59 protein-coding genes (2 of these 59 running past the window's edge) are annotated in these 55,573 nt (G+C 51.4%); 27 read left to right on the forward strand and 32 right to left on the reverse strand.

The genetic code is table 11. The annotated features are described in order from the left end of the window. Positions 1 to 1,301 carry the 5' portion of a methyl-accepting chemotaxis protein gene (locus tag PAECUDRAFT_RS18560; RefSeq protein WP_006039669.1) on the reverse strand. The gene continues 457 nt to the left of window position 1, outside the view, so 1,301 of the gene's 1,758 nt are visible here — the first part of the coding sequence; the start codon lies at positions 1,299 to 1,301; the stop codon falls past the left edge of the window. A gap of 248 nt (positions 1,302 to 1,549) precedes the next feature. Between PAECUDRAFT_RS18560 and PAECUDRAFT_RS18565 the strand changes: the two genes are divergently transcribed. Further along, the gene (locus PAECUDRAFT_RS18565; protein WP_006039670.1) at positions 1,550 to 2,317 is read left to right on the forward strand and encodes an exodeoxyribonuclease III; all 768 of its coding nucleotides are present in this window, start codon (positions 1,550 to 1,552) and stop codon (positions 2,315 to 2,317) included. An 86-nt stretch (positions 2,318 to 2,403) separates the two neighbouring features. Here the strand turns inward: PAECUDRAFT_RS18565 and PAECUDRAFT_RS24890 are convergent, their stop codons facing one another. Next, the gene (locus PAECUDRAFT_RS24890; protein ID WP_006039671.1) at positions 2,404 to 5,064 is read right to left on the reverse strand and encodes a peptidase G2 autoproteolytic cleavage domain-containing protein; all 2,661 of its coding nucleotides are present in this window, start codon (positions 5,062 to 5,064) and stop codon (positions 2,404 to 2,406) included. A gap of 236 nt (positions 5,065 to 5,300) precedes the next feature. On the opposite strand from PAECUDRAFT_RS24890, the gene PAECUDRAFT_RS26655 reads away from it, so the two are divergent. The 3 genes from PAECUDRAFT_RS26655 to PAECUDRAFT_RS18585 all read left to right on the forward strand — a co-directional run bounded on the left by PAECUDRAFT_RS26655 (position 5,301) and on the right by PAECUDRAFT_RS18585 (position 9,189). After that, entirely contained in the window at positions 5,301 to 6,950 is a 1,650-nt protein-coding gene (locus PAECUDRAFT_RS26655; RefSeq protein WP_006039672.1) for a fibronectin type III domain-containing protein, read from the forward strand. A 220-nt stretch (positions 6,951 to 7,170) separates the two neighbouring features. Further along, positions 7,171 to 7,815: a DUF2306 domain-containing protein gene (locus tag PAECUDRAFT_RS18580; protein ID WP_006039674.1), complete on the forward strand. Its 645-nt coding sequence runs from the start codon at positions 7,171 to 7,173 to the stop codon at positions 7,813 to 7,815. Between the two features lie 153 nt (positions 7,816 to 7,968). Continuing rightward, positions 7,969 to 9,189 (forward strand): hypothetical protein, encoded by a 1,221-nt coding sequence (locus tag PAECUDRAFT_RS18585; protein WP_006039675.1) that lies wholly within the window; start codon positions 7,969 to 7,971, stop codon positions 9,187 to 9,189. A gap of 216 nt (positions 9,190 to 9,405) precedes the next feature. On the opposite strand, the gene PAECUDRAFT_RS18590 is transcribed toward PAECUDRAFT_RS18585, so the two are convergent. Continuing rightward, positions 9,406 to 10,386 (reverse strand): MBL fold metallo-hydrolase, encoded by a 981-nt coding sequence (locus tag PAECUDRAFT_RS18590; protein WP_006039676.1) that lies wholly within the window; start codon positions 10,384 to 10,386, stop codon positions 9,406 to 9,408. A gap of 177 nt (positions 10,387 to 10,563) precedes the next feature. Here PAECUDRAFT_RS18590 and PAECUDRAFT_RS18595 point away from each other — a divergent pair, with 177 nt between their 5' ends. Further along, entirely contained in the window at positions 10,564 to 11,535 is a 972-nt protein-coding gene (locus PAECUDRAFT_RS18595) for an NAD-dependent epimerase/dehydratase family protein (RefSeq protein WP_006039677.1), read from the forward strand. A gap of 6 nt (positions 11,536 to 11,541) precedes the next feature. On the opposite strand, the gene PAECUDRAFT_RS18600 is transcribed toward PAECUDRAFT_RS18595, so the two are convergent. Both PAECUDRAFT_RS18600 and PAECUDRAFT_RS18605 read right to left on the reverse strand, forming a co-directional pair. Next, complete coding sequence (locus PAECUDRAFT_RS18600; RefSeq protein ID WP_006039678.1) at positions 11,542 to 12,441, reverse strand: MerR family transcriptional regulator; 900 nt, start codon at positions 12,439 to 12,441, stop codon at positions 11,542 to 11,544. Between the two features lie 107 nt (positions 12,442 to 12,548). Continuing rightward, complete coding sequence (locus PAECUDRAFT_RS18605) at positions 12,549 to 13,007, reverse strand: SRPBCC domain-containing protein (protein WP_006039679.1); 459 nt, start codon at positions 13,005 to 13,007, stop codon at positions 12,549 to 12,551. A 299-nt stretch (positions 13,008 to 13,306) separates the two neighbouring features. Between PAECUDRAFT_RS18605 and PAECUDRAFT_RS18610 the strand changes: the two genes are divergently transcribed. The 6 genes from PAECUDRAFT_RS18610 to PAECUDRAFT_RS24900 all read left to right on the forward strand — a co-directional run bounded on the left by PAECUDRAFT_RS18610 (position 13,307) and on the right by PAECUDRAFT_RS24900 (position 17,654). Beyond that, positions 13,307 to 13,795, forward strand: a complete 489-nt coding sequence (locus tag PAECUDRAFT_RS18610; RefSeq protein ID WP_006039680.1) for an RNA polymerase sigma factor — start codon at positions 13,307 to 13,309, stop codon at positions 13,793 to 13,795. Beyond that, a complete protein-coding gene (locus tag PAECUDRAFT_RS18615) occupies positions 13,792 to 14,439 on the forward strand; it encodes a hypothetical protein (protein ID WP_006039681.1) in 648 nt (215 codons plus the stop codon). The genes PAECUDRAFT_RS18610 and PAECUDRAFT_RS18615 overlap by 4 nt, the downstream gene beginning before the upstream one ends. Positions 14,440 to 14,625: 186 nt before the next feature. Further along, positions 14,626 to 15,105, forward strand: a complete 480-nt coding sequence (locus tag PAECUDRAFT_RS18620; protein WP_006039682.1) for a DUF7689 domain-containing protein — start codon at positions 14,626 to 14,628, stop codon at positions 15,103 to 15,105. A gap of 36 nt (positions 15,106 to 15,141) precedes the next feature. Continuing rightward, entirely contained in the window at positions 15,142 to 15,819 is a 678-nt protein-coding gene (locus PAECUDRAFT_RS18625) for a hypothetical protein (protein WP_006039683.1), read from the forward strand. A gap of 19 nt (positions 15,820 to 15,838) precedes the next feature. Beyond that, entirely contained in the window at positions 15,839 to 16,663 is an 825-nt protein-coding gene (locus PAECUDRAFT_RS18630) for an imm11 family protein (RefSeq protein ID WP_006039684.1), read from the forward strand. A 169-nt stretch (positions 16,664 to 16,832) separates the two neighbouring features. Further along, positions 16,833 to 17,654, forward strand: coding sequence for an imm11 family protein (locus PAECUDRAFT_RS24900; protein ID WP_144266581.1), 822 nt, complete (start codon positions 16,833 to 16,835; stop codon positions 17,652 to 17,654). Between the two features lie 62 nt (positions 17,655 to 17,716). Here the strand turns inward: PAECUDRAFT_RS24900 and PAECUDRAFT_RS24905 are convergent, their stop codons facing one another. Beyond that, complete coding sequence (locus PAECUDRAFT_RS24905) at positions 17,717 to 18,691, reverse strand: alpha/beta fold hydrolase (RefSeq protein ID WP_006039686.1); 975 nt, start codon at positions 18,689 to 18,691, stop codon at positions 17,717 to 17,719. A 165-nt stretch (positions 18,692 to 18,856) separates the two neighbouring features. Next, the gene (locus PAECUDRAFT_RS18645) at positions 18,857 to 19,444 is read right to left on the reverse strand and encodes an NAD(P)H-dependent oxidoreductase (protein ID WP_006039687.1); all 588 of its coding nucleotides are present in this window, start codon (positions 19,442 to 19,444) and stop codon (positions 18,857 to 18,859) included. Between the two features lie 112 nt (positions 19,445 to 19,556). Between PAECUDRAFT_RS18645 and PAECUDRAFT_RS18650 the strand changes: the two genes are divergently transcribed. After that, entirely contained in the window at positions 19,557 to 20,021 is a 465-nt protein-coding gene (locus PAECUDRAFT_RS18650) for a MarR family winged helix-turn-helix transcriptional regulator (RefSeq protein WP_324603686.1), read from the forward strand. A 79-nt stretch (positions 20,022 to 20,100) separates the two neighbouring features. On the opposite strand, the gene PAECUDRAFT_RS18655 is transcribed toward PAECUDRAFT_RS18650, so the two are convergent. Further along, a complete protein-coding gene (locus PAECUDRAFT_RS18655) occupies positions 20,101 to 20,814 on the reverse strand; it encodes an HAD family hydrolase (RefSeq protein WP_006039689.1) in 714 nt (237 codons plus the stop codon). A 151-nt stretch (positions 20,815 to 20,965) separates the two neighbouring features. On the opposite strand from PAECUDRAFT_RS18655, the gene PAECUDRAFT_RS25730 reads away from it, so the two are divergent. The 3 genes from PAECUDRAFT_RS25730 (at position 20,966) to PAECUDRAFT_RS18670 (ending at position 23,135) form a co-directional block, all read left to right on the forward strand. Further along, entirely contained in the window at positions 20,966 to 21,280 is a 315-nt protein-coding gene (locus PAECUDRAFT_RS25730; protein ID WP_040713211.1) for a hypothetical protein, read from the forward strand. An 18-nt stretch (positions 21,281 to 21,298) separates the two neighbouring features. Next, complete coding sequence (locus tag PAECUDRAFT_RS18665) at positions 21,299 to 22,162, forward strand: alpha/beta hydrolase (RefSeq protein ID WP_006039692.1); 864 nt, start codon at positions 21,299 to 21,301, stop codon at positions 22,160 to 22,162. A gap of 109 nt (positions 22,163 to 22,271) precedes the next feature. Next, a complete protein-coding gene (locus tag PAECUDRAFT_RS18670; RefSeq protein WP_006039693.1) occupies positions 22,272 to 23,135 on the forward strand; it encodes a hypothetical protein in 864 nt (287 codons plus the stop codon). Between the two features lie 58 nt (positions 23,136 to 23,193). On the opposite strand, the gene PAECUDRAFT_RS18675 is transcribed toward PAECUDRAFT_RS18670, so the two are convergent. From PAECUDRAFT_RS18675 to PAECUDRAFT_RS18690, 4 genes are all read right to left on the reverse strand, one after another. Next, on the reverse strand, positions 23,194 to 23,466 hold the full coding sequence (locus PAECUDRAFT_RS18675; RefSeq protein WP_006039694.1) for a hypothetical protein: 273 nt from the start codon (positions 23,464 to 23,466) through the stop codon (positions 23,194 to 23,196). Beyond that, positions 23,463 to 24,644: a DUF4062 domain-containing protein gene (locus tag PAECUDRAFT_RS18680; RefSeq protein ID WP_006039695.1), complete on the reverse strand. Its 1,182-nt coding sequence runs from the start codon at positions 24,642 to 24,644 to the stop codon at positions 23,463 to 23,465. The genes PAECUDRAFT_RS18675 and PAECUDRAFT_RS18680 overlap by 4 nt, the downstream gene beginning before the upstream one ends. A gap of 143 nt (positions 24,645 to 24,787) precedes the next feature. Then, on the reverse strand, positions 24,788 to 25,405 hold the full coding sequence (locus PAECUDRAFT_RS18685; RefSeq protein ID WP_006039696.1) for an acyl-CoA-like ligand-binding transcription factor: 618 nt from the start codon (positions 25,403 to 25,405) through the stop codon (positions 24,788 to 24,790). Further along, complete coding sequence (locus PAECUDRAFT_RS18690) at positions 25,405 to 26,949, reverse strand: MDR family MFS transporter (protein ID WP_456090123.1); 1,545 nt, start codon at positions 26,947 to 26,949, stop codon at positions 25,405 to 25,407. The genes PAECUDRAFT_RS18685 and PAECUDRAFT_RS18690 overlap by 1 nt, the downstream gene beginning before the upstream one ends. Before the next feature lie 197 nt (positions 26,950 to 27,146). Here PAECUDRAFT_RS18690 and PAECUDRAFT_RS24910 point away from each other — a divergent pair, with 197 nt between their 5' ends. Further along, complete coding sequence (locus PAECUDRAFT_RS24910; protein WP_006039698.1) at positions 27,147 to 27,797, forward strand: GntR family transcriptional regulator; 651 nt, start codon at positions 27,147 to 27,149, stop codon at positions 27,795 to 27,797. 351 nt (positions 27,798 to 28,148) lie between these two features. After that, positions 28,149 to 28,571, forward strand: a complete 423-nt coding sequence (locus PAECUDRAFT_RS18705; RefSeq protein ID WP_006039700.1) for a VOC family protein — start codon at positions 28,149 to 28,151, stop codon at positions 28,569 to 28,571. A gap of 53 nt (positions 28,572 to 28,624) precedes the next feature. On the opposite strand, the gene PAECUDRAFT_RS18710 is transcribed toward PAECUDRAFT_RS18705, so the two are convergent. Together PAECUDRAFT_RS18710 and PAECUDRAFT_RS18715 are read right to left on the reverse strand one after the other, a co-directional pair. After that, entirely contained in the window at positions 28,625 to 29,080 is a 456-nt protein-coding gene (locus tag PAECUDRAFT_RS18710) for a GNAT family N-acetyltransferase (RefSeq protein ID WP_006039701.1), read from the reverse strand. Then, positions 29,064 to 29,825: an MBL fold metallo-hydrolase gene (locus PAECUDRAFT_RS18715; protein WP_006039702.1), complete on the reverse strand. Its 762-nt coding sequence runs from the start codon at positions 29,823 to 29,825 to the stop codon at positions 29,064 to 29,066. Before PAECUDRAFT_RS18715 ends, PAECUDRAFT_RS18710 begins: the two co-directional genes overlap by 17 nt. A gap of 135 nt (positions 29,826 to 29,960) precedes the next feature. On the opposite strand from PAECUDRAFT_RS18715, the gene PAECUDRAFT_RS18720 reads away from it, so the two are divergent. Then, positions 29,961 to 30,389: an Lrp/AsnC family transcriptional regulator gene (locus PAECUDRAFT_RS18720; RefSeq protein ID WP_006039703.1), complete on the forward strand. Its 429-nt coding sequence runs from the start codon at positions 29,961 to 29,963 to the stop codon at positions 30,387 to 30,389. A gap of 34 nt (positions 30,390 to 30,423) precedes the next feature. After that, positions 30,424 to 31,278 (forward strand): pentapeptide repeat-containing protein, encoded by an 855-nt coding sequence (locus tag PAECUDRAFT_RS18725; protein WP_006039704.1) that lies wholly within the window; start codon positions 30,424 to 30,426, stop codon positions 31,276 to 31,278. A gap of 115 nt (positions 31,279 to 31,393) precedes the next feature. On the opposite strand, the gene PAECUDRAFT_RS18730 is transcribed toward PAECUDRAFT_RS18725, so the two are convergent. The 4 genes from PAECUDRAFT_RS18730 to PAECUDRAFT_RS18745 all read right to left on the reverse strand — a co-directional run bounded on the left by PAECUDRAFT_RS18730 (position 31,394) and on the right by PAECUDRAFT_RS18745 (position 34,729). Continuing rightward, the gene (locus PAECUDRAFT_RS18730) at positions 31,394 to 32,386 is read right to left on the reverse strand and encodes an ABC transporter substrate-binding protein (RefSeq protein WP_006039705.1); all 993 of its coding nucleotides are present in this window, start codon (positions 32,384 to 32,386) and stop codon (positions 31,394 to 31,396) included. Between the two features lie 161 nt (positions 32,387 to 32,547). Then, on the reverse strand, positions 32,548 to 33,165 hold the full coding sequence (locus tag PAECUDRAFT_RS18735; RefSeq protein WP_006039706.1) for a hypothetical protein: 618 nt from the start codon (positions 33,163 to 33,165) through the stop codon (positions 32,548 to 32,550). Positions 33,166 to 33,192: 27 nt separating this feature from the next. After that, positions 33,193 to 33,834: a hypothetical protein gene (locus PAECUDRAFT_RS18740; protein ID WP_006039707.1), complete on the reverse strand. Its 642-nt coding sequence runs from the start codon at positions 33,832 to 33,834 to the stop codon at positions 33,193 to 33,195. A gap of 268 nt (positions 33,835 to 34,102) precedes the next feature. Beyond that, positions 34,103 to 34,729, reverse strand: coding sequence for a DUF2306 domain-containing protein (locus PAECUDRAFT_RS18745; RefSeq protein ID WP_006039708.1), 627 nt, complete (start codon positions 34,727 to 34,729; stop codon positions 34,103 to 34,105). A 101-nt stretch (positions 34,730 to 34,830) separates the two neighbouring features. Between PAECUDRAFT_RS18745 and PAECUDRAFT_RS18750 the strand changes: the two genes are divergently transcribed. Then, the gene (locus PAECUDRAFT_RS18750; RefSeq protein WP_006039709.1) at positions 34,831 to 35,637 is read left to right on the forward strand and encodes an alpha/beta fold hydrolase; all 807 of its coding nucleotides are present in this window, start codon (positions 34,831 to 34,833) and stop codon (positions 35,635 to 35,637) included. Between the two features lie 24 nt (positions 35,638 to 35,661). Beyond that, positions 35,662 to 36,645: a sensor domain-containing diguanylate cyclase gene (locus tag PAECUDRAFT_RS18755; protein ID WP_006039710.1), complete on the forward strand. Its 984-nt coding sequence runs from the start codon at positions 35,662 to 35,664 to the stop codon at positions 36,643 to 36,645. A 389-nt stretch (positions 36,646 to 37,034) separates the two neighbouring features. Here the strand turns inward: PAECUDRAFT_RS18755 and PAECUDRAFT_RS18760 are convergent, their stop codons facing one another. Next, a complete protein-coding gene (locus tag PAECUDRAFT_RS18760; protein WP_006039712.1) occupies positions 37,035 to 37,475 on the reverse strand; it encodes a hypothetical protein in 441 nt (146 codons plus the stop codon). A 7-nt stretch (positions 37,476 to 37,482) separates the two neighbouring features. Continuing rightward, positions 37,483 to 37,833: an ASCH domain-containing protein gene (locus PAECUDRAFT_RS18765; RefSeq protein WP_006039713.1), complete on the reverse strand. Its 351-nt coding sequence runs from the start codon at positions 37,831 to 37,833 to the stop codon at positions 37,483 to 37,485. Positions 37,834 to 37,992: 159 nt separating this feature from the next. Between PAECUDRAFT_RS18765 and PAECUDRAFT_RS18770 the strand changes: the two genes are divergently transcribed. After that, the gene (locus PAECUDRAFT_RS18770) at positions 37,993 to 38,322 is read left to right on the forward strand and encodes a hypothetical protein (protein WP_006039714.1); all 330 of its coding nucleotides are present in this window, start codon (positions 37,993 to 37,995) and stop codon (positions 38,320 to 38,322) included. A gap of 167 nt (positions 38,323 to 38,489) precedes the next feature. Here the strand turns inward: PAECUDRAFT_RS18770 and PAECUDRAFT_RS18775 are convergent, their stop codons facing one another. After that, positions 38,490 to 38,705, reverse strand: coding sequence for a hypothetical protein (locus tag PAECUDRAFT_RS18775; protein ID WP_006039715.1), 216 nt, complete (start codon positions 38,703 to 38,705; stop codon positions 38,490 to 38,492). A gap of 673 nt (positions 38,706 to 39,378) precedes the next feature. Here PAECUDRAFT_RS18775 and PAECUDRAFT_RS18780 point away from each other — a divergent pair. Together PAECUDRAFT_RS18780 and PAECUDRAFT_RS18785 are read left to right on the forward strand one after the other, a co-directional pair. Further along, entirely contained in the window at positions 39,379 to 40,440 is a 1,062-nt protein-coding gene (locus PAECUDRAFT_RS18780) for a hypothetical protein (protein WP_006039716.1), read from the forward strand. Between the two features lie 393 nt (positions 40,441 to 40,833). Further along, positions 40,834 to 41,289: a hypothetical protein gene (locus PAECUDRAFT_RS18785; protein ID WP_006039717.1), complete on the forward strand. Its 456-nt coding sequence runs from the start codon at positions 40,834 to 40,836 to the stop codon at positions 41,287 to 41,289. 240 nt (positions 41,290 to 41,529) lie between these two features. On the opposite strand, the gene PAECUDRAFT_RS18790 is transcribed toward PAECUDRAFT_RS18785, so the two are convergent. Further along, positions 41,530 to 42,489 (reverse strand): MraY family glycosyltransferase, encoded by a 960-nt coding sequence (locus PAECUDRAFT_RS18790; RefSeq protein ID WP_006039718.1) that lies wholly within the window; start codon positions 42,487 to 42,489, stop codon positions 41,530 to 41,532. A gap of 145 nt (positions 42,490 to 42,634) precedes the next feature. Further along, the gene (locus PAECUDRAFT_RS18795; protein WP_006039719.1) at positions 42,635 to 43,315 is read right to left on the reverse strand and encodes an HAD family hydrolase; all 681 of its coding nucleotides are present in this window, start codon (positions 43,313 to 43,315) and stop codon (positions 42,635 to 42,637) included. An 88-nt stretch (positions 43,316 to 43,403) separates the two neighbouring features. Here PAECUDRAFT_RS18795 and PAECUDRAFT_RS18800 point away from each other — a divergent pair, with 88 nt between their 5' ends. Continuing rightward, positions 43,404 to 43,775, forward strand: a complete 372-nt coding sequence (locus PAECUDRAFT_RS18800) for a hypothetical protein (RefSeq protein ID WP_006039720.1) — start codon at positions 43,404 to 43,406, stop codon at positions 43,773 to 43,775. Between the two features lie 62 nt (positions 43,776 to 43,837). Here PAECUDRAFT_RS18800 and PAECUDRAFT_RS18805 read toward each other — a convergent pair whose 3' ends face one another. From PAECUDRAFT_RS18805 to PAECUDRAFT_RS18815, 3 genes are all read right to left on the reverse strand, one after another. Beyond that, entirely contained in the window at positions 43,838 to 45,415 is a 1,578-nt protein-coding gene (locus PAECUDRAFT_RS18805; RefSeq protein WP_006039721.1) for a sensor domain-containing diguanylate cyclase, read from the reverse strand. Between the two features lie 119 nt (positions 45,416 to 45,534). Further along, positions 45,535 to 46,053, reverse strand: a complete 519-nt coding sequence (locus PAECUDRAFT_RS18810) for a DUF6886 family protein (RefSeq protein ID WP_006039722.1) — start codon at positions 46,051 to 46,053, stop codon at positions 45,535 to 45,537. A 461-nt stretch (positions 46,054 to 46,514) separates the two neighbouring features. Continuing rightward, positions 46,515 to 47,366 (reverse strand): AraC family transcriptional regulator, encoded by an 852-nt coding sequence (locus PAECUDRAFT_RS18815; RefSeq protein ID WP_006039723.1) that lies wholly within the window; start codon positions 47,364 to 47,366, stop codon positions 46,515 to 46,517. A 125-nt stretch (positions 47,367 to 47,491) separates the two neighbouring features. Between PAECUDRAFT_RS18815 and PAECUDRAFT_RS18820 the strand changes: the two genes are divergently transcribed. Together PAECUDRAFT_RS18820 and PAECUDRAFT_RS18825 are read left to right on the forward strand one after the other, a co-directional pair. Beyond that, positions 47,492 to 48,496, forward strand: a complete 1,005-nt coding sequence (locus tag PAECUDRAFT_RS18820) for a Gfo/Idh/MocA family protein (protein ID WP_006039724.1) — start codon at positions 47,492 to 47,494, stop codon at positions 48,494 to 48,496. 43 nt (positions 48,497 to 48,539) lie between these two features. Further along, complete coding sequence (locus tag PAECUDRAFT_RS18825; protein ID WP_006039725.1) at positions 48,540 to 49,496, forward strand: aldo/keto reductase; 957 nt, start codon at positions 48,540 to 48,542, stop codon at positions 49,494 to 49,496. Positions 49,497 to 49,529: 33 nt separating this feature from the next. Here PAECUDRAFT_RS18825 and PAECUDRAFT_RS18830 read toward each other — a convergent pair whose 3' ends face one another. The 6 genes in view from PAECUDRAFT_RS18830 to PAECUDRAFT_RS18855 are tightly spaced (at most 46 nt apart) and all read right to left on the reverse strand, a layout consistent with a single transcriptional unit that may run on beyond the window. Beyond that, positions 49,530 to 50,300: a thioesterase II family protein gene (locus PAECUDRAFT_RS18830; protein ID WP_006039726.1), complete on the reverse strand. Its 771-nt coding sequence runs from the start codon at positions 50,298 to 50,300 to the stop codon at positions 49,530 to 49,532. A 13-nt stretch (positions 50,301 to 50,313) separates the two neighbouring features. Next, a complete protein-coding gene (locus PAECUDRAFT_RS18835; protein ID WP_006039727.1) occupies positions 50,314 to 51,579 on the reverse strand; it encodes an MFS transporter in 1,266 nt (421 codons plus the stop codon). Next, positions 51,573 to 52,808, reverse strand: coding sequence for an ATP-grasp domain-containing protein (locus PAECUDRAFT_RS18840; RefSeq protein ID WP_006039728.1), 1,236 nt, complete (start codon positions 52,806 to 52,808; stop codon positions 51,573 to 51,575). Before PAECUDRAFT_RS18840 ends, PAECUDRAFT_RS18835 begins: the two co-directional genes overlap by 7 nt. After that, positions 52,795 to 54,132, reverse strand: coding sequence for a diaminopimelate decarboxylase (lysA, locus tag PAECUDRAFT_RS18845; RefSeq protein ID WP_006039729.1), 1,338 nt, complete (start codon positions 54,130 to 54,132; stop codon positions 52,795 to 52,797). The genes PAECUDRAFT_RS18840 and lysA overlap by 14 nt, the downstream gene beginning before the upstream one ends. 46 nt (positions 54,133 to 54,178) lie before the next feature. After that, positions 54,179 to 54,940 carry a diaminopimelate epimerase gene (dapF, locus tag PAECUDRAFT_RS18850; protein WP_006039730.1) on the reverse strand — a complete coding sequence of 254 codons (762 nt, stop codon included), beginning with the start codon at positions 54,938 to 54,940 and terminating at the stop codon, positions 54,179 to 54,181. A gap of 30 nt (positions 54,941 to 54,970) precedes the next feature. Next, positions 54,971 to 55,573 carry the end of an ATP-grasp domain-containing protein gene (locus PAECUDRAFT_RS18855; RefSeq protein WP_006039731.1) on the reverse strand. Its footprint extends 645 nt past the window's final position, so the window shows 603 of its 1,248 coding nt (coding positions 646–1,248); its start codon lies beyond the right edge, outside the window; it ends in the stop codon at positions 54,971 to 54,973.

Below are 55,573 nucleotides of genomic sequence, written 5' to 3' on the forward strand. Positions count from 1 at the left end.
CGGCCATGCTCGCCTGCCCGCGCCGCTTCAATGGATGCATTAAGCGCCAACAGCTTCGTCTGCGTCGCAAAATCCTGAATATTCGTCAGCGCCTCCGTCATCTGATGGCCGCTGCCCTCCAGCTTGATCGCGATCTCTCTCGTTTCCTCTGCCGAAGCGGAGATGCTTACCATTTGCGCAGTCATCGAATGAATCGTTTCCCTGCCGGAATGCGCGGTTCCCAGCGCTTCCTGCGCTGCTGTCGATACGGCGCCCGATGACTCTGCAATTCGAAGAATGCCTTGCGTCATCTCTTCCATGGCTGCAGCATTATCCTGAGCACTCTGCCGCTGCGCCTGCGTCCCTGTAAGAATGCTGTGAACCGACTGATTCATCGTTTCGCCCATGCCGAGCATTTCGTCTGCTGATCCAGCGAAGGTGCCCGACGACACAATCAGCTGCTCCGAAGTCGTCGTTATACGCGATACGATAGCGCCAATTCGGTCGTTTAAATGCGTTGACATCACCAGCATTGCACGATAGGTTTTGCCGATCTCATCATGCGACTTCACTGGATTCGCAAGCAGCATCTGGTTCGCTTCCCCCAGCTCCCCTGCCGCCATCCGCTCGGCGCTCGCCGTCACCGTACGCAGCGGACGAAGGGCAATTGCAACGAACCATGTCATAAAGCTTATTGCAATGAGCGCAACCGCCAGCATAATGGCATATAGCGGGATGCTTTTACGCGTTACCTGGCTCGCCAATCCTGCCAGCACCGTCGCATCCGTATCGATTCCCAACGCTCCGATAACCTTGCCGTCGGCTGCTTTCATAGGCACGTAAGCCGATATGTAATTGCCGTACTGCTCATTCTCGATCAGCGGCGAGCTTGCGCGCGAGCCTTCCAGCACTAGCTTTACCGCATCAGTCGGCATATCCGTTGATTCATTAATCGGAGAAGCGAGCGGATCGCCCTTCGGGCGTCCATCGATCATAAGGAGAGGCTCATTCCCCGCATTAAATTGAACAAAATAAACGTACCGCGCACCGATCGACAAACGGAATTGGTCCAGCTCGCTGCGAAGCGACCAATACAAATCCGTTTCTTTGGGCTCGGCCAAAAACGACGCATACTTGCTGGCATCCAGCTGCTTGGCATAATTCTCTGCAATACTCATGTTGTAGGAGCTTACCGCATCTTCTACTGCCGTTCTCGTATTATAAACCTGCAGCAGGATATTGCCCGCCACCGTTAATGCAATGACAGCCGCCACTCCTAGCAGAATGCGGGCCGTCAGCCGCGCGCGAACCCATGTAATCATCGTTTCGTTCCTCTCCTGGTTGTCGATTCGGTTAATTTTGGTATGATGTAAATTCGACAACAGACTGAAAATCCCTCCTTTTTAACTAGTTCTTAATGCCCATTAAACAGACTCCCCTCATCGCAGCCGGCATCATCCGCGCGGTCCACGAGGAGCAAACCTAAGACGGGCAGTCCCGTTGACACTTACTTGTGCTAAACTAGACACTACTAAGCATATGGACAAGAAAGCGAAGAAGGAGACTTGCAATGAAGCTCATCTCTTGGAACGTTAACGGTTTGCGCGCTTGCGTAACCAAAGGCTTTATGGACTACTTCAACGAAAGTGACGCCGATATTTTCTGCTTGCAGGAAACGAAGCTGCAGGCGGGCCAAATCGAGCTGCCGCTCGAGGGCCGCTATTCGCAATATTGGAATTATGCAGTAAAGAAAGGCTACTCCGGCACCGCCGTCTTCACGAAGGTCGAGCCGTTAACCGTACGTTACGGTATCGAAGAGGACTCCGAGGATGAGGGGCGTATTCTAACGCTGGAATTCGACCGCTTCTATCTCGTAAACGTCTATACGCCTAACGCAAAACGTGACTTATCCCGACTCGGCTATCGGCTGGAGTGGGAGGATCGTTTCCGGGCATACTTGCTGGAGCTTGACGCCCAGAAGCCTGTCATCGTATGCGGCGATCTGAACGTCGCGCATCAAGAAATCGATTTGAAAAATGCCAAATCCAATCATGGCAACTCCGGCTTCACGACAGAGGAGCGCGGCAAAATGACGGATCTGCTCGAATCAGGCTTCATCGATACGTTCCGTCATCTGCATCCTGAACGGGATGATGCGTTCAGTTGGTGGTCGTTCATGCCGAAGGTCCGTGAACGGAACATCGGCTGGCGGATCGATTATTTCCTTGCATCCGCTAGATTGGCGCCGCATGTGACGGACGCCGGTATTGATTCCGCTATTCTAGGGAGCGACCACTGCCCTGTCATGGTGCAGCTGGAGGACGCTTGGCTCAAGTGAACATGCGCAACAAACAAACGAGCAATGACTAGCGATCCAAGTCGCTGTTCATTGCTCGTTTTCAGCTGCACGCCTCAACTATGCTTCTATTTAAGCAAAATTCGCACAAGCCCATCGCTTATCCGTTTCATCACCCGATAACCATCAGCCGCTGCCGTGGCAATTCCCTCGTCATTCGGCTTGCAATAGCCATTAACCAAGCAGGTGCCGTCGTCGCGAACGATTAGCTTGCCGAGCATGCCGACAGCTACCCACTCCGGACGCTCCCTGCGGGGCACATATGTCTGTTCGGGATCGTAATCCGGATTCAGAATCCGGTCGCCCTGCTCATCCTTCAATATGCGCCCGTACTCATCCTTTAGAAATAAGCCCTGCCAGCGCAGATCACTGGAATCTGCCACGAAAGCAGGCGTGGCGCTTGTTATGCCAAGAATATACGAATCCGAGGCAGATGCCCGCATAATCCGATCTCCGCTCAAGGTTACAAAATAGCCGACGTCGATCGGCTGCCCGTCTGCTGTCTCGAACATTTCTGCATAGTCCGCAGCAGCTGGGGCTAGAACCGCGCCATCCAAATAGAGATTGCCGCCCGGCCCATCCAATATAACAGAGTTGAGCGTCGGCCCGATCGCCAAGCCGTTGGCGACATGAAAGGAATTCGCGAACCGAGCTGTACCGTTTTCCCCCATAATATAAGCGCCAGTAAGTCCGCCGGTATTCGTATTCGAGCCGCCGGCGAAGGAATTCAAAGCATTCGCTACCGTGTTGCTGCCTGCTGAATGGGAGTTATCGCCGCTTGCCGTTGTGACGTTGCCTTCGGCATGGGCATTAATTCCGCTCGCAATCGTATTGGTGCCTTCGGCATGCGAGTTGGCGCCATTCGCTTGCGACGCAAGCCCTTCCGCATGGGAACGGTCGCCTAAGGCAATCGTCGCCTCGCCCTCCGCGTGCGAAGAGCCTCCCGTTGCCTGCGTATTCAGGCCCTCGGCATGTGCGGCATTCCCGCCTGACACCGTACCGCTTCCCTCCGCATGAGAGCTGCCGCCATTGGCCTGCGTGCCCAACCCTTCGGCATGGGAACGAATTCCGTTCGCAATCGTTCCTTCTCCCTCGGCATGCGAGTTCATCCCCACCGATTGCGAGTTCAAGCCTTCGGCATGCGATGCGTCACCGATTGCCCTTGCGCCCAAACCCTCGGCATGAGACCGCTGCCCGCTGGCAATCGTCCCTTCGCCCTCCGCATGGGCAGAAATCGCGGTTGCTTGCGTAAACGCTCCCTCGGCATGTGAATTGTCGAGGGATGCCAACGTGTTGAAACCTTCCGCATGCGCTTGCGGCCCAGTCGCTCGCGCGCCGCCGCCTTCCGCATGCGAATTGTTGCCCGTCGCTTGCGTGCCGGAGCCTTCCGCATGGGCATTGCTTGCGCTTGCGATCGTGCCGGAGCCTTCGGCATGCGCGCTGCTGCCGCCCGCCGACGTTCCGCTGCCTTCCGCATGCGCGCTAGTCCCGCCCGCCGTCGTCGTATCGCCTTCGGCATGCGAATTGTTGCCATTCGCCGCCGTATTGACGCCTTCGGCATGCGCGTTGGTTCCATTCGCCGTCGTACCAGCGCCTTCCGCATGCGAATTCGCTCCGTTAGCAGTCGTGCCAGTACCCTCGGCGTGCGAATTCGCTCCATTCGCCGTCGTGCCGCCGCCCTCGGCATGCGAGTTATCCCCCTGCGCCGTCGTCCCTGCGCCCTCCGCATGTGAATCATTGCCTATAGCGCGCGTCCCCGCACCCTCGGCATGCGAGCCGGTACCGCTTGCCGTCGTGCTGTCTCCCTCCGCGTGCGCATTCGCGCCGGAGGCCAACGTCCCATTGCCTTCCGCATGCGAATTGTCGCCAGTAGCCATTGTGCTGTCGCCTTCCGCATGCGAATTAGCGCCTAAAGCTACCGTAACATTACCCTCCGCATGTGAATTGACGCCGTTAGCCATCGTGCTATTGCCCTCGGAATGGGCAAACTCTGCATTCGCCTGCGTCATGCCGCCCTCAGCATGAGCGCCATGGCCGTTTGCAATCGTCCCTTCCCCTTCGGCATGCGAAGCCTCTGCGATGACAGTCGTCAACGTATCGCGCCCTTCGGCGAAGGAGCAGGCGCCGAGTGCGACCGCATTACAGCCCACGGTAATCGGCGGACCCTGCGGCCCAGCAGGACCAGTAGCTCCGGCTGGACCCGGAGGCCCCTGCGGTCCGACTAGCCCCTGACTAATAATCGTATTGAGGCTATTATCGATGTGCTGCACGATTTGCAGAATCTGATTGAGAATCTCCTGATTGACTTCCAGTCGAACATTAATCGATTGCACATTGAACATGAACACCTTCAGCGTAACGGCAATGGATACTGCAATCATCGGGGTAACGAGCAGTTCGGCGAGCACAAGTTCGAGCACTGCAAGCCGGATAGCACGCTCGGCGGCGCCCGGGCACAGCTTGTGGAGCAGCTTATTCAGATTGGACAGCGCGCGCCGCAGCTTCTTCAGCGCCTCTGGGTCGCGATTCATCAGCACCAGAGGGACGAGTGCATCTATAAGTTGAAGCAAACGCCGCAGACGCTGCGCTTCCCGCCTCGTTATTGTTATGTGAACGCATGACTTGGCTTTAATAACGGGCTTGCAGCAGCAGCGTTTCTTTGGAACGCGGCATATTTTTTTCCGTCTCAACTTGCGACGATTCGCTTTGTGTACCTTACATCCACCCATTACCAGTCACCTCCCTATTTCCATGCCATCATATGAGGACCGGAGCGGATAGACTGTTTAGCTGCCTAGCATCTACCAAAATGTGCAGATGTACGGTATATATCGCCGAGACCTCATAGTAGAGGACGGGCATAGGACGGCTTCATCATAACTCCATAAAACGCGTACATTCCATTAACAAATCGCTCGTATGATTTGTCCGAACGATAATCAACCATTATGGGAGGATGAATCTAATGTACGCGCAACAACTCTCACCAGCTCGTGCCTGGTGGAAAGCACTGCTGGCCGGCACGGTAGCTGCTACGCTGCTGGCAAGCCCGCTTATCGCACCAAAATCCGCTTTTGCCGCTAACGGCACTCCGAATTATGAGGTTAAATTAAATCTCGATCCTTCGCTCGTGCTCGACTCCAGTCATAATCTCGTAAGCGCCGTCCGCAGCGAATTCTCGACCGGCACCTCGACGAAAAAATATAAACTGCAGTACATGGATACCGCAACGCAAAGCCTTCAAGGGCAAGGGTGGAGCGACCGCATTCGCAAACGCGATGACCAGAGCACGCATGAAATTCAATTCAAGAAACGGTATGAGGTCCAAAATGGCGACATCAACGCCGCGTTAACCCAAGCTGCTGGCGAGGGTCTGGACTCCGCGTCCGGCTTCAATTTCCAAGTCGATTGGGGCTACTCCAAGCAAACGCTTAGCATCGCTTACGAGAAGGACGTTACCATCTCCGGCTCCAGCGGCAGCGGCTTGAATATGCCTTCCGAAGCAACATCCCGAACGGTGTCGAACTCGAATGCGCCTGCCAAGTTCAAAAACTGGACGAGCACGGGCTGGGGCACGACCCAATTAAACAGCTCGGTGATCTATGGACCGGTTACCTTCAACCGTTACGCGGGCACGTTCGACGGCCTCGATCTTGACGTCGAAGTATGGACCGTCATCAACGCAGCGGGAACAGGCAATGAATATTGGGTTGAAGCCTCGTTCAAGACGGACAGCTTCTCCGAAGCTTCGTCGGAGCGCACGGCGCTCATCAACCTGCTTCGCAGCAAAGGCTGGCTCGTGGAGCAAGACGTCCTCCGTACAAGCCAAATCATTGAGCGTTATGCACCGACGCCAGACACGACGGCGCCTTCTGCGCCTACGAACGTAACGGCAGTCGCTTCGTCCGGCACGCAGGTTAATCTGTCATGGACGGCTTCGACGGACAACGTAGGCGTTTCCGGCTATGACGTTTATCGCGATGGCACGCTCGTGGGCTCAACGACAACAAACTCTTTTGGCAATACGGGACTGACGGCTTCGACGGCTTATTCCTATACAGTCAAAGCCAAAGACGCCTCGAACAACGTATCGGCGGCGAGCAGCCCAGTGAGCGTAACAACGCTGGCTGCAGGCACTGGCGGCACGCTGATTTACAATGTAGACGGCAGCACCGGCGCTTATTTCGAAGCGGAAACGTATACGTCCAAGAACGGCACATTCGCCTTGGCAGCCTGCACGGCTTGCTCGAATGGCCAGAACATGGAGACGGCGAACGGCTCCGGCAACGCATCAACCAACCTCATCGCCTATAACCTGCAGGTGACCAACGGCGGCAGCTTCTACATCCACCTGCTCGGCAACGGCCCGGACGGCAGCTCGGATAGCTTCTACGTTGCCATCGACAGCGGCAGCGACACGCAAGTGTCGACGACATCGAACAGCACGTGGGCTTGGAAAAAAACGAGCGGCACGATTTCCATCCCGACTGGCGCCCACACGCTGTACATCAAAGTGCGCGAAGACGGCGCGAAGGTGGATAAAGTGTATTTGTCCAAATCCAGCACGCTTCCTACAGGCTTGGGCGGAACGTCGCTTACGCCTTCCTATCAATAACGCGCTGACCAAACGAATCAGCAAGGAGTCCTCTATGCCATGCAGGCGCAGGGGACTCCTTTTTATCTATAGGTCCAGCCTCGTCGCCCTCGACCTTCCCCGCCTCCCGACGTAGGCCGCACTCCGCCGTTAGCCGCTTCATGGCCTTCTCCGGCAGTGGTAAAGTTTAGTTAATTATTTATGCTGCACATGCATCACATGGACTTTAGGAGGTTAAGGTATGAACAAACAAGGAAGCCGCGGACGGGCAGGGGGATTCGGTATTTTGGCCGTGTTGGCAGTGGCGATCGGACTTTACGCGCTTGCATTTTATGGCTCGCCTGACGGGGTGAAGGATCAGCCATTCGCATCGGAGAAAGGCCCGATGCCGGATCTGTGGTATAGCGTTCTCTGGGCGCACGCCATGTCCGCAGGACTGGCGCTTGGCATCGGCTGGCTGCAATTCGTAAAGCGGCTCCGTCAACGATCGCCACAGCTTCACCGTCTTGTAGGATATGTTTACAGCGTCATGCTCGTCATTGCCGGCATCACCGGGCTTTATCTTGCCTATTATTCAGACGGCGGCTTAAGCGGCCACCTCGGCTTCGGCATGCTATCGGCGCTATGGCTCTACACCCTGTACCGCGCATTAAAAAGCATTATCGTCGATCGCGACCCGTTGGCGCATGGCAGCTGGATGACCCGCAACTACGCGCTGACCTGTGCAGCGGTTACACTGCGGATCTACACCCCATTGGCAGGCGCGCTATTCAGCCTTACGGATACGAATGAGACCTTCACGGTCATCGCTTGGCTTGCATGGGTGCCCAACCTGTTTGCGGCCGAAATGATCAATAGCCGACGCGTGCTGAGACGGCATGGCTAGCCAGACGCAGGGAATGCCCTGCCACTCGTAAACTCGCCGCTTTCCGGAGTCCACACAAGGGATTCCGGATTTTTTGTTAGACTACATGCAACATTTACTCCGCTATCCCGTCTAGGATTACGAACGGCACACCAACAACTGGAGGATTGACAGATGAACAAAATGTATAAAGCAATCGCAACCGCGTCTATTCTTGCCATGAGCCTTTCGCCAATCGCGGCGTTCGCACAGCAGCAGAGCGTACCGCCTGCTCCTATTCATGCCGGACAAGGCAACGTTCAGAACCAAGCAGCCGTTAAGCCTGCCACTGTAGGCCTTATTACAAATTTCGTCAACGATAAATCAGGCAAATTCGTCACGGTAACGGGCCGCGGCCTCGCTGCGACCGATCAAAGCGAGATTGTTCTCGCCATCACGAAAGACACGCGCATCATCGACGGCAAAGGCCGCACCGTTCCGCTGAAGAAGGTGATCGACGAACAGCGCGCTGTGAAAGCCTTTTATGGCCCGAACATTACAAAGAGCATCCCCGCTCGCGGCACTGCGCTGACGCTCGTGGTGCAGGACTACACGTTCTCCGCTATTAACGGAACGGTTACCGAAGTGAAGGAAGGCAGCATCACCGTTCAAGGCGCCAATCTTTACTCTGGGCTGGAGGACACCATCATTCTCCATCTTGCGCCTAAAGCCCAACTGCTGAACGAAAGCGGACAAGCGATTCAAGCCAGCGAGATTAAAGCCGGCATGACCATCAAAGCGTTTTACGGCCCAGCCGTAACGATGAGCCTTCCTCCGCAATCGACAACAAACTATGTGGTGGTTACAATGGCAGGAGAAGAGACGGCTCATGAAGCGCCAGGCACGGATGGCATCATTACGAATGCGAATGCGGCAGACAGCAAAATCACCGTTATAGGCAGCCCGCTTCCGCAGGGCGGCGTAAACTATGTTATTCTGAGCGTCGATAAAGATACGCAAATCGTCGATGAGAACGGTGTCGCGCTGACAGCCGACGCCCTGAAAGCAGACACGCGCGTAGAAGCAACATACGGCGAAATGATGACGATGATTTACCCGGCTCAAACGCATGCCGACAAAATCGTCGTGAAGAAAGCGGAAGCGCCTAAAATCATCGGCACGATCGAAGCAACAGATTCCACGAATAAAAACCAAGTATACGTCAATGTCGGCTCCGACAGCGATAAGAATAACGACGTTGTACTCCATCTCTCGGACAAAACGGTTATCATTCCATCACTGGCTGGCGATGTCGAATTGAAGCCGGGCATGCGCATCATTGCCTACCATTCCATGGCGATGACGGCGTCACTGCCCCCGCAAACGGCTGCTGAGGTTATTCTCGTAACGGAGTAATTGCGACGGTTGTCCATACGCTAAAAAGGGATGTCCCGAAGCCGCGATGGCTAAGGGGCATCCCTTTTTTTGTTGCGCTGCAGTGATTACGATTAGCGCAGCGTGGAGCGCAGACTACGACGTTGGTTGGCACAGCAGCATGAACTGCAACGGAAGTCTTGGGGGTGGACCAACTTTCCCTTGCTCATTGTACAAAGTACAATAGTATGACAATTATTAGCGCCACCAAGCTGCGGCCGGGATCTGCGTCTTATCCTCGCTAACGGCAACAAACTCTCCTATGCGAGGCGTCGCAATGGTTACGCCATGCTGCACAGCTGCGGCAACTGCCCGTTCCACCGGATCTGTCCAAGCATGCAGCGCCAGCGTAAACGCTCCCCAATGAATAGGCACGAGCACATCGCCGCGGACATCGCGATGCGCCTGCACCGTCTCCTCCGGCATCATATGGATCGCAGACCAACGCTCATCATACTGCCCGCATTCCATCAGCGTCAGGTCGAATGGGCCGTATTTGTCGCCAATATCCTTGAAGTGCGGCGCATAGCCGCTGTCCCCGCTGAAAAACACGCTCGCACTCTGACCCTTAAACACCCATGAGCACCATAGGGATCGATCCCGATCCGTTAGTCCTCTGCCCGAGAAATGCCGAGCAGGCGTGCAGGCAATCTTCAGGCCTTTGAATTCGAATTCATCCCACCACCCGTGCTCGCTTATCCGACTCTCCTCAATCCCCCACTGCTGGAGGTATCGGCCGACGCCCGACGGGACATGGAAGTGCCCTACGCGGCTTTCAAGCTTCTTAATGCTGCCACGATCCATATGGTCAAAATGGTTATGCGACAGAAAAATAGCATCCACCTGCCCGATCGCTTCCGCCTTCACCGGCAGCCCGCCGCTGTATCGCTTGCTGTTGAAAATCGGGAACGGGGACGATGCCGGCCCCAGCATCGGATCGAGCAGGATTCGCTTCCCTTCGATTTCGAGCAGGCTCGCCGAATGGCCGAACCATGCGACCCGCGTCACTCGCTCATCGGGCGAGGCCGACAGCGATATCGGCACGATCGGCACCTGCTGCTGCGGACGCAGCTGCGTGCGCATGCGCGCATAGTCACGAATCATCGCGAGCATCGATTGCACGCTCGTACTCATACTCGTTGGCTGTTGATTCACATATTTGACGGATTTAACGGACATTGGCGCTCCCCCTTGCAGTCGGTTCTACTTTGCTCCTTTTATCATAATGGAACCGTTCCCCCCTTTGCAAAATTCGGGGCCAGCTACCACTTATAAAATTAGATGCAAAGCTCCCCTTGACTCTCTCGCTACGGAAGACAATATGCTGAGGTCATGAAGCAAATCAAGGGGGAAACAATGATGAGGATGAACCATAACGCGAACGCTCATGTCATTATGGGCGCAGGCGCCGTCGGCGCTGCTATTGCAAGGGAACTGCTGCAGCGTGGGGAAACGAATATTCGTCTCGTAAGCCGGAGCGGCCGGCTCCAAGAGGGGGCAGGCTTATCGGATAAGGTCTCCGTGGTGAAAGGCGATGTGTCCGATCCTCATTTTGCGATTCAAGCGTGCAACGGGGCTGCTGTCGTCTATCACTGCGCGCAGCCGGGCTATACGAAGTGGCCGACAGAATTTCCGACGCTTACGGCGTCCATTCTGGAGGGAGCGATTGCCGCTGATGCCAAGCTCGTCTTTGCAGATAATCTATATATGTACGGAAAGACTGACGGGGTATTGAAGGAGACGCTGCCTCATCGGGCAGAGGGACCTAAGGGCGTAACGCGCGCAGCAATGGCAAGCCGGCTCATGCAGGCTCATCAGGAAGGAAAGGTCCGCGTCGCAATTGGCCGCGCTTCCGATTTCTATGGTCCCGGCGCTCTTCAATCGTGGCTCGGCGAGCGCGTATTCAAGTTTGCGCTGCAAGGCAAGCCCGTCGAGGCGCTGGGCAATTGCGACATGCCGCACACCTATACGTATATCGGAGATTTTGCGAGCGGGCTAGTCACGCTGGGGCAGGATGACCGGGCGTTGGGGGAAATCTGGCATGTTCCAAACGCTGAGACTTTAACGACGCGGCAATTGCTGCACGTATTGTTTGAGGAGCTCGGCGCTGCTCGCAGAATACGCAGCTTCTCCCGCACTGGCGTCAGCTTGTTGTCTTTATTCATGCCGGTTATGAAAGAATTTAAAGAGATTATGTATGAGTTCGAGCAGCCTTTCATCGTCGATCACGGCAAGTTTATGGCTGCGTTCCCCCATCATCAGGTTACGCCGCACCGAACCGCGATGCAGCGGACGCTGCAGTGGTACCGGCAACGCTTCGGCCTCTAGTCTGATCTATCGTTCAACGCGCTCGTTGGCGGCAATCGGCACTTGCAGCTCGACGATCACGTTTTGCGGGTCTACGCACTGGTTTTCGCGGCCGAACAGATGAAGCTCCCGCACGGGACCGATTGGCGAGTAACCGTTCATGCCCATCCAATCAAACAGCTCCAGCAGCGCGTCCTTCACGTCCATGAACGCCCCTTGATGGACCACGCTGGCAACGAGTCGCGCACTCGGCAGCTCGTAGCGTCGAATCGCCTCCGGCACCGCTGCGCCAGCCGTAACAGTCTGAAGCGACATCTTCGGCTTGCCGTTAGCTTTCGGCGGACTCACGGCGACAGCAACCTCAATGTCAAAGTCCGTCTCCACGAACTCCGTCATGTGGTACAGCACATACTCCTGCTGCACCTCGAACGCCTGCCCATCCAGCCATCCATCCAGCTCATCGAACATGCGGCAGCGGTACGCAGGCATATCCAGCGGCGTCGGTACGATCCGACGCAGGGCAACGATATGCAGCGAAGGCACCTGCTTCATCACCACCTCATACTTTGGCGGTCCTTCCAAGGCACTCAGCCGATGCAGCCGCGCCTCGAGGCGGCCTAGCTGCTCATGCTTTTCCCGAATATCGCGGGCGAGTTCTGCTTTCTTGGCTTCTATCGTTGCAATCGTATCTGCAATGGGCTGCTGCCGGTTGAGCAAGTCCGCGATTTGATCAAGCGCAAGCCCCATGTCCTTGAACGCCTGAATTTGATTGAGCCGAATGAGCTGGTCGAATGTGTAGTAGCGGTAGCTCGTGTCCGGATCGATATGGGCGGGCTTCAGCAGCCCGAAATCGTCGTAATGCCGAAGCGTTCGAATCGTCACCTGGGCGATCGTCGAGAAAAGTCCGATTTTGATCAATTGCGTCACGAACTGTCATCCTTCCTAACTGAGTATCAAATCAAACAAGTCGAGAAGGGCCACCCGCCTGCTGCGGATGACCCTTCTTTATTATCGTTGTGCGGAAGTCTGGATGCTTACCAGCCAAAGTCCAGCGTTGTGCCCGACTCGGCGTACGTTTTGATATTGCTTAGAATCATCGGCCAGCTCTGCTGGGTGCTTTCATAGGACGGGTGGCCGTCCGGCCATTGGTCATTCACCAGCGTCAGCTTCGTACAGCTGCCAACCGTCTCTAGCGATAGCGTAATTCGGGTTTCCAGCTCCGCATGATTTTCCCGATAGGACGGTCCCGGGTGCTCAGTGTAGCTCATCAGGCGATTCGGCTCGTAAGCGAGCACCGTACCATACACATGCACCGTCTCGTCGCCGTCATTGCCTGGCCCAACATATTGATACGGGGCGCCCACTTCGTTGGTCGACCGGAACTCGCTGCCAAAGAAAATCGCTTTAGTTTTCTCCGATACAGTGAAAATGCTCCATACGTCCTCCAGTGTGGCTCCAATATACAGCTCATACTTCAGATCCGCTAACGGCATTCGTGATCCTCCATTCCGCTTTCAAACTGTGCAGCATCGCACATGCAACCTGCTTGTTTTTTTACTATACTCGACTGCCGTATGGCGGGTATTGTAAAAACGCGACAGCCGCAAATGGTCTGCAACCGGATCGTTGCGGGGAAAATACGCAGTAAATCTTTGTATTTTGTACAATGTGCAAGGGGGATCAATCGAAGGTCAAAGAGATTTACACTTCTCCAAAACAAATTTTTCTAACTTAGAAACGTTTTGAAACATTTTCGAGTTTTGAAACGTGTTACGGCAAAAGGAGGAGCACAATGGACGCCACTACTAGCAGCAGTCATGCGTACATCGCAAACCTAATCGATAAATATGGAGATATGATATACCGCCTGTCGCTTACCTACTTACGTAATCGGCAGGATGCTCAGGACGTGTGCCAGGATGTCTATATTAAGCTTTTTAGACACATGCGCTCTTTTAACGATGACGAGCATGAGAAAGCCTGGGTCATCCGGGTAACGATAAATACGTGCAAAGACGCAATCAGAAGCCCATGGAAACGATGGTTCCTTCCTGTTTCCGATGATCTTTATTCCATAACGTCCAATGATCAATTCGACGTCGTATCCTTTGTCCTTACACTCCCTAGAAAATATAGGCTCGTCATTCATCTTTATTATTTTGAAGGTTATCAAGGCAATGAAATCGCTGAGATTTTAAACCTAAACGAGGGGACGGTTCGAACACAGCTCAAGCGCGCGAAGGAGCTGCTCAAAACGAAGATGCTAGGGGGAATGGAATGATGACCTTTCAGGATAAGTATGTTACCCAAATGAATGCAATCAAGCTGGATGACAAAACAAAAGAAAAAATACTTCATAACGTCTTGTCAGTGTCTACAATCTCCGAAAATTATCGTTTTACCGTTCAAAAGAGATTCGCCGTCATTGCCGCGGCTTGCTTTCTAATTATGCTCATAGCGTTTGTAGCGCCGCCGTTTATGAATCAAAAGGATCATCAGTCCCCCAGTCTTGTTCAAAGCTTAATTCTGACTGCGTATGCGGCTGACGGCTCTCCTATTCCCGTTAAGCCCGATGTCACGTTTCCGCTTGGCCGGTATTCCGTGTTAATGAGCAGCACGCCCGGATTCCCCATAACGATTAACAGTAAAGACGCGGACAGCATCCGGCTGCATGCCTCGACTGGACGATTGCTATTGTGGAACCCCGCAGATTCCAAGATAACGCCATTGAACAGCGATACGCCCATTGCGCCTGGCAATACGGTTTACTGGACGCCGCTTGAAGAAGGAAACCCGCCTAAAGTTGCCGCCGAAGGCGTCGTTGAGTTAACGCTTTACAAGAATGGAAGAGTAGCCGGCAAGGGCAAGATCGAGATTACTTCCGACAAGAGCGTAGATTACAAAGGAAAGTTCACCTATAACTAATCATGAAATAAACACAAAATAAATATAAATAACCCCAAAATTCATTATTGTCAAGTTAAAACTTTTATACATTTATCGTTTATTTCATAAAAGTCATGTTTTTTATATTGAAATTTACTAAAATAGGTGCTAATATAACCAAAGACCTATTTTGGAAAAATTTTAATATAAGGTGGCGTCACTTACATGATCAACAGAAAAAGAATCTTGCCTACGGCAGTTGCAATAACAGCCGTAGTAGCCGGAAGCGCTACAGCCTATGCTGGCTATGATGCAGGACTATTCTCTCAACCGCAATCAACTTACGAAGCAGCTGTAAAAACCTCCGGCAACTACTATTATCTCGCTGCTGCCAGCTCGAGCTACAACTCCTTGGCTTATGCCCTTGGCGATACGTCCAATTGGGTATGGCCATGGGGCAGCTCGAATCCAACCTCTGCCCAAGTGGATACCTACTTGTCCGGCAGAGGCTATACGACTACGACTACTGCATCCGAAGTGAAAATCATCTCTTACGGTACAAGCTCCAGCATCGGGCACTTCGGCAAACCTTCCGACGTTAACTACGTCAATGCAAAATGGGGCCAATTAGAGCGTCTTCAGTCCTTAAACTGGGATCCTTACAACACTTCTAGTTATGGGGCAAAGGTGAAAACCTACAAATAACGACGCTTTTATTACATATAAAATGAGGTGTTAGTAATGAAAAAACTCTCTATCGGCTTATTCGCTGCCAGCTTTGTAGCTACGCTGCTTTTTGCCATGTCCGTTAACGCTGCTTCTACTGAAAGGCAAGTCGACGATAATTTGAAAACGTTCAACGACAGGCTGCGACAGGAAATCGAGAATAAAACCGCTCTCTCCTTCAGCAGCAATCCTTATGACTACATAAAAGGAAGCGTTGAATTTCAAAACATTATCGCGCTCGGCAACGATGCCCTCCCTGTGCTGGAGCAAAAAATCGATGAGTCGCCGGGCAGCGGCTTGAACGACTATCTGCTTTCCATCGCTGCCGAGGAAATCTCCAAAGTGAGCCTGAAGCGAACGGGCGACAGTTCATGGTCAACAGGAGACGAGTTCTCCGTCAAATGGAAGTCGCATTTGAAGGCGATCCCGGCCAAAGTAGAGCAAATCGTGAGCTCCTCCAAATCTGCAGATGAAAAAGTTAGCGATTTGCGGGAGCTAGGGACTCCAGCTTTGCCATTCATCGTTGACCAAATCGAGCAGGGCAATGTTGACATTGCACCGACAGTAAATGCATTGCTCAACAGCGCCAATGGAATCAGTACGTTTTCGGCAGAAACGATCGATCAAGAATGGGCAACGAAACACAAAGCCCAATTTGAAAAACTCAGAAGCTACGTAGAATCAAAAAAATAAACGAATGAGGTGCTAAGATTTGAAAGTATGGAAGCTTTGGAATTCGGCTAGGTCGCTGCTGCTTAACGTTTGCTCCGACAAGGATACCCATTTTCATGAACGCTTCAAAGGCGAACCGTTGTCCTCCTGCTACGAACCTATTCAATTGAAAGTTCAGCGGGTAGGAACGGAAGAAGACTTTCCGAATCTATCCTCAGGAACGTTACTTTTTTCTAAGAGGGCTCAAGCTGCGCTTCGAGCGTTGGTTACCCCCTATGCAGAGTTTCTTGAAGTCAATGGCAGTGAGCTTGCTGGCATCGAGGTGGAATTGATTAATGTAACCAACGTCGTAGATGCACTGGACCATGATCGCACTGAATTTAAATATGACGCCTGCACCGGCACGGTATCTGGCTTTAACAGACTCCAGCTTCAGTTAGATAAAGTCGTGCACAATCCGATATTCCGGTTGCCCGAGAAGCCTGCGGACCTCTATGTAACCGATGCATTTCGCGATCTCGTCATCAAGCATGAGCTAAAAGGGCTCATTTTCGAGGAAGTGTGGAGCTCTGAGGATACGGTCGACATGGAGCAAGCCCGTCAGCAGCAGTATGAAGACCGGCTCGCGATCATTGAACGGAATAAAGGCGAGGAACTATCCTTCCAAGAAGCGCTCGCTCTAGTCGAAGCAGACAAAGCGATGGCTAGCGGCAAATGGAAGCTGCAGGCTCATCCGGCCACCAATGTGATTCTAGGCGAGCTAATGCCTGACGGGGATTATGAATGGATTGAACCGATGGTCTATCCGCCAATGCTATTGGAGCTTCATTGGCATGAAGTGGGGCGGAGCGAGATTGCGGAGTAATTGAGGATGCCTAGCGGAAGAGATTCCAGCTTGATGAAAAAAACAAAATAATGATGAAATAACGGTGCAGGGAGACTATCCTTACGCCGTTATTTCTTATAGAGAAACATTTTATGGCGAGTGGGAATTAGGTAAATCCAAAAAATAAAAAGAAACAAAGGTGAAAGGAATGAAAGTATGGAAACTTTCAGCTTCGGAGAAATGTATGAGGTTAACTACTTGCGATGAGCAAGGAGATGCTGTACTCGATCATTTTAATGGCGAACCAATGGCTTCATGGTATAGACCTATAAAGTTATCTATTCAGCGAAAAGGCAAAGAACACGACTTTCCAGCAATTCTCCCAGGCGTTTTAATATTCTCCAAAAAGGCACGTACTATCGTGGAGCCTTTGGTGGGCGAACATGTAGAATTTTTAGCAGTTGACCATAGTGAGATGCCAGACTTTGAAATCAATATGGTTAATGTGACAAATGTCATCGACGCTTTGGATTATGAGCATACAGAATTTAGATACTACTCTACTGGCGAAATGGCGGATTATGAAAAGCCAGCTTTTCAGTTCGACAAAATTAAAAACTCCCCCATCTTTCGAGTACCTGAAAGAACTGTTCGAATCTACGTCACCGACGAGTTCCGTGACCTTGTCCTGAAGCATAAGCTCAAAGGCCTCGATTTCGAAGAAGTATGGGACTCGGAAGTAACCGACGATATGGAGCAAGAACGCCAAAGGCAGTATGAAGCACACTTAGCCGAAATCGAGAACAATAAAGGAACCGAAGTTGGCTTCGATGAGGCGGTTGCACAGGCTGAAGCAGGCAAAGCGATGGCCAGCGGCAAATGGAAGCTGCAAGCCGATTCCACTGGGAACGTATTGCTTGGCGATCTAACGTTTAGCGGCGACTATGATTGGATCGACCCTATTTATTATCCGCCAATTCTGCTGGAGCTCCGCTGGCACGAAGTGGAGCCCTATCCGTTCGAGGACTAATAACAAGAAGACCCTTCAGCCACATAACCTGAAGGGTCTTCCTCTTTTCGCACGCTGCGCTCCTACTCCTTTACCCCAGCCAGCTCCAACAGCTCCCCCACCACCACGTCCGGCTGGTAGCCGTGAATATAATGCGAGCTATCCTTCACGATAATCTGCTTGCCGTTCACCGACCATGAGGGGAGCGCCGCCTGGCTTTCTTGCCATTTTGCATCCTTGCTCAGCTTACCCAAATAATCCGCCGTCAGTACGGTCATCGGCACCTGCAGCGGCTTGGGCCCTGCCACAACGGTTTTGGCGTTATTCGTGCTTTGCCGCATTTCATCGGTCATGTCACGGTCGCCTACCTTAAGCAGCATCGCTGTCTTGCTAATCTTCTTCATCTCATCCGATAGCAGCCGCTCGCCATTGCTCTCGCTGTTTACCCATTCGGCGAAGCCATCGAACTGATACAACGCGCGAAGCAGCCCCGTCACCCGCAGGGTTCGATTGAACAGCGGAATAGCGGTATAGCCTGGAGACGCCGCATAATATTCAGGGCTGCCGCTATCAATCATCAGAAGCGCCTTCACCTCGTTAGGGAAGCGCTGCGCATAGCGAATCATTTCCAAAGAGCCGAGCGAGTGGCTGACGAGAATATACGGCGGCTTTTGTCCCGAAACTGCCAGCAGCTCATGGATTTCATCCGTCATCGTATCGATATCCCGCTTCACGCCGCCCGATGAATCGCTGAACCCGTAACCGAACCGATCATACACGGCCACCTTCACATGCGACTCCAACCCTTCGTACAAAGGAGAAAAATCGGCATAAGGGCTCGGCGTGCCCCAGCCCGATGCGAATACCGCCGTTACGTCACCGGTCCCCCCGGCGTACAGATGCATCTTCCGCCCTTTCACCTCATACAGCTTGCCGACCGGGTAGAAGCTCTTCTTATCCTGCTTCGAGCCGTACCACTGGTATAGCGTGCCTACGCCGGCTAGCAGCACCACAGTCGCCAGTGCATAAAGCACGATTCTCCGCATCCATCTCCACATCGTCTTCATTCCTCCCCTTGTGCCTTGTAACGCAGCTGCATTAGCACTCGTTTCCATTTTTCCAGAAAATAAGCCCGCTTGGGAGCACTTTGCCTCATTCTTTATCAAAAAATAAGGAAGGGCCCCCCTCCATGGGAAGCCCCTCCACATCCTACGCGCACCGCCTTACGCCTTCGCCATCCGAAAATACCGCTGCACCTTGCTCAGCTTCTCCGCCTGCCGTCCATTCTTCTTCTCCATGCCGCCGAACTCGAAGAACTTGACCTTCTTAATGCCTACGTAGCGGAAAAGCGCCTTGCGCATCAGCACCTTGTGCGCGTTGTTCAGCCAGTACAGCGGATACAGCGTCGGTCCTTTCATGACGGAGATGCACACGACCGACTTGCCCTTGAGCAGTCCCTCCGGCAGCAGCCCGCCATGATCCCGATAAGCAAAATTCGAAGCGAACATTTGGTCAATGTACCCTAACAGCATCGCGGGCGGACGTCCCCACCAGATCGGATAGATCATGACGATTCGTTCAGCCCAGAGCAACTGCTCCCGATAGCGCTCCAGCTCAGGGTCTATATGCATATCCCTTCTGCGTTTGCTCTCGTTGAAGACGAGCAGCGGGTTAAACCCTTCCGCATACAGATCCAGCACCTGCATCTCGTCTTCGTTTGGATTTTCGCCGATGCCCTCGATGACCTTCTGCAGGAAAGCATAGCTTAAGCTCTCATGATTCGGATGCGTGTAAATTATGAGCGTCTTCATAGCGCCACCTCATTTAGTTATCATTTGATAATCAAATCCTAACACACCACTATTTAGTTGTCAAATGATAATTGTTATTTGATAACCGATTTGGTATCGTTAACGGTAAGAGGTGATCCCATTGGACAAGAGCATGCTGCTTCAACAAATGATCGCATTTCTGACAGCCGTCCATGAAACCCAGCACGAGCTTTCCAAAGACATTCCGATGGGGGACATTACGCCCCTCCAGTATGGCATTCTGGAATATATCGCAGTCCAGCAGCCTGTGACGCTTAGCCAGATCAGCGACTGCAAGCATCTATCCATGCCTAACGCAAGCCGCGAGCTGCGCAAGCTGACCGATAGCGGACTTTGCGAAAAATATGCCGACGCCGCGGACAAACGCAAACAGGCGATTCGCCTCACAGCCGAAGGACAATCGTTCATGAACGGGGCTTTCGGCCAAATGGAGGTTAAGTTTCGTCACCGCATTCAGCATTTATCCGACGAACAGCTGCACCAGGTTTACGATGCGATCGAGCTGCTGCAAGCGACTTTATTCCGCGCTTCCAGCGAGGATGGCGTGAAGGCGTAGCCATCCTATCCAACGACAAAAACCCTGCCTCATCATAAAATGAGACAGGGTTTTTACGCTTCGTCGCTCACGCGCAAGCCTAAGGCAGCAGCAAGGCGCGAAGCTCTTCCAGCTCTTTAATAATCGCAAGCGGCTGCGGCTGCTCGGAAGGCGCCTGCTGCTGCTTTTTGTTCAGCCAGATCGCCTTCATCCCCTGCTGCATGGGACCCGCCACATCGTTCGTCCATGAATCGCCTACGACAAGCACTTCATCGGGCTCTACATAGGCGGCTTCCAGCACATGGCGATAAATCTCGGGCGTCGGCTTCTCATGCCCGATCCTCCCGGAGATGAATAACGTTTCTTCCGGAATGGCGTCTCCGAGGCCGATGGCCTCCAGCTTATCCAACTGCCACTCCTCGCTGCCGTTGGTCAGCGCCCCGACGCGATATTCGCGCTTCAGCTCGGCTATGAGCCTGTTAACTTCCTCATTCGGCTTCATGTTTCGCTTCGCGATCGACTGGTAAAGGTTTTCAAAATCGATCGCCGTCGCCTCGTCGACCGTCTCTCCCACCTGCTCCATGCATTCGACGAATCGTTTAATGCGAAACTCTTCGATTGTAATTTGTTGGCTATCTAGCTGCAGCACGAGTCGATGATCGATCTCGTGAAAAATTTCGTAGATGCGGTCCGTGTCCATCGCCTTCGTAAAATGATGCTGCGCAAAGGCTTCCTTCATGCTCACTTCCCAATAATCATCAAAGTGAACGAGCGTATCGTCGAGATCAAACAAGATAAGCTTGATTTGGCCCATGTTCCCCCTCCTTAGATGACTCTCTCGTGTCTATTAAAAATGCCATCTCACGAGTGAAATAGCAACTATAAATATTCACCTTTAAATTATATGTATACAAACGTATACATCAGTCGTATACTTTTGTATACACCTACTAGGAGGGGATTACATGAGTGAACGAGAAAGCCACAGAGAACTTGGCGAACGCGGCGGAAGAGGCGGACGCCATGCCGGCGAACGCGGCCATCGGCATGATGGCGGTCACGGTGGGCGGGAAGGACGTATGGCTGCCCAAACCTTTCGGCGCGGACGTGCGCTAGCGTTCCACGAAATGCTGATCGTGAAGCGTGACACCCTGCGTAAACAGCTGCAAGACGAGAATCTGCAAGCCATCCATCAAGTCGTAAGCGGCGAACTTAAAGCGGTCGAAGACATCATCGCGCAATATGTCCATACCTTCGAGCTGCACGAACTCAACCAATAATCAGGAGGCGACCGTTAAATGCCAATCGATGAACGCCGCCGCCCCGACTGGGCGGATCTCCCTTACGCCTCGCAATCCGAGGCGCAGAAGCTCGATATTTATTTGCCTGCCGACCGCATCATAGACAAGCCGCTGCCTGTCATTATCGCCATTCATGGCGGCGCATTCGCCTTCGGCGACAAAGCCGACAATTATACGCTCGCCCCCATACTCCACGCTAACACACGTGGTTACGCTGTCGTTTCTATTAACTACCGCCTCAGCGGCGAAGCGCAGTTCCCGGCGCCCATCTATGACGTGAAAGCAGCGATCCGCTTCCTTCGCGCGAACGCCTCCACATACCAGCTCGATCCCGATCGCATCGCATTGTGGGGCGAGTCCGCGGGTGGAAGCCTCGCCGCGCTCGCTGGCACTTCCGGCGGCATTGCTGCATTAGAAGACCTCAGCATGGGTAACGGCCATGTCTCCAGCCGCGTGCAAGCGGTCGTCGACTGGTACGGTCCCATTCAGTTCGACGCGATGGACGACCAATTCCGACTTAGCGGCATCGGGAAGCCGGATCACGGCGCAGCTGATTCCCCGGAATCACGCTACTTAGGCGGCACGCTAGCCGATGTCCCCGATCTTGTGCGCCAAGCAAGCGCACAGACGTATGTCGCGGCGGATGCCCCGCCATTTTTCATCCAACATGGCACTGCCGATGTCCTTATTCCCGTCGAGCAAAGCATGAACTTCGCTGCGGCACTCGAACGCGCAATCGGAGCGGATCAGGTCGCCCTCCTGCTTCTTGAAGGGGCCGGACACGGTGGCCCTGCCTTCACCTCACCTGACAACACAGCGCTTGTTCTCGCTTTCCTCGGTTCGCATTTGCGCGGAATCTGAGCATTTCCGATTTACAAACACTATAGCTGTCCGTAATGATCCGCTAACATTCTCCCTTTACGCTACTTTAGGAATCTATTTTCTATACCGAAAGGGAGTTTATTACGTTATGCTAAAACGCTTGCTCACGACCGCTACACTCGCCGTTACGCTAGGTGCCGCCCTCCTGTCAGGCGCCGGCCTCCAGCCAGCCACGGCACATGCCGCATCGAACATGGTGCCCGATTACGAAGTCAAACTGCTGATGAACCCGAGCGTCGTGCTCGGATCGGACTTTAAGCTGACAAGCGCCGTCCTGACCGCTTTCTCAATGCCAACGACCGTTACGAAAATGAACGTCGCGTTCCTCGATACGAATACGAAGAGCATTTACTCGAACGGCTGGAGCCCTCGCATTCGCAAGATGGAAGGCGAATCCGACTTCGAGCTGAGCTATAAGAAACGCTACCCTATTGCTAACGGCGATATTAATGCTGCCTTGACGCAAGCAAACAACGAAGGATTTAACGCCGGCGATACGAATTACGAAGCGCAGGTGGAATGGGGCTACCAGAACAAAACGCTCAGCATCACGCGGACAAAATCAGGCAGCAAATCCGGCTACAGCGGCATGGAGCTGCCTTCGATCTCCGATGCGCGGAGCCTGATGATTAACAACGCGCCGGACAAATTCAACAACTGGCTCTATAGCGGCTGGGGCACCAGCATGCTGCAAAGCTCCCGCTACTACGGTCCCGTTCTTGCCAAACGTTCCATCGGCACGTGGAGCGGCATGCAGTTGTATATTGAAGTTTGGCCAATCCTGAACGCTGCTGGAACTGGCACGGAATACATCGTTGAAGCTTCGTTCAAAACGACAAGCGCGACAACGGCTTCCGCGAAGCATGATGAATTGATCACGTACCTGCAAAGCAAAGGCTGGTTCCTCGCGCAGGATTCGTTGAAGACGCAGCTGATTATGGATCGTTACTAAGGCAATTGCTCGCAGATACAACGAAAGGCAGCCTCGAAGGCTGCCTTTTGTTATCTAGCTATTTTGTAATTATAAAGTCCACCAAGGTTTCATTCAGTGCCTTCAGACGCATAAACTTATGATTGGTTGCAGTCACTGCCGGGCGTTTCGTCTCGGCGAATAACACGGTATCCTTCGGCAACGAAGGCATTTTGCTTATTACCTCGATTTTCACGCCGTGTTTATTAATGGCTATGACTTTCTTATTAGGAGCTGCGGATGAAGCCGTCTTACGTATCCACTTCCCGTTGGACGATGGGATGATCCGAGTGACTTTCTTGCTCATGCTCATTTTTGCAGCCCCCCTAAGATTGAATTCATAAATTGGAATATCATATCATTCGCATGTTCATTTATTATACCATCAATGATCTCCTGGGTGTAGGTGGCAAACAATTGCTGATCCCATCGAGTCGCTTCAGGGAAATGATAAGAGATGACATACTCTTTCATTTTGAACGTTAAGTAAATCATTCGCTTGGACTGATCATAGAATAACGCGGGCGTATCTTCGCCAACATGAAGGTACGTATAGGAGACAAATGAATCCGGATCGTTCACATCGAAATCCCTGTTGCCATCCGTGTCGCCGGCAAATCCCGTTATCTTCAGTATATGGCTTTCTTGATGAAATAAGCTTACCGCCGAGCACTTCTCTACTCTGCCAACCGCGCTCTTCACGGGCCCGTATGTGATCTCAGCGCCATGCAAAGCCCTGATTACCCGATTCAACAAACGAGGAAGGTTTATGAAATCCGTTATGCTCAGATGATCCAGAAGCACCCGCAATGAAAAATCGGTATAATGCCCAAATTGGTTGGCGAGCTGTACGCTCTCCATTAATGCAGGAGCTTTAGGAAGAAGGTTAAGCCCCTGCCTCAGCTTATCGCTCAAATACGATTCCCATGGCACTTCGCTGCCTAGAGGCAGCGCTTCGACATATAAGCCATGCTTGTCAATGATGTCATGCAGCATGACCCACACGTACATTTCGTATACATGCTTTGACGGTATGGAAGAGCCGGACAGCTCCGATTGGATTTCGAGATAATCGACAACCTCCCGATTGTCCGGTATTTTACCGGTCGCTTTCTTTTGATTCTCCAGATAGCCTTTGATTGCCCATCGGACGTTTCTGAAATAGTGGTCTAAAATCGGAGCTGTTGCGTACAAAATAAGCTCTTTATTTTCTTTAACCGCTTGGAGAAACTCCAGATGAGTAACCGTTTGCCCACTCGGCGTCATACTGCCGCCTCTTGTGTGCATGTATAGGAAGTACAAGTCACACTCCGATACTTTGTCCAGACAGTGCTTCACACCGGAGGCATTCATGGGCCATGGTCCAAAGTTTTTTTCAAACATTTGAGGATCATGCCCGAGCCGTGCCAGATCAGCAAATGCTTTCTCCCGCAGAGGCGAAAGCTCGTCTTGTGCTACGGAACTGATAAAAACTTTAGTCGGGATGGGCATAACACGATGCTCCTTGCATCTGTTTATTGTGGTATCTAGTATATCACAATGCCAGTTTCAGGTAGATTGCAAACTTGTAGATTATTGAATTACTGCACAAAAAAATCTGCCGAGCTTTCTCGGCAGATTGGTCAACAAACCGTCTAAGTCAGCTGGAGCCCTTCCTCCAAATGCCCAAGCATGCGGTCCATCGTGGTGAAGAAATCCGCTTCCGGGTGGTTCAAGCAATACAGCTGGCCCGCCATCACGACGCCGAACACGGAGCCTGCGAACGTAAAAACTTCAAAGTCGTCCCGCGAGCGATTCAAACGCTCCGCAACGAGATCCGCGATCAGCTGCAGCGACTCGTTCATTTGGATTAACGAAGCCGCACGCAGCTCAGGGACGGATATGCTCAGCGTCATTCTGTCGTGGAGCGCCGTACGCTCCTCCCCTGTTAAGGATGAAAAGATTTCGCGAATCGTCGCCCGCATCGCTGAAACGGGACTCAAGCCAGTAAGCTGTTCGCGAAAAACCTTCACGAGTATCGGATCATACTCATCCTCCAGCACCAATGCTTCCTTCGTCGCAAAATAACGAAAAAATGTGCTCGGCGAAATCTCGCTCGCTTCCGCGATCTGCTCGATCGTCGTTGCGTGGTACCCCTGCTCCCGGAACAGCCGCATCGCTTGCTGCTGCAGCGTCATCCGCGTCTTCCGCTTCTTCTTCTCGCGCAGTCCGAGCTTCGCCGGTTCAGGCTTGCCAGACTGCTCGGAGGCCACTAATGGCCTCCTTTCTCGAGAGATACCGCCGCCGCTGCGCCAGCTTCGCCCTCTTCAGGCTTGGTAGTGAGCACCTCCCGCTTCAGGAAGAAGCAAATGCCTACAACGATGAGCGCGAATACGAAGGATACCCAATAAAGATTTTGGAACGCATCAGCGAATATCGCTTTGATCTGCTCCACCAAGGAAGGATCAAGCCCCTCCGGAATGCCGCCCTGCGCGGATTCGCCGAGCTGTCCCACCGTTTCGGCAGGCAGCGTGCCCGCCAGCTTCCCGATGCCGGATGTAATGTTAGCAGCAAGCAAGCTGCCGAACACGCTCACGCCAATGGTTAAGCCGAATGATTGGAACAGCGTGACGGATGTCAGCGCGATGCCGCTGTTTTCTTTGGCCACGGACTCCTGCACAATCAGGTTGTTGTTGAACAGCACCCCGAAGCCGAGCCCAAGGATAACGAAATAGATGCAAATCATGAAGATGGACGTGTGCGCGTCGATCCCTGCCAGGAAGAAGAAGGCAATTGCCGGCAGCAGCATCGATACGATAAAGATCGTCCGGTAAGGAATTTTCGTCATCAACCGGCCCGACACGATGCTTGCTCCGATAGCTCCGACCATTAACGGCAGCGTAATATAGCCGGATGCGATTGGCGACAGGTCGAGTACGTTTTGCGCGAAGAACGGGAACGATGCGAATGATCCCATGATGCCGATGACAAGCGTGAATACGATTAACGATAAAACAACGAACGTATGGTTCTTGAACAGGTGCATCGGGAGAATCGGCTCCTTCGCCTTGCGCTCCACGAGCACGAACACGCCAAGCAGCACGGCGCCAATCACCCATAACGAAATAAGAACGCCGGAATTCCACGCATAATGCTCTGTTTCATGCAGTACAGGCGTAATTAGCAGCGATACGATGGCCGCAACCAGCAGGAAAGCGCCCGCCCAGTCGATGCTCGCCTCTTTGTTGCCCTTGGATTCCGTCAAACCTGCTGACAACACGATTGCCGCCAGTACGCCTACCGGAATGTTGACCCAGAAAATCCAATGCCATGAGATATGCTCAGTTAAGTAGCCCCCGATCAGCGGACCTAACAGCTGCGGGATGAAGAAGATTGCGCCGAATACGCCCTGCGTCTTGGCCCGCTCCTCAACGCTGAATAAGTCACCGAATATGACCATCGCAAGCGGCATCAGCCCGCCTGCGCCTATCCCCTGTATGCCGCGTCCGAATAGGAGTATAGGCATCGACGTTGCAAACCCGCTAATAACCGAGCCTGCAATAAATAAGCCCATGCTTAGCAAATAGATTTTCTTGCGCCCATATAGATCCGCCAGCTTGCCGAGAATCGGCATGAATGACGTCATTGTCAGCATGTAGATGCCCGCCACCCAGCCATACAGCGACAGCCCGTTCAGGTCGCGGATAATCGTCGGCATAGCCGTGCTGACGACCGTCTCGTCCAGCTCGGAAAAAATAATGCCGATGATCAAGCCAAGGACGATGAGCTTCCTGTTATTCTTTTTATCCAACATCATAACCTCCATTCAGTGTCTCACATGGAGAGTTTATATAAAATGAAAGCCACTGTCAAATTAAATTAACTGCCACTTTAAAACTTGCCCGCTTGTCCCCTTCTTTTCGTTGCCAACGATTGGTAAAAACTTATATACTATGTGATATTACAATACAATACGCCCGTCGCCCGTTTAATTTCAGTAAAGGAGCCACCGTTATGTCTGATTTACCGCTCGTTGATGTCGCTTACCAATCCATCCGCCAACAGCTGCTTGACGGCGCTTATCTTCCCGGCGATCTATGCTCAGAGGCGGATCTGGCTGCCAAGCTCGGCATGAGCCGCACGCCAATCCGGGCCGCGATTTCCTTGCTGGAGAAGGAAGGCTTCGTACAGACGCTCTATAAGCGAGGCATCCTAGTTAAAGGCATCGACATCAAAGATTTATACGATATATTTGACCTGCTATGCGCGTTATATTCGTTCGCGCTCGAGCGTATGGACGACGAGTCCTACGAGCTTGATTTGAACACGCTGCGCCACCATTACGACCAAATGGTTCTTGCAAGCGAAGAGCAGCGGTATCGTGCCTATTACGAGAACGGCTTAATGTTCATGCATACGATGCTTGCAGCCGTCCAAAACCGTTATGTTCTCGAAACGTTTAACCTATACAAAGACAAGCTGCTGTTCTACGTCGTAACGTACCGCCTGACCAAAGGCTCCAATCGCCCTTACACGGGCCGCAAGCTGTACGAGGACATCTACAACAAGCTAGTGGAGGGCAGCTATCAAGAAGCAAAAACGATTATTATGCAGTACACGCGCAATATCCGCGAGGACTTGCTCCGCAACGGCTATTCTTCCTAAACGGTTGTAAAAAGCCCCGCTGCAGACAAGATGTCTGATTGGCGGGGTTTCGCATTTTTATCGATTATTCTTTCTTTCCTCTCGCATTTGAGCCTTCTTGATTCGTGCATATAAGCTGATTAGGATGCCTGTAATGACACTCAGCTGAAGCGAAATTACACTGAGCAGTGTCAACGTACTGCCATTGACGTCATTAAACGACTGGCCAATAATAATGGCCACGATACAAGTCACGATAATACTGATTACACTGAAAATGACGGCAATGTCCACAAAACCACCCCACCCATTATAGTTATTTTCTGGTACTATAATTGTAAACGAAAACCGCTCACAAAGGGAGGAAAAGCCGTGGTCAATCCAACGCATGCTTCCGCAGCCCAGACGACGCCTTCAAGCGCAAGTCCCATTAAAAATAAAATAGGAAGCGTGTTTCTGCCCGTACGCGACATCGAGAAAGCCCGCAATTGGTATTGCCAGCTGCTCGGGCTCAATAAAGACGATTGCCCTATCATAGCTGGTCACCTATGCCCGCTGCCCATGCAAGGCACAAGCATTATCCTCGACACCATGCCCAAGTGGGGCGGCGATCGCCCGGCAGGAGCCCCGCCAATTGAGACGCCAGCGTGTACATTCCCAACCGATGACCTAGAGGGATCGCTGCAATACGTGAAATCCATTGGTGTCGAGCTTGTCACCGAGATCGAGCATGACCATTGGTTCGTAATCAAGGACCCGGATGGCAATAAGCTGATGATCAGCCGCGAGATGTAAGAAAAAATGGCTGTGAACGGACTCGCTTACTAGCGATCGTTCACAGCCATTATCTAATCCCCTGGGTTATAAATATGCATCCATTTGCCCTCATCCTTCAGGGGCTGGAAGCCGAACTGGGCATATAGGCCATGCGCATCCTTCGTTACAAGCAAAAACCGCCGCAGCCCCTGCAAATCTGGATGGTCCATAAGCGTCCGCATCATCCGCTTCGAAATCCCTTGCCCCCGATATTCCGTTACCACGAAAACATCAAGCAAATAAGCGAATGTCGCACGGTCGGAGACGACCCTCGCGAATCCGGCAAGCCGGCCTTCTGCCTCCGTATCATAGGCGGCTATAACAACCGCCGAGTGCTGCACAGCCTTCTGAAACGTTTCAAATTGTAGATTGGCAGCCCAATACATGTGCTTGTGCAGATAATCATAAGCCTCCGCCACGTTTAGCAGGCTGAGGTCGGTTGATATAAGAATGCCGCCGTGCTCATTATCATTAGTCCAGTTGACCAAATCGCTCACCATCCTCCGGAATCCATACCTGCTTCAGCAGTTCTTCCGCCGCAAGCCGCTCCCGCAGTTGGTCCCGTGTAACCAAACAGTGGTTAATCGCGTCCATATGAACAGCGGCAACTTGCGTATAAGGCGCATAACGGCATACGGCAACCACATCATCTGCATCCATCGTAATCGGATCCCCGACGACGAACCGTGCCCCGCCAGCATTCACAATCGTTAAGTCCGGCTTGTAGCGATCCAGCGCTTCGCGCACTTCATCGCACCAGATCGTATCGCCTGCGATATATATAGTCGGATGGCCTTCGGCCTGCAAAACAAAGCCCGATACCTTCCCCATCCGTTGGCCGATTTCGCCCGTCCCGTGCTGACCGCCTGCGCGGGTGAGTGTTACGCCTTCGTGCGTGACCGACGCCTCCGTTATTTCAGCTATATGCTGAAATCCTGCCGTGCGGAAGGTTTCCTGATCGCCGGGCTGGCAGAACAACGGAATCGAAGACGACAGCGCCTTGGATGCAGCTGCATCCCAATGGTCCGCATGCAAATGCGTCACAAGTATAGCATCTGGCGAAAACCATGCCTCTACCCCGACTGGCAATGGGACAAGCGGATTGCGCCGATCATTCTCCGTATTTATAATAGGCGGGTTGGCGCCCGTTTCACTGAACATAGGGTCGACGAGGAAACGAATTCCCGCGTATTCGATGCCTAACGTCGCATGGCGAATCAGTTGAATGCTCATTATTATTGCCCCCGATCTACTAAATGGATAATTCTGTTACAATATCTATAGTAGCATACCGGCGTCTCTCTGCCATACCGCTTGGCGAATGCATCATGCTTCATTTACTTTCATAGTGAAAGGAAATCGACGAAGATGGCGAATCAAACACTTGATGATACCGACCTGCAAATTTTACAATGTTTAATAGACAATTCGCTCCGCTCGCATAAAGAGATCGGACAGCTCGTCCACCTATCCGGACAAGCGGTTGGCGCACGCGTACGGAGGCTCCACGACCTCGGCGTCATTGATGGATACACCTTGCGCTGGAATCCCGACAAAATCGGGCAAACCGTCCACGCCTTCGTGACGGTATTCATGAAATCCAACACCGCGCATACCGCTTTCCTATCCTTCGCGCGCTCACGTCCCGAGATCATCGAGGTGCATCGCGTCAGCGGGGAAGGCTGCTACTGGATGCGCGTGCGATTAAGCGGCGGCGGCGCACTCAACGCCTTATTGGACGAAGTGCTCGCTTACGGGAACTACAAGCTCAGCCTCTCCATCGAGATGGTCAAATAATCGAAACATAACTGATGCAGGAGGACTACGCACCATGGTAACTTACGATACACATACTCTGCAGGCGGATTGCGAAAGCTGTTTTGGCTTATGCTGCGTCGCTCTGCCTTTTGCGGCTTCATCTGATTTTGCAATAGACAAGAACGCCGGGCAGGCATGCCCGAATCTGCAATCGGACTTTCGCTGCGGCGTCCACACGACGCTTCGGGATCGCGGCTTCCGCGGCTGTACCGTCTATGACTGCTTTGGCGCAGGCCAGCATGTCTCGCAATATACGTATGCAGGACGCGACTGGCACCAACACCCCGAAACGGCCAAAACAATATTCGACGTCTTCCCGATCATGCGGCAGCTTCATGAACTGCTCTGGTATCTGGCCGAAGCGCTGCGCCTGCCCGCCACATCGGCGATCCACGCGGAGCTCCAAGCAGCGCTGGATGAGACCGCACGGTTAACCCGGCTTAGTCCGGGGGAAATCTTGCACCTCAACGTTGCAGCGCACCGTGCCGACGTGAATGTGCTGCTGCTCCGTACGGGCGAGCTTGTACGCGAAGCAGCGATGCGACAGCATAAGATTCCGCCGATTCGTAACAAAAAAATTGGACGAGGCGCTGATCTCATTGGCGCTAACCTCAAGGGCGCCGATCTCCGAACAGCCAATTTGCGAGGCGCTTTTCTAATTGCAGCCGACTTGCGGCAAGCCGATCTGCGATGGGCGGATCTCATTGGCGTCGATTTCCGCGATGCGGATCTGCGCGGGGCCAATCTGGCGGACAGCCTCTTCCTCACGCAGTTCCAGTTAAATGCCGCGAAGGGCGATGCGGCAACGAAGCTGCCGTCATATCTGGCAAGGCCATCGCACTGGTCCGGCTCCGTCACCGGTCATTAAGCTATCGCAAACCCTATGAAACACAAAAGAGCCGCAGCAGTCCGCTCCTCGGCGCTCTGCTGCAGCTCTCCATCCTTCCACTTCTATCCGTATCGGGCCTAGCGGCCTCTTCTCTTTATTTAATCTCTTCCGTCAACAAACGCACCGCATCCTGCAGCTGCACTTCAATGTCATGCGGCGTATAGCCCAGCCACTTATCCATTGTGATCTCATACACGTGATTGTTTTTTACAGCCGGCAGGTTCTGCCACAGCTTGGACTTCTTGATTTCCTCAAACCGGTCCGCTGCTTCTTCCCCATCCAGCTTAATGAGGAATACATAATCCGCTGCATAATTAGGCAGTACCTCTAACGAAATTGGCATTGCCCAGAAGTTCGGGTCCTTGTCGATCTCCTTCTGTACGAGCGGCGGGCTTTGCAAGCCTAGCGCCTTATACAGCGTGAAGCCGATGTTGCGTACCCCGTATACGTAAAATTCCTTCGGATCGACTCGATAGATAGCGAACGTTTTGCCTTCGCCGATTTTACCGATGATTTGCTCCTTTGCCGCTTGAATCTTCGCATCAAACTGCGTTTTCCAAGCATCCGCCTCTGCCTGACGATTCAAAATCTCGCCCATCTGCTTCACATGGCCGAATACGTCATAATCCATCCAAGGCACCACAACCGTTGGCGCGATTTTGGTCAGCTTGTCGTAAACATCCTTCTCCACGTCAGCAGCGATAATCAGATCAGGCTGAAGCTCCAAAATTTTCTCGTAATTGATCGCCTCTCCTGTACCTACGTCCTCGATTCCCTTGAAAGCAGGGTCCGACGTATCCAGCAGATAGTCGAGCGCGCCAATTGGCTTCAGGCCTACAGAGATCATTTGGCTCGCGTATTGCAGCGTAACAACCCGTTCCGGCTTCATCGGAATTTCGGTTTCGCCCATCGCGTGTTTATAGAGACGCGTCGATGCATCCGACGTACCGCTTGATGCCTGCCCCGTCGTCGTCACATCCGTCTCCTTGTCGCCAGCAGCATCCGTCTTCGTTTCATTCGTTCCGCATGCTGCGAGCGCAAGCATAACGAATACGATGCTCAAGCAAATTAGCATTTGCTTTCTCATGATGATTCCCCTCCATCGTTATGTATAACGGGTAGAGCCTGCCCCCAAGCCCTTTCATTGATAAAGATTATCATTCTTAATTAGACTCGTCAACACTCGTTTTTTCATCGAAAATAAAAAAGCTGCGGATAATCCCCGCAGCTTTCAGCCATTTCCGGCCCTTATTTAATAAACTTATTTAACGCTTCTTCTTTCAATTTATTGAAGTGCTCCACTTCATTGCCGATATAATCATACTGATCAAGATCCGCGTCCGTGATAGCATTAGCAGTAAAAGCTTTCTCAACAGATTTCTTATCTACGTTATATTTCCCTTGGTAAGAACCATTAATTGCAAAAGTGTTATCTCCTGCTTTACGTAGAAATAGAAGGATTTGCGCTTGCTTTTTCATTTTCACATAGCCCTCAAGCGTTACGTACTTTTCATTTTGTACATAACCATCCTCGTATACAGTAATTGTTGTATCTTTGGACAAATCGCCTTTAATCACGCGATCAATTTGGAAAGGCGTCTGTCCTAACTGGTCAACAACTACACCTTCATCCGTTTTGACATCGTGCATGCTTTGTTCACCTGCAACATGGCCAATAACTATGTAGTCCGAATAACCCTCTAGATTGGCGATATTATCGAAATTCAATATTTTTGCCTCAGCAGATACGACCGAATATTCCTTATTGGATTTGTCGGAAGCTTCCATCGGGTTGTTTACCAAGAGAGTAATTACAATCAGAACAAAAAGGAAAGTAATAATTCCATATTTACGCTTTCTATTCATAAGTTATGACCTCCAAAATATATTATTTTAATATTTCCAAGCTAGATTATTTTTATCTAATGTTGTGGGCCCGCCATATGTTGTCATATCCGTTTCTTCCATTACGGAAACCGAAGAATCATCCTGATGTCTCAATGCAAGAGAATGCCCAATCTCATGAATAGCTACATCTAGTGTTTCTGCTCTCGTCAAAGCTCTTCCAAGTGCAGAATGCTGCACATTATAATTTGCTATTACAAGATTAGCTTTATATATCGTTTTAGATGGATTATCAATGTCTGCATCGCTCATCTGATTACCTAAACTATCATATGGTTTAAGAACACCATAATAATTTAAGCCAACATCGTTTACTGCGTAGAATCGAAGAGATGCATCTGCTGAACTTATTTGTTTGCTATAACCTATATTAGCAACTGTCACCGCATCCCAAGCATACCTCGCATCGCTAAGGATCGTTGTATACCCTAACCCACTAATGGAGGAGTCTTCCCACCACGGCATTGCAGCAATTTTTGTGTTAGAAAAACCCGTGTATTTCCAATACGCCGCCCCATCTTTAAGATCTGCTGCATTAGCTGTTAGGGGTAATGCCACTACAATCGGTAGTGCTACTACGATCATTTTTGATAGCCAGCTACTCATTCCTCTTTTAAAAACACTTTTCACTACTAGAACACTCCTATAATTGGGTTATTTTGTTTAAGATGTTTAAGAAATAACTAAGATGATTATTAACCCTTTCTTGTCTTAATTTGAAACTTATAATAAATCATACATAATATTTAAACGTTTGTAATGCGGAAAATGTTGCACAGTATAGTTTTGGAAAAAATTTCATGACTGCAGCTATCTGATTCTTTTTTCCGAACGTCAAAAAAGCTGCAATCCTATGCCTCTCAGCATTGATCGCAGCTTATAACAAGCTCCCTACCGACTACCCCTTCGACACGCGTCTTCGCCGGTTCACAGCCTCTGCCATCAATGGAAGCAGCAGCAGCGAGCTATACACGCTAATCGCATAGCTTGCAACATAGTCGACGCCCCATCCGTTATGCAGCATGAAGGTAATAAGATGAATGAGCATATTCGTAAAGCAATACGCATAGCTGCGCACCATCCATTCCCGATGCGCTTGCAGCCGTTTCTTGCGTATTCGCATAATTGCAATAACCGTCATCGCCGGCCAGACGATATTGAGCATATTGAATGCAATGCTGACCGCTTTGCCGCCTGTCGAATACGGCGCCATATAACCGGAAGTCAGCGATACTAGCATGACGGATACAACATAGACGTAACCATTGATGCAATGCAGCTTGCGATTTCTGGCGTGCAGCGCGGGCAGAAAATTCAAGGCTCCGCATACCATCGCCAGACTAGCCACGCCGATATGGATATTCATAACCTTCAGCCAGACTGGCAGGTGAACCGCGCGCCCTGTCTTATGCTGGAGAAAGGCATTGGCTCCGATGTCATAGACAAAATTTTTATACGCCACATAACCGATAAATCCCGCAATAACGATAAGCATCAAGGCATAGGAACGGTTAATTTTCGACATTGTTTCTCCTTATTGATCCATTATTCATGCGGATCCGATATAATAATCACTAATCATATTATGAAATTAATACGACTTGGGATCGCCAGAGAGGACTAGCCATGACAATGGATTTCTTGACGCGCAATAATGTACGAGTGCTGGGCCAAGGCGAGCGGGCGATCGTGTTTGCCCACGGCTTCGGCTGCGACCAAACCATGTGGCGCCATATGGTGCCGTATTTTGAAAAGCAATATCGGGTTGTCCTGTTCGATTATGTCGGCTCTGGCAACTCCCAGCTTCAATACTACCATACGGACCGATACAGCGACCTACACGGATATGCACAAGATCTTGTTGAAATTATGAACACTTTGCGGCTAAGCAACGCGATCTTCGTCGGGCATTCGGTCAGCAGCATGATCGGCATGCTGGCGTCGATCGCGCATCCGCAATTGTTCGAACGGCTGATTATGCTCGGGCCATCGCCGCGCTATATGAACGACCTGCCCGATTATTATGGCGGCTTCGATGAACGAGACATCGATGAACTGCTGCAGATGATGCAAATGAATTTCATCGGCTGGGCCAGCTATTTGGCGCCGATCGTCATGCAAAACGCTGAGCGATCGGAGCTCGCAAGCGAGCTCGAACGCAGCTTCTGCTCCCGTGACCCGCATATTGCGAGGGAGTTCGCCGAGGTAACGTTCCGCTCCGATTGCAGGGCGGAGCTCGCGCATGCTTCAATTCCATCGCTTATTCTTCAGTGCTCGGACGATAGCATTGCACCGATCGAAGTCGGCAACTATTTGCACGCCCATTTGAAAAACAGTACGCTATTGCAAATGACGGCTAAGGGGCATTACCCGCACCTGAGCCATCCCGAAGAAACGACAAGCCTGATTAAACACTATTTGACCAGCAATTAGGCTCTGGAGAAAGGCGCTTGCGGAATGAATATTCAGTTGGACCATGCCCCTTGCGGGTATTTTTCGATTACGAGTACCGGCGTCATCCGGTCGGTTAATCAAACGTTAGCCGGCATGCTCGGCTACGACCGGCAGCAGCTGCTGGACCAACACGTCGAAACGATGATGTCGGTGGCGAACAAGTTATTTTTTCATACGTATTTCTATCCCTATATTCAGCTATACGGGCATGTGAAGGAAATGTATTTCTCGCTTCGAACGATGGAGCATCAGGATGTTCCGGTGCTGCTAAACGGTGTTCAGCAGGAACGCGACGGCGAGGTGTTTATCGACTGTGTCGTCGTTGAAATGCGCAAGCGAATTGAGCATGAGAAGGATATTCTCCACACCAAAACCAAGCTGGAGGAGCTGTATCGCGCGACTAATGAGGCGAACCAGAAGCTCGAGCTGCTGCATGCGGAATATGAAGCAAAGCAGCAGGAGCTGCTCCGGCTGAATCATCAGCTGGAAGCTTTGGCATCGACCGACCCGCTCACTGGGCTTCGCAATCGGCGATTTTTCCAGGAGCAGCTTCTGGCGAATATCGCTTTGTTCCAACGCATGCGGCTGCCATTCTCGCTTCTGATTGTCGACATTGATCACTTTAAAGCCATCAACGATACATTCGGGCATCCCGTTGGCGACGCCGTTCTAACGGACCTCGGGCAAATGCTCCGATCCATGTCGCGGGAAAGCGACATCGTCGCGCGGTACGGCGGCGAGGAATTCGTCATTATTGCCCCGAGCAGTACGCGAGACAACGCGAAGCTGGCCGCCGAGCGCTTCCGCGCGCAAATCGAGGCCGCTACGCTTGGCGGCTGCCAAGTCACCGTCAGCATCGGCGTCGCAACGATGACATCCGTTGATACGGACGTCACGCTGCTGCAAAAAGCGGACCAAGCGCTTTACGCCTCTAAGAGCAATGGTCGTAATCGCGTGACGCATGCGGCGGATCGGACGGAGGCTTAATGAGCTTCTTAGATATATTTATATGCTATTAGAATAAACTGTAAATGAAAGGGGGCATGTCTTATGAACTTTGTTTGGTCTACTGCCATTATCCAATTCTTGTTTGGGATCGTTCCAGTCGCGCTAATCGTATTCGGCATTATCTATAGCCGGAGAAAGAAACGACCGCATCGGTCGTAATGGAGATTAGCAAAAAGCCGAGAAAGGACGTGGAGATTCGCTCCGTGCCTCTCTCGGCTTTCTTATTATAGATTAATCAGCTTCATCGAAGCTTCCGGATACCGGCTGCCGAACGCGATGCCTTTGGGCGCCGTCAAAATATTATTGAAAAAGGCTGCCTCGCGGCAGCCTTTTCAATTCCAACGGTAGACCTTTCCCTGCATGCGACACTACCACAGCGTAGGCTTCACGATCATAAACGCCAGCATGCATAGCAGCAGCGCCAGATAGATCCACAACGCCCGATTAAGCAATCGAATGATAGCGTCTTTGTTCTGATCAGGCTCGTTGAATTTGCGTATTTTGGGCGAAAATGCCCGTGCCAGAAACAGCAATGAGCCGACGAGGAGTACGATAGTCATCACAATCCATGATGTCGACCACGCCCACGACCCGACTAGCACGAGCAATATGCCCGATGCAACGAGTACGTGGCCAGCATGCTTCGCCAAACGAATAGCCGACCGAAACGTACTCAGATAAGCGTTTTGCTCCAAGGGTTCCGCCGCCTTGAGCTTCTTCATAACCGGAATAAAGATAAAAAAGGGCCCTATCGACATAATCGCGCTAAGAATATGTATATAGAGTAAAACGGAATACCATGGATCCACTTGCTAACTACTCCTGAACAGCGCGGAACTCATGCACCCATACGCGCATATGCGGAAGCCAAGGCATGCCCGGGTGATAGGATAAAATCGATTCCTTGTACTGCTCCACAGTCTCAAAGCCCTCTTGCTTCGCATGCTCGTCCGTCAGCTCTCCGAGCGATTGCGAATACACCTTCTCCACTACAAAGCGATGGCCTTCAAGCTCCATAATCTCTCCAACATCCGCATACCGACCATTGCGCCGCGTTGCTGTCTTGATGCCCGCAATGACTTTCTCCACATCTGGCTTCACCGTAACCAAGCGCTCAATCGAGCAAGTTTTCGGCGGCAATTCAACATGTTCATTCGAATTCGTCATCTTTATCATCCTCCTAAGCAATCTCATTACTTTACCATAAATAGAATACCTAATCTATCCAAATCGTATACCGATCGAAACGATTCCCTCTTGCATTCCTTACAAATCCGAGTATAATAGTCGGTATATAAGTCATTTCCAAGAAAGAAGGCACTCCTCATGACCCAACGTAAACCACATGCAACCTGGCTGGACGATTATCTGGACTTGTACAACTATGCAGGGCAATTGCAAGATACCGCTTGGCAAGAGGAGCTGCTGAACACGATTCGCAATGGTCCTCCCGCTGAGCTGCATGCTGATCAGGAGTTACCCAAGCAACGACAAAAAGAGCTGTGGACGGAGTTCCAAGCCTTAAATAACAAACTTATTGAATTGTTCGAATTAATTAAAATGAGTAAAAGCCAGCAGGAGCTAGAAGGTATTCGTCAAGTAATGTGGGCTTTGAAAAGAAGAAGACTCGAAATCGGACGCCAGTTGGCAGCTTAAGGATAAGAATCACGGTGAAGTAAGGAAGTAGAGGAATGCGGCATACAGTTCGTCTGCTCTGCCGATTGAGGATCATACGGATTTCAAATTGCATACATGCATATGTTCTGCAGTTCAAGGCTGCCTATCGAATCTGGGAAATTCGGTTGGCACGTATGAGGCTAAGCTTACATCGACATTTGTTTAGCTTCGGTCATCATGTTCATCATGCGCGTCATCATTTCATCGCATTGCTGCATGTTGTTCATCATCATGTCCATGTCCATACATGCCATCATGTCTTCGGACTTCATACACTCCATCATCGTCATCATGCCGTTCATACGCGTCATCATGTCTTGCATGCACATCGTCATCATCATGTTCATCGCCATTTTTTCCATTTCCCTACCGCCTTTTTTTACAATTTTTTCTTCCTTAACGAAGATACTATATTCGTCCAATTTGGTCAAGAGAAATCTCTTGATTATTTTTTTGACTTGTGATATTATACTAAGCCCACTAGAGTAGTGGAGTTGGTCGGAAATGATACCTTACAAAAGCAAGCCGAGAGCCCGGTTTAGGGCATCTCGGCTTTTTTGAAATTATCGCTAATTACTTCTCCCCGTTCAAATTCAACGTAATCGTCTAATTAAACAACTTCCACGGTTACATGCAGTATTACTTGCGTCACACAGATTACAATCCACATTGGATGGAAACATACGAGGAAAGGGCCACTAATACATATTGTCAGATTCAGTCCAGCACGAAAAAACATTCAATTTTAACATGCAATGTATCGTCAAGACGAGCTGTATTCTGGTATCTCAAATTACCATATTGTAAACTAGGTTAGTGAGAAGCGCCAAAGAACGGAACAAACGAGTTTCTTCGACAAAACTTGTCAGTATATCGCTAATTTCGCTATATAATAAAAATATTGCATTATGGTATAATTTCCATTGTAAGGTTTTCTTGTGGATAAACTGTTTAATTGGTGGCCATCAATAACAAATTGATTTATCTCGAAAATTTACATTGGCACATAATAAAATATGAAGTGAGGCGTTATACTTGGTTAAGTTCAAAAATATAGCAAATATAGCTGCGTTGTCCTTATTAGCTGCTAGCCTTGTTTGTGGAGCAAGCAGCGCATATGCAGCTACTGATGTTACTAAAACTAACGATAAGGATAGAGCTATTAACAACCTATTGAAGGGTGGCTGGACCGCTGAGGAAATCAATAGCTTTCTAAATGATGCTCAGATTCTTGAGTATAAAGATGCCCAGAGCATCGTGAATACAACCAAGTATATCAAGCTATCTTACAGTACTGAAGAAGTCGAAAACATTGATCCAACTACAAAGAAAAAAACTAAGGTTCTTAAGCCTGTAGAAGGTACAGATAAAATAACCGAACTAACAAAAGAACAGTTTGATAATGAAGTAAAAGAAAGAAAAAACAAAGATAAAAATAATTTTTCTTTTGGAAGTAATAAAACCTCAAAATTGGTTCCATCTAATTTCGGATTAAATCTTAATACACCACTTCACTCTGTTTTATCCAATTTTTCATACGACTCTGGTAACCAAAACATTAATTCTAGCGATGGTTATTTAACCTACACATTGAGTGCAGCTTACGAGGGTGGGAGCAGCTACCAATTATCCTTCAGATTCCAGTGGGTAATTTCTCCCTATTATAGAACAACTGATGTGTTTGCGTTAGGACATGATGGTGGTTTGACTCAAAACAGTAGCAGTGGTGTAACTTATGCATTTAATGCTGATAAAAATGAGAATGGAACTCAAAGTATTGTATCCAGCACTACACCCACTTCACTAAAGATTGATACGGGTGGTACTATTGCAACCCAGGATCTCTACGATGATTATCTTATTCCATACTATTATCTCCAGTATTCAAATCAAAGAGGATACCTTAGTTATCATGCCAATGTAAACAGTACGAGTTTGAGATACGTAAGTGTTTATGGTAATTATAAGCACGAACAAAGCTCAGCAACTATCACTCCTTCAGTAAGCTATCCTATTGGGTCTCTGTCTGTTTCTCCAAGTAGCTACTATGTTGATGAGACACCGAATCCCTATCTCTCGTTACATGTAAATTACTAATAAAAGTGGCTCAATATGCATACCATAAAAGGTATCGCATCCCTTGAGCCCTTATTCTATTTCAACCGCTTTATAGTACTGATAAACTGAGTCGATACGAGAATCCCATTTGAACTTTGAAAATTGCAAGATAAGAGGTAAAATTAGGATGAAGACAGCATTGTAATCTAGACATTAATCAGATTCATTAAAATTGTTTAATCAACCATTCTCAATTCTCAGAGAAGACAGGGGGGCGTTACTCAAAAAATCACTCAACTATACCTACACCATTGCAACTACCCGGATCCAATTAGAAAAAATAAATACATTGTCATCAAGCCGAGTACATATTAATGTGTGAATGGTTGCGTCTTAGGAGCCTTTCGGATTATTAAGGAGTGATACTAAGCAATGAGAAAAAGAAAATTTATTTTCAGTTTATACATTATTCTGTTAATTTTACTGGCATCTTATATTGTTTCAATTAAAATAAATGACACCAATCAACAATCTCGTATAAATGAGATACAAAAGAATATTAACGATACTTTTCTATATCAAATCTCACAATTTAACACTTGCTTAAATATACAAACCTTTGAAGGAGAAGATTATAAAAAATGCCTATCTAGTGTCTCAACAGCTTCAACCTTATCCAACTTAACATCCTTCGAGAAAAATAATGACTTATTAGATGTAACTCTCAATAAATTTTACATAGCCCTACTAAACCTAAAGGACGTTAGTATAATAAATAAAAACTCTTCTACATTGGCTGATATATTTTCGGCAATGCACAATAATCCAGAGGAAGAGAAGGTCACCAACTCTCTTTTAGAATTCACTAATAATATAACAAATTATTAGATATTAATAACGTTGTTCTTTAATTGATTAGAATCAGGTACAAAATGACCTGCAGTCAGAAACCCGTAGTCGAGCATTCCGATGAGAAGGTGGGGTTAGATCAAGCTAACTAAGCTTACGGTCAACTAATAACGAGTTATCACGAAAAGCCCCAAGCAGCATACGGTCAGTAACAACTAGATTCGTATGTCGTTTAGGGCCCTTTTTATATGGAGATTGCTATTAGATTACTGCACGCGCTCACACATTCAACAGCAGCAAAATGATCGAAAACAAGCTAAAGCAGCTGCTGATCAGGTACAAGAACAACACAACCTGCTTCGGGTTCAGTCCCGTGCGCAGCAGCCGATAATGCGCTTGGCTCGCATCGGCCTGATAGATCGGTTTGCCTTGAACAAGACGCTTCAGCACGACGAAGATATTATCAAAAATCGGAACGCCGAGCGCGAGAATCGGGATAAAAATCGACAGCACCGTCGCCTGCTTGAATGCGCCGTCCAGCGCGATGACCGCAAGGATGAAGCCGAGGAAGGTTGCTCCTGCATCGCCCATGAACACCTTGGCAGGCGGCTTGTTGTACCGCAAGTATGCGACAGTGACGCCGACCAGAATGATCGCCATCATCGCGGAATCGCCTTGGCCTTTGGCCAATGCCACAACGAACAGGGTGACAGCCGATATGGCGGAAAGTCCGCCAGCGAGTCCATCCATGCCGTCCGAGAAATTAATGACCGTCGTCACGCCGAAAATCCACAGTACGGTCAGCATGCACTGCAGCCACTCCGGGAAATTGATAAAGCCGTCGCTCAACGGATTGTAAAAGCCGTGGAATTTAATGCCCGAGGCATACACCAGTACGGCCGCAGATACTTGAACGAGCATTTTCGGCAGCGCCGGGAAGTCCTTCCCGTTCGTTTTGTACCAATCATCCAGCGTGCCGATCACGAGCAGCAGCAGCGACCCGGCAATAATGGCGAACGTCTGCGTCGTGAAGCCTTTGGCATAAATGAAATACGTCGCAATAAACCCGATAAAAATTGCATAGCTTGCGGTAAGCGGAATCGGCTGCCGATGGATTTTGCGCTCGACGTCCATGCGAGGCTTGTCCACGAAATCGAGGCGGAATGCGAGCTTGCCGAGCGGCGGAATCAATACATATACGATGGCAAACGAAATGAGAAATGCGACGGCATACGTCATAAGTAGCTCCCTCTCCAATTCATTAGGTTATCAAAACGTGTCAAATCTTGTCCTCATAGGTGCAGACGCTTATCATGCCCACAAAGTTCCAAAATGAATAAAATAAAAAGACGCCCATGGGCGCCCTTGTCTCTTGTGTTGCTCGCTATTGCTTGCTGCACTGCTTTACATAGTCCAGAAGCTCCGTGAAATCATCAATACTCGCGTCCGCTTCCACCGCCGTGCTCGATCCAAGTTGTGCATTGTTTCGTTTCCATACGCCCCTCATCCCCACCTCGCGGCTGGCTCGTATATCATTGTCCGGATGATCGCCTACGAACAAAGCCTCTCCCGCTTCGACGCCAAGCTTGGACAAAGCTAATTGGAAGATGGCAGGATCGGGCTTGCGCAGCCCTTCCCACTCCGAAACCAGCACCTCATCGAATAGATGCCCGATACCGAGCGCTTTGAAATTATCATATTGAAACTGCCCATAGCCGTTAGATACTAACGCCATCCGAATGCCCTGCTCCTTGAGCGCCGTCAGCACGCTCTTCAGGTTCGGAAACCCGATGCAGTGCCGCTGGAAGGACGCTAAGTAATCGTCCAGCAGCTCCTGCCATGCCAGTCCTTCTATCCCGAAAACCTCAATCAACTGCTGATACACCTTGTCCTTCCACACATTGCCGTGACAGTCCTGCGCAACGAATTTGTCGACAAAAGCATCTTGGCTAACGACCTGCAGCTGCGGAAACCTATCGTACTGGTCGCGGGCGAACTGTATTAGCGAAGAGTCGCGGTCTAGCAAGGTTCCATCCAGATCGAACAATATTGCTCGTACTGTCATACGGCTCACTCCTTACATTTATTGATAAATATAGCAGTCGAATGTTATCATTGAGCGTGAATTTCGATAGATTGAAAGGGAGGGAAAGATGACTGGAACCTTGTATAAACCGCTATTCAGGCAGCACAAATTCGTTGGCAAAGTCACAATCGATGGCTATGATTTCACTAAAACGGATGTCATGATGGACATCTATATTACGCAACGAAATAAAGGCTACAGCATGGGGTCTCTTGTCTATTTCCTACCAACTAATAGAAACCAAATTACACAGCAAGGTATGATTTGGTTTGATGATGATTTCAAACATATTAACATCTGGGCAGCCTCTGATTGGGGTAGGAAAGTCGTTAACGATAGCTTATATGTCGTCAATAAGCCCGATTATGAACAAGCGATGGCCTCCCTGCGGGAGGTAACCGACCGGTTTGATTTGACGATTATTCCGGCAACAAAATAAGCAAAAGCAGCCACTCTCCCTTATAAGAGCGATGGCTGCTTTTTTTGATGGATTGATGCGCATTAACCCGCGGCCTTCGTCCGATTGCGGCCTGTTCTCTTGGCTTCATAAAGCGCCTGATCCGCCCGCTGGAACACTTGCTCGAAGTCGACAGCATCCACACATTGCGCTACGCCAATCGAAACCGTAATCGGGCTGCCGGTAGGGCTGATGCTGCGCTCCGTTTGTCGGCGCACGCGTTCCGCCAGCATCGTTCCGGTATCCAAGCTTGCCGCTGGAAGAAGAACAATAAACTCCTCCCCGCCCAAGCGGCACACGAGATCGTCCGCTCCGCTTTCCGCCTGAAGAATGTGCGCGAGATGGACAAGCGTCTCATCGCCTGTGTGATGACCAAACTTATCATTTACACTCTTAAAATGGTCGATGTCGATAACGAGCAGCGTATATCCGCCCGGCACAGATCGCCGTTCTGTCAGCCATTCCTCCAGCCCCGTCCGATTAGCCAGACCTGTGAGACTATCCGTCCGAGCCTGCAGGCTCATTTCATCCGCTTGCGTTTGCAAGCCCTGCACAGCCTTCATCATTGCCCCCGCCAGATGGTGCGCCTCGTAATTCCAATGGCTCTGAAAAGGCGCATCAGCGATTCGTTTGCCAGCCGCAATATGGCGAGCCATGGCCGTCAGTTGGATAAAAGGCGATGCCAGCCTGTGGCCGATCCATAAGCATAGGAGCAGGAATGCCGCTACAAGCGGTATCATCCACGCGAGCTGCGCTTTCATGATAGCTGCCTTTGATTCCTCAACGATGGCGGAAGGCGATTGGAAGACGACGCCCCATCCGATATCGCCTACCCTCAAATAGCCGACCAAATCAGAGCCTCCGCGCGCATTGCCGATAGCTGCGAACCGAAGTTTTCCGTCACCGAAGACGGATTGCAGCGTCGTCGCACCCACCACAACCTCCCTTCGTCGGCCGTCCGGATTCAGCAGCAATTCGCCTTGCCCATCTACGATATAAGCGTACGTTCCCGCATTGCTTTTGATCGCATGATCAAACACGTCGCTGAACACGTTACGCCCCTCCAGATCAATTAACCCTGCGATAAACTGGTGCGGCGGCTCGCCTGGCTTTTGAACGGGATGCGTTACCATAACTACGCGATGACCATCCGGGTTAATGAACGGATCGGATACTGCAGGCCCACGGCCGCGACGAAGCGCATGGGCTGCGATCTGTCCCTCTAGCACGCTCCCTGAGTGAAACCCAGTATTTGGCGTTGTCGCCAACACCATGCCGGACTCATCGGCGAGCAGCGCCCCATTAAACAAGCGGTCGCCTCCGAGCAGCGCTCCGATTAGAGGGGGGACCTCCTCCATCGTCGGTTGTTGCTCCGATATGAATCGCGCGGTGCTGCCCAGCTCGTGAAACATGAGATCCTTGATCGTGTTTACCGTTGTCGATAAATTCCGCGCACCTTCAAAGTTCGCCTGCAGCTTCGAAGCGGTCAGCGCATCATTCTGTTTATTAATCGCGACTGCCATTAAAATGGCGGTCGAGCCGATCAGCGTGAAAGCCAGCAGCCCGACAAGCACGCTTTTTAATTTTATTTTTCCCGTTCCCATAAAACCTGTGCCAAACATGACCACCGTGCACTCCCTTATTGTTGGTTAGTATACGATGACAAAATTCAACAAAATCATCCATTTTTCCTGCTAGGCGGGTAAAATTCTGTATGTGGCGTATTGCACCGCGTACCATGCTAGCGTTGTTGGGCGAAGCCCATTCGACAAAGCGACCAATGGAAGCTCGTCTGTTGAATTCGATCAGCCAGATCCCATAATTGATCGATCATACGCACTTCTACGCCGCGGCTGATGAGCGCTCCCAGCGGATCTCGTATGATGATTTTGTTGATCGGAAATTGCGTAGTCTCGCTCAAATAATAGCCTGCGCCCTCATCCAGCAGGTAGAAGCCCGCTCTATCAAACTCATAAAGATACAACGTGGTGCGTCTCATCATTTCTAACCACTTATGCTCTATGGCAACGACATGCCGTACCGATTCCGAGGACAAAAAGAGCCGCTTATCCTCCTCGGTCGTCGTTTCATTGCAATGGTAAGTGACCCTCGGACAATTCCGCGGCGTTAAAAAGTTGGGCAGGCAACGCTCGTTGATCGCCCATACGAGCCCCTTGTCGGGATCGAGGTCTGTCCTTGTGGGCAAACGCGGCTCGAACCGCGTAATATCGCTTTCTTCACTGACGTGAAACAGCTTCATCGTGGTCGCTCCTTTCGTTAGACGGGTTGGGCGGCACAGCCGCGCCTTTAGGGCAGATTCTTCTGCCCTATTCGCGCGCTGGCGGCGTGCACGCGCCTTTAGGGCAGATTCTCCTGCCCTATTCGCCCGCTGGCGGCGCGCACGCGCCTTTAGGGCAGATTCTCCTGCCCTATTTGCTCGCTTGCGGCGTGCACGCGCCTTTAGGGCAGATTCTTCTGCCCTATTTGCTCGCTGGCGGCGCGCACGCGCCTTTAGGGCAGATTCTTCTGCCCTATTCGCTCGCTGGCGGCGTTCACGCGCCTTTAGGGCAGATTCTTCTGCCCTATTCGCTCGCTGGCGGCATTCACGCGCCTTTAGGGCAGATTCTTCTGCCCTATTTGCTCGCTGGCGGCGTGCACGCGCCTTTAGGGCAGATTCTTCTGCCCTATTTGCTCGCTGGCGGCGCAGCCGCGCACGCCCAGCTAGCCGCGCCCATTCACGCCATGCAGCTTTCGGTACGCCGTTGGCGTCATCCCCTCATGCACCATAAACCGCTTGTTAAAATAGCTGACGCTCGGGTATCCCGCTTCCTCCGCGATTTGCCCGATGTTGTCCTCCCGCCGCTCCAGCAGCCACTGCTTCGCCGCCTGCAGGCGACTGCGCGTGATGAAGTCCATCGGCGTCATTTTCGTCGCGCTCTTAAACAGCTTACAGAAATAGTAAGGCGTCACGCCCAGCCGATCCGCCCATTCCTCCAGCACGAACGGCTTCGTCGCTTCCTGCTGCATGAGCGGAAGCAGCGCCATGATCCGGTCGCCGGAGCTGGCTCCCTTATCGCGATTCCACACAACGGCTTGCTCGACGAATACGGTGAGCAGGGCATACGCGAGCATCGAGAGCTGTACCGGGCGCAGCATCCGATACGATTCCGCCTCCTGCAGCAGCTCTTCATGCATCTGCTCCCATGCACCGGTTTGGCGAAGCATCCATAGCGAGCTTTTGTGCAAACCCTGCTCCATTAAGTAATCCCGCAGCCCGCTCCCGCCATAGAAATGGAACCAGCGAATGCTCCACGGCTCTTCATAGCTGCTATAATATCGCTGCTTTTGCAGCGGAAAATAAAGCACGGCTTCCCCTGCGCGCAGCTCATGAACGACGCCGTCCAGCTCTACGTAACCTTTGCCGGAGACGACATAATGAATATTAAAGTTGTTGAGCGCCCCCGCCTCGCGCGACACGCCATGCTCCGGTTCATCGTAGTAGTGGCCTACCGATTCCGGGAAGCAAAAGTAAGGCATATTCGGAAGCGTAAGCAGCAAGCTTTGACGTTGCAAACCGACTCCTCCAATGACAATATTGTTATAATTGAATGCAATATATTATCATTTTAATTTTAATAACCATATCCTATAATCGCAATATAATCATAACAATTATCGTGAAAGCGAGGGTATATATCATGACCAAGAAGCTCCGATGGGGCATTATGGGGTGTGCTGGAATCGCCAAGCGCGCTGTCATTCCGGGAATTCAACAGTCAGCCTACAACGAGGTAGCCGCAATTGCCAGCCGCGATGAGAGCAACGCCAAACAAACCGCAGAGGCGCTCGATATTCCGGACGCATACGGCAGCTATGAGGCCCTTCTCGCAGACAGCTCGATCGATGCCGTCTATATCCCGCTTCCGAACCATCTGCATAAAGAATGGACGATAAAAGCAGCGGAGGCGGGCAAACATATTTTGTGCGAAAAACCGCTCGCCTTAACGGCGCAAGAGGCAGCAGAGATGGCAAATGCTGCGGAGCAAGCAGGCGTCCTGCTCGCGGAAGCGTTCATGTATCGCTACCACCCCCGCTATAGCGTTATTCAAGATCTCATCGCTTCCGGCGCCATAGGGGAAGTGCGCGGCATCCGCAGCGCTTTTACGTTTAACAATGCAGCAGACTCCGCCAACGTGCGTTATCGCAAAGATTGGGGCGGCGGCTCCATCTACGATGTCGGCTGCTATCCGATCAACGCCGCGCGCCTGCTGCTCGGACGAGAGCCGGAAGCCGTGACAGTGAATGCCATGTTCTCGCCAACGCATGATGACGTGGACATGATGGCATCGGGGCTCATCGAATTCGGCGATTCGGTAGCGCTTACATTCGACTGCGGCATGTGGGCCGCATTCCGCAACCCGCTTGAGGTGCTCGGAAGCGAAGGCATCATTGAAGTGCCTTCCGCGTTCATCACGCCGACGGCTGAGAGCGGCAGCATTTTCGTAACGGCAGCAGGCGAGCGACGAGAGATTGAGGTACCCTTCGTCAATGCTTATTCCGAGCAAGCCGATCATATGGCCCGCGCAATTATAGAAGGCACGCCTTTAGCATTTCCCGCCGCCGATGCCATCGCCAACATGAAAGTGATTGACGCATGCCTGCAGTCGGCCCGCAATCGCACAAGAGTCTCATTGTCACAATAGCGTTAGCATCCCGGCACAATTCCACAAGGAGGGACAGAATACGATGAAGCATATTTCAGTAGCAGGCTTGCACAAGCCGGTTTCCCAGCTAATGAAGGGCTCCGACTATTTTACCCATGACAACTTTGAGAAAGCCGCAGCCAATCTCGATGCCTTCTTCGCAATTGGCGGCAATGCAATCGATACCGCATACGTCTACACCAACGGAGAGAGCGAAGCCGTCATTGGTCGATACCTGCAAGAGCGCGGCAACCGCGAGCAATGGGTCATTTTGACCAAAGGCGCGCATCATGACCAGAACGGCCCGCGCGTAAACCGCGAAGCGATTCGCAGCGACCTGGCGGAAAGCCTGCATCGACTTCAAACCGATTACATCGACATGTATGCGCTGCATCGCGATGACCCATTCGTCCCTGTCAGCCACATCATCGAGGCGTTGAACGAGCATATTGCCTCTGGCGCCGTGCGAGCAATTGGCGCATCCAATTGGAGCTGGCAGCGGATGCGAGAAGCGAATGACTATGCGCTGGCAAAAGGATTGGTCGGCTTCTCCTTCAGCAGCCCGAACCTCAGCTTAGCCAAAGCCAACGAGCCGTTCTGGCCGGGCTGCGTTTCAACCGACAGCAACACGCTCGCATGGCATGAACAGACCCAAGTCCCGTTGTTCTCTTGGTCCTCCCAAGCCAGAGGCTTCTTCACCGGACGATTCTCGCCGGAGGATCGGACCAATGCCGATCTGGTTCGCGTCTTCTACAGCGACGGCAACTGGGAGCGTCTCGCCCGCGCCAAGCAGCTGGCAGAGCGCAAGAACGTGACGACGATTCAAATCGCGCTTGCTTATGTGCTGAACCAGCCGTTCCCGACCTGCGCGCTCATCGGCGCGCAATCGGCGGAGGAGCTGCGTTCATGCGAGGAAGGCTCCCGTATTGTGTTGACACGAGAGGAGCTGGACTGGCTCGATTTGACGTCGGACCAGAACGGACGCAACAACGACAATTAAGTCGGCAAACGGCAAGAAGCGTTGCAGAGAGCATCACTCTGCAACGCTTTTTTCGTGCTTTCCCGTCGTTCCCGAGCTTACAGCCAACGTGCCAAGCAGCTCCGAACGTACCCACTCCACGACCTGCTCCCTGTAATCGTGGATGAAGAAATGGCCCGCCTCATAGGCCCGAAGGGTGCAAGGCCCTGAAGCATATCGCCGCCATTGCGCCATTACCTCTGGCGTCGAGTGATCCTTCGTGCCGTATAGAACCGATACGCTGCATGCTAAGTCCACCGCCGGATCGGCTTGGAACACATATCGTTCGGATACGCGATAATCCGCCCGCAGCAGCGGCATAAACAACCGGAATAAGCTCCGATGCTCGATCAGATCGTCAGGGAAGCCGCCGAATTGCACAATTTCCTCAAGGAAGGCATCGTCATCGAGCTGATGCAGCAAGGGAACCCCTTCCCTTCGGGGAATATGCGGCGGATTGCGGCCCGAGAAGAACAGATGAGCAGGCGGCGGACATTCCGATAAGCGGTGAATTCGCCTCGCCATTTCGAAAGCAGCGATCGCACCCATGCTATGACCAAATATGGCGTAGGGCTGTCCGTTAAGCTGTGACATTACCGTCTCATACACATCTGCCACCGTCTCCTCCATGCTGTCGCATAACGGTACGTGTTGACGGCTTCCTCTCCCCGCCAGCTCGACGGGCACCACCTCAATCGAATCCCCGATCAGGCTTTGCCAGTCTCCAAATTCCGATGCCGAGCCGCCCGCATAAGGGATACAAAACAATTGATTTCGTTTCACCATGCTTACCTTCTCCTTACTCCCCGGCGTTCGCTTGAACGCTCGCCGTTTGCGCATGCATCGGCTTCCGTGCCCGGCTAAACCGTATTTCCAGCAAAGGCGACAGGATGACGAGCACGCTCATCAGCAAATAGATCCACCGGATTGAAATCGCATCGCCCAAATACCCTACGCCGAGGTAAACAACAAGACTAATATAGGAAATGAGCATGACCATCATGCTGTTGACTCTGCCGATGAACGCTACATCGATTTCCAATTGAATGAGGGTTTCGTTATGAATCCGATTGCTGACGACAAAGAAGCCTAGCAGCAAGTAGCCGATCATCGCCTGCGCGAGATGGGCAGAGGTCAGAAAGACGATAAGCGAGCCACCGATCAAGAGCATGCTGATGCGGCCAAAGGAAACGAACTTCATACGCTCCATCAGCTTTACGAGCATATAGCTTCCCACAATGGCGCCAATTGCCCAAGCCGCTTCAATATAGCCGAACCCCGCGGCTCCAACCTTTAATTCCCTCTCGGTAAACACCGGCAGCAGCGTGTTGCAAACATACAACGTCATATAACCGAAAATTTGAATGATAACGAGCGAGATCACCTTCGGGCGTGACTTCATGTACATGAAGCCTTCCACCCAATCCTTTTTCACGCTTGGCTTCTCGACCGTATCCCTACTCTTATTAATGGCATACAGCCCCTTAATCAGGAAGGTAAGCAGCGCCGACAAGGCAAACGTGAACATGTTGATATAAATGACAATAATAGCGGAAAACGCGGCCACCAGTATACCGCCTACAGCCGAGCCGATTAGCATGCCCAGCTGGTTTGCAATTCCCAATCGGGCGTTGGCGCGCATCAGTTGGCTCTCCGGTATAATCGTACGAATCAGCCCCATGGATGAAGGCCAGTGGAAACGGTCGCAGGCCGCCAGAATAAATTCCGTCGCATAAATGATGCCGATCGGGACGTCTCCCTGCATAGCAAACAACGGAATTAGGCCTAGCGCCAGCGCACGTATAGCATCGCTGGCCACACACAGGCGCTTGAAGCTCCAACGGTCGATGAACACGCCCATCCAAGGCGAGAGCAGGATGCCTGCAATGCTATGGACGAGCAGCAGCCATCCGATTGAAGCAGCGGATTGCGTCATGCTGTACAGCAGCAGGCTCATGCCGATAAACTGCATGCCTGCCCCGGTTGAAGAGGCCAGGGAAGCCGCAATAAACTTCCCCAGCTCTTTGTTAATGGCGAATTGCTCGGCGTAGCGTCGCACTAGCATGGGATTTCGCTCTGCACGGCGCCTTGCTCGACCACTTCAATTTGTAGGTCCGACCATGCCTGCTCGATGACTCGCACAGCTTCCTCTGGCGTACTTCCTTGGGCCAGAATAAAGCCATTGCGCTCCAATGATTTGGTGAATGGCTTCGTCGGCTTGCCTTGTTCGACATCGATCTGGCATCTGACGACATCAGGCCGCTGCTTCAATCGATCGACGCCTTCCAGAACGCTCACTTCTCCCGGAGGCAGCTGCAAGTAACGGATTGCAGCCGCTTGTCCCGTAAACCCGTTAGACAGGTCTGGCTGGCCGGTTATAAATCCATTGAACGTTTGCGTGAACAAGTCGAAGCCGAAAACCCGCTCCACCATCTCAAATATATAATCCCCGCCTACGCGGGTATGCGTTTCGACGACATACATCCCGTCCTCCGCCACGATAATCTCCGTATGTGATGGACCGTACTGGTGGCCGATTAAGTCCATCAAGGATGCGGCCAGCAGCTTCGCTTCTTCGATCTTGTCCGAAGGCAGAGAGGACGGCATATTGTGTCCCGTCTCTACAAAATGGGGCGCGCCCGTCGTAAACTTATCCGTTACGGCAATCATCGTATGCCGCCCTTCCCACGTGAAGCCTTCTACGCTGATCTCCGTGCCGACGATATACTTCTCGACGAGAATGTCTCCGCCGCTATAAGCGGCTTGGATCTGTTCAAGCGCGGGCGCGATTTGCCCGACTTCCGTAATTTTGTAGATTTGGGCGCTGCCCGTTCCATAGCTCGGCTTAAGAATAACCGGCAGCTCCACCTCATCGATGAAGCCCAGCACATCGGCCGCAGCCGCCACAATAGCGTAAGGCACCGAAGGGAACTGCCTCTCCTTCATGTAGGCCCGCATTCTTCCCTTATCTCTCGTAGTCAAGACGGGAAACAGCGGATTGCCGGGCAGGTTTAACCGTTCCTTCAGCTTTGCTGCCGTCAGAACCCCCATCTCCTGGAAGGAGACGACGCAATCGTACGGCCTATCCCGATGCAGGATATCAAAAAGCTCCAGCAGAATAGGGTCCTCCAGCGAGGAAGTTATCAGCTCATCGACATAAGCCAAATCCTCCGGCTTGACCTTGCTCTTCTCCTGAACGAGCGTAACCGCCAACCCCGCCGCCTGCGCCTTTTGATAGATCTCCGTCCAGCCGCCAATCATAATCATCCGTTTCGCTGGGCTACCGGCCTTCATAGGCGATCACCCCGTCCATCATTTCCGTACGAATCGAATCCTCGAACACTTCTCGGCGGATAGCCAACCGGGACTTTCCACCTTGAACGAAAACGACAGCAGGCTTCATGAACCGGTTGTAGTTATTGGACATTGCATACGTATAAGCGCCCGTACATTGTACGGCTAATAGATCGCCCGTCTTCACCTCTGGCAGCGGCGCGCTCTCGATCATCCGATCCGTCTCGCAATGGCGTCCGAAAATGCGAACCGGCAACATATCCGTAGGCTCCGCATTCGGATGGGCAGCCAAGAGCACATTATGATGCGCCTCATACATAATTGGCCGCGGATTGTCGGACAGTCCCCCGTCCACCGAAATAAAGGCGCGAACATCCTGACCCGCTGGCACTGGCTTAATTGGCCCCACGGTATACAGCGTCGTCCCATATTCAGCGATGACAGAACGTCCCGGCTCAATTCCGAAAATGACATTTTCTTCGCATAGCGGAGCGACGTGCTCGCGGAAAACCGGCATGACGCCATCCGCCCACTCCTGCGGCGTTGGCGGCCTCGCATAGCCCGAGTAATTCACGCCCATGCCGCCCCCCATCGTAATGCTGGACGGCTTCCAGCCATGCGCGTCCGTCACGGCTTGAATAAACGCCCCCAATCGTTCCAACGCTTGCTGATGGAACTTCACCTCCTGGATTTGCGAGCCCAAGTGGAAATGCAGGCCGCGCAGCATCAGGGAGGAGGATTGGAGAATTGCCGCAATCGCGCGCATAGCCGTATGATCGAAGATAGACAGCCCAAACTTGGATTCCATATGGCCCGTCGTAAACTTCGGATTGGAGTAGACATTAATAGCTAAGTTTACGCGTATATCAACCGCCTGAAGCTTCCCTTGGCTCTGCGCCTCCTGCTCGATCGCATCGATTTCCTCCAAGCAATCGATAACAAGCGTTCTTACGCCGCTGGCAACAGCCAGCCTGATTTCGTCCTGCGTCTTGTAATTGCCATGAAACGTAATGCGGGAAGCAGGCGCTCCAGCCCATAATGCCAGCTTAAGCTCTCCTTCAGACACCACATCCAGGCTCATGCCTTCTTCCACGACCAGATTGACCATTTGGCCGATCATAAACGCCTTGGAGGCATAAGCGACGTCCACATGATTCCAATGCGCCCGAAAACTTTGTACATAATCCCGACAGCGCTGCCGAACAGCAGCTTCATCAATGACATAAAGCGGCGTGCCGTACTCCTTAGCCAAGCCTAACGTATTGCAGCCGCCGATCTCCAATTGCCCCCGCTCGTCGATCGTTTGCGTTCCATATTTGAACATATTGATCACTCCCTCATTGATATTGAAGCTCGGCACAATTCGGCAATTAGACGAAATACATCCCTTCGGCTACAAGACTTACATTGCCTTCCATACACAGCACCTTGTCCATGGCGTTCCATTCCACGCGCACGCAGCCCTGCGGTGTCAACACTTCTGATTCGAGCGGCCAATCCGGCATTTCTAGGGCGACAGCCATCGCCGCAGCCGCCGAACCCGTCGCGCACCCTTCAACCACGCCGACGCCTCTTTCCCAAGGCAGCACCCGGATGACGCCACGGTCAACCACGGATGCGAACATCACATTAGTCCCCCCATCGAACGTAGCCTCATAAATCGGCCCTTCATGCGTTAAATTGACAGCCTCCAAATCGGTTAAAATGACCAAATGCGGCGAGCCGACGACATATTGATAACGCGACTCTTCTCCGTATTTATTAATGAGCGGGTCGCGTTCGAAGCGAATCGTTGCATTGAACTTCATGCCTTCCTCACCAGCCAGTCGATGCGTCACCGTCGCGCCTTGCGCTTTGATGACGATGTCCTGGTCTCGCAGCTGCGGCCTGTTCACGTAAGCGAAAGCCGCCACGCAGCGTGCACCGTTCCCGCACATCGGAGCCTCGGTTCCATCGGCGTTGAATACGCGCATATGAACGGTGCTGTCGGTCAGCCACTCGGCGACGAGTAGGCCATCTCCGCTCAGCCCTGTTCTTTTGGAGCATATAGCCGGAATGTCTACCGCATGGAGATTCGAGCTTTCAACGACGATATAGCTGTTGCCCTCTGCTTCAAACTTCCAAAATTGCATAGGAAACCCTCCAAATTTTGATTTTTGATGTTAAACCAAATAAGGCACCTTAGGCTTCGTTCTGACGGTAACTTCAATGGACTCGCACACGGACTGCGCCAGCTCAATGCATTGCTTGTCCGTCTCTGCACAGGTAAGCACCGAAAGCAGCGTATCGTTGTTGGAGGACGTAGACGAATAGAAGCGGCTCTGGGGCGCATGATTCATCACCCATAGCGGGCCCGACTCGCTGGATTGCAGCGATTTGACATCAATCGAAATATAGCCCTCCGTCGGCGGATAATACTCGAACAGGGTCGCTACCTTCGAGGCAGCTGTATTTGCCGTGAACACGCCGGTTTCGAAGAGCGATGCGATAGCAGCGAATATATTGACCGACATCGCTTGATTAATGAGCCAGTAGCAAGGGAAGCCGAACAGCCGCGGATTTACCTCCAGAATGTACAGCTGGCCGTCGTTGCCCATAATGTACTCGATATGGCAGGGGCCAAAATCGAACTGGAATCGCTCGATAAACTTGCGCGTTTCCTCGATGACAGGCTCCGTTTCAACGCCTTGATAAGGGAAAATGAAGCCCGATTCGACGAAGCTTGGCGGCTCGCCCAAATAACGGTTCGTTACGCCGAGAATATG

Origin of the sequence: Paenibacillus curdlanolyticus YK9 (genome assembly GCF_000179615.1) — a bacterium.
Taxonomy (GTDB): domain Bacteria; phylum Bacillota; class Bacilli; order Paenibacillales; family Paenibacillaceae; genus Paenibacillus_T; species Paenibacillus_T curdlanolyticus.

What these genes read in the sequence shown, in the direction of transcription:
- PAECUDRAFT_RS18720 (WP_006039703.1), top strand. Translation starts at nt 29,961, where the DNA reads ATGGCGAATCAAACACTTGATGATACCGACCTGCAAATTTTACAATGT.
- PAECUDRAFT_RS18765 (WP_006039713.1), bottom strand. Translation starts at nt 37,833, where the DNA reads ATGACGAATTCGAATGAACATGTTGAATTGCCGCCGAAAACTTGCTCG.
- PAECUDRAFT_RS18680 (WP_006039695.1), bottom strand. Translation starts at nt 24,644, where the DNA reads ATGCCCATCCCGACTAAAGTTTTTATCAGTTCCGTAGCACAAGACGAG.
- PAECUDRAFT_RS18590 (WP_006039676.1), bottom strand. Translation starts at nt 10,386, where the DNA reads ATGTCCGTTAAATCCGTCAAATATGTGAATCAACAGCCAACGAGTATG.
- dapF (WP_006039730.1), bottom strand. Translation starts at nt 54,940, where the DNA reads ATGCAATTTTGGAAGTTTGAAGCAGAGGGCAACAGCTATATCGTCGTT.
- PAECUDRAFT_RS18835 (WP_006039727.1), bottom strand. Translation starts at nt 51,579, where the DNA reads ATGCTAGTGCGACGCTACGCCGAGCAATTCGCCATTAACAAAGAGCTG.
- PAECUDRAFT_RS24890 (WP_006039671.1), bottom strand. Translation starts at nt 5,064, where the DNA reads ATGGGTGGATGTAAGGTACACAAAGCGAATCGTCGCAAGTTGAGACGG.
- PAECUDRAFT_RS26655 (WP_006039672.1), top strand. Translation starts at nt 5,301, where the DNA reads ATGTACGCGCAACAACTCTCACCAGCTCGTGCCTGGTGGAAAGCACTG.
- lysA (WP_006039729.1), bottom strand. Translation starts at nt 54,132, where the DNA reads ATGTTCAAATATGGAACGCAAACGATCGACGAGCGGGGGCAATTGGAG.
- PAECUDRAFT_RS18795 (WP_006039719.1), bottom strand. Translation starts at nt 43,315, where the DNA reads ATGACAGTACGAGCAATATTGTTCGATCTGGATGGAACCTTGCTAGAC.
- PAECUDRAFT_RS18840 (WP_006039728.1), bottom strand. Translation starts at nt 52,808, where the DNA reads ATGAAGGCCGGTAGCCCAGCGAAACGGATGATTATGATTGGCGGCTGG.
- PAECUDRAFT_RS18565 (WP_006039670.1), top strand. Translation starts at nt 1,550, where the DNA reads ATGAAGCTCATCTCTTGGAACGTTAACGGTTTGCGCGCTTGCGTAACC.
- PAECUDRAFT_RS18750 (WP_006039709.1), top strand. Translation starts at nt 34,831, where the DNA reads ATGACAATGGATTTCTTGACGCGCAATAATGTACGAGTGCTGGGCCAA.
- PAECUDRAFT_RS18675 (WP_006039694.1), bottom strand. Translation starts at nt 23,466, where the DNA reads ATGAGCATGAGCAAGAAAGTCACTCGGATCATCCCATCGTCCAACGGG.
- PAECUDRAFT_RS25730 (WP_040713211.1), top strand. Translation starts at nt 20,966, where the DNA reads ATGAGTGAACGAGAAAGCCACAGAGAACTTGGCGAACGCGGCGGAAGA.
- PAECUDRAFT_RS18820 (WP_006039724.1), top strand. Translation starts at nt 47,492, where the DNA reads ATGACCAAGAAGCTCCGATGGGGCATTATGGGGTGTGCTGGAATCGCC.
- PAECUDRAFT_RS18730 (WP_006039705.1), bottom strand. Translation starts at nt 32,386, where the DNA reads ATGAGAAAGCAAATGCTAATTTGCTTGAGCATCGTATTCGTTATGCTT.
- PAECUDRAFT_RS18830 (WP_006039726.1), bottom strand. Translation starts at nt 50,300, where the DNA reads ATGGTGAAACGAAATCAATTGTTTTGTATCCCTTATGCGGGCGGCTCG.
- PAECUDRAFT_RS18805 (WP_006039721.1), bottom strand. Translation starts at nt 45,415, where the DNA reads ATGTTTGGCACAGGTTTTATGGGAACGGGAAAAATAAAATTAAAAAGC.
- PAECUDRAFT_RS18770 (WP_006039714.1), top strand. Translation starts at nt 37,993, where the DNA reads ATGACCCAACGTAAACCACATGCAACCTGGCTGGACGATTATCTGGAC.
- PAECUDRAFT_RS18655 (WP_006039689.1), bottom strand. Translation starts at nt 20,814, where the DNA reads ATGGGCCAAATCAAGCTTATCTTGTTTGATCTCGACGATACGCTCGTT.
- PAECUDRAFT_RS18725 (WP_006039704.1), top strand. Translation starts at nt 30,424, where the DNA reads ATGGTAACTTACGATACACATACTCTGCAGGCGGATTGCGAAAGCTGT.
- PAECUDRAFT_RS18585 (WP_006039675.1), top strand. Translation starts at nt 7,969, where the DNA reads ATGAACAAAATGTATAAAGCAATCGCAACCGCGTCTATTCTTGCCATG.
- PAECUDRAFT_RS18775 (WP_006039715.1), bottom strand. Translation starts at nt 38,705, where the DNA reads ATGGAAAAAATGGCGATGAACATGATGATGACGATGTGCATGCAAGAC.
- PAECUDRAFT_RS18665 (WP_006039692.1), top strand. Translation starts at nt 21,299, where the DNA reads ATGCCAATCGATGAACGCCGCCGCCCCGACTGGGCGGATCTCCCTTAC.
- PAECUDRAFT_RS18615 (WP_006039681.1), top strand. Translation starts at nt 13,792, where the DNA reads ATGATGACCTTTCAGGATAAGTATGTTACCCAAATGAATGCAATCAAG.
- PAECUDRAFT_RS18785 (WP_006039717.1), top strand. Translation starts at nt 40,834, where the DNA reads ATGAGAAAAAGAAAATTTATTTTCAGTTTATACATTATTCTGTTAATT.
- PAECUDRAFT_RS18670 (WP_006039693.1), top strand. Translation starts at nt 22,272, where the DNA reads ATGCTAAAACGCTTGCTCACGACCGCTACACTCGCCGTTACGCTAGGT.
- PAECUDRAFT_RS18580 (WP_006039674.1), top strand. Translation starts at nt 7,171, where the DNA reads ATGAACAAACAAGGAAGCCGCGGACGGGCAGGGGGATTCGGTATTTTG.
- PAECUDRAFT_RS18825 (WP_006039725.1), top strand. Translation starts at nt 48,540, where the DNA reads ATGAAGCATATTTCAGTAGCAGGCTTGCACAAGCCGGTTTCCCAGCTA.
- PAECUDRAFT_RS18625 (WP_006039683.1), top strand. Translation starts at nt 15,142, where the DNA reads ATGAAAAAACTCTCTATCGGCTTATTCGCTGCCAGCTTTGTAGCTACG.
- PAECUDRAFT_RS18715 (WP_006039702.1), bottom strand. Translation starts at nt 29,825, where the DNA reads ATGAGCATTCAACTGATTCGCCATGCGACGTTAGGCATCGAATACGCG.
- PAECUDRAFT_RS24910 (WP_006039698.1), top strand. Translation starts at nt 27,147, where the DNA reads ATGTCTGATTTACCGCTCGTTGATGTCGCTTACCAATCCATCCGCCAA.
- PAECUDRAFT_RS18610 (WP_006039680.1), top strand. Translation starts at nt 13,307, where the DNA reads ATGGACGCCACTACTAGCAGCAGTCATGCGTACATCGCAAACCTAATC.
- PAECUDRAFT_RS18605 (WP_006039679.1), bottom strand. Translation starts at nt 13,007, where the DNA reads ATGCCGTTAGCGGATCTGAAGTATGAGCTGTATATTGGAGCCACACTG.
- PAECUDRAFT_RS18745 (WP_006039708.1), bottom strand. Translation starts at nt 34,729, where the DNA reads ATGTCGAAAATTAACCGTTCCTATGCCTTGATGCTTATCGTTATTGCG.
- PAECUDRAFT_RS18735 (WP_006039706.1), bottom strand. Translation starts at nt 33,165, where the DNA reads ATGAATAGAAAGCGTAAATATGGAATTATTACTTTCCTTTTTGTTCTG.
- PAECUDRAFT_RS18620 (WP_006039682.1), top strand. Translation starts at nt 14,626, where the DNA reads ATGATCAACAGAAAAAGAATCTTGCCTACGGCAGTTGCAATAACAGCC.
- PAECUDRAFT_RS18595 (WP_006039677.1), top strand. Translation starts at nt 10,564, where the DNA reads ATGATGAGGATGAACCATAACGCGAACGCTCATGTCATTATGGGCGCA.
- PAECUDRAFT_RS18800 (WP_006039720.1), top strand. Translation starts at nt 43,404, where the DNA reads ATGACTGGAACCTTGTATAAACCGCTATTCAGGCAGCACAAATTCGTT.
- PAECUDRAFT_RS24905 (WP_006039686.1), bottom strand. Translation starts at nt 18,691, where the DNA reads ATGTGGAGATGGATGCGGAGAATCGTGCTTTATGCACTGGCGACTGTG.
- PAECUDRAFT_RS18790 (WP_006039718.1), bottom strand. Translation starts at nt 42,489, where the DNA reads ATGACGTATGCCGTCGCATTTCTCATTTCGTTTGCCATCGTATATGTA.
- PAECUDRAFT_RS18690 (WP_456090123.1), bottom strand. Translation starts at nt 26,949, where the DNA reads ATGATGTTGGATAAAAAGAATAACAGGAAGCTCATCGTCCTTGGCTTG.
- PAECUDRAFT_RS18645 (WP_006039687.1), bottom strand. Translation starts at nt 19,444, where the DNA reads ATGAAGACGCTCATAATTTACACGCATCCGAATCATGAGAGCTTAAGC.
- PAECUDRAFT_RS24900 (WP_144266581.1), top strand. Translation starts at nt 16,833, where the DNA reads ATGAAAGTATGGAAACTTTCAGCTTCGGAGAAATGTATGAGGTTAACT.
- PAECUDRAFT_RS18755 (WP_006039710.1), top strand. Translation starts at nt 35,662, where the DNA reads ATGAATATTCAGTTGGACCATGCCCCTTGCGGGTATTTTTCGATTACG.
- PAECUDRAFT_RS18810 (WP_006039722.1), bottom strand. Translation starts at nt 46,053, where the DNA reads ATGAAGCTGTTTCACGTCAGTGAAGAAAGCGATATTACGCGGTTCGAG.